This is a genomic window from Flammeovirga aprica JL-4 (genome assembly GCF_012844305.1).
Taxonomy (GTDB): Bacteria; Bacteroidota; Bacteroidia; order Cytophagales; family Flammeovirgaceae; genus Flammeovirga; species Flammeovirga aprica.
In genome coordinates, this window is the sequence record NZ_JABANE010000057.1 from 1 (window position 1) to 57,671 (window position 57,671).

Annotated in this window: 47 protein-coding genes (1 of these 47 running past the window's edge); 19 read left to right on the plus strand and 28 right to left on the minus strand. The window is 35.9% G+C overall.

Annotated elements, in window-relative coordinates; translation table 11 throughout:
* On the minus strand, nt 1-633 hold a 633-nt coding region (locus HHU12_RS19425; RefSeq protein WP_205959934.1), incomplete at its 3' end, for an ISAon1 family transposase.
* On the minus strand, nt 620-967 hold the full coding sequence (locus tag HHU12_RS19430) for an ISAon1 family transposase N-terminal region protein (protein WP_169658402.1): 348 nt from the start codon (nt 965-967) through the stop codon (nt 620-622). The genes HHU12_RS19430 and HHU12_RS19425, both read right to left, overlap by 14 nt.
* Before the next feature lie 1,040 nt (nt 968-2,007).
* Here HHU12_RS19430 and ctlX point away from each other — a divergent pair.
* Nucleotides 2,008-2,943, plus strand: coding sequence for a citrulline utilization hydrolase CtlX (gene ctlX / locus HHU12_RS19435; protein ID WP_169658403.1), 936 nt, complete (start codon nt 2,008-2,010; stop codon nt 2,941-2,943).
* Here the strand turns inward: ctlX and HHU12_RS19440 are convergent.
* From HHU12_RS19440 to HHU12_RS19470, 7 genes are all read right to left on the minus strand, one after another.
* Entirely contained in the window at nt 2,917-4,209 is a 1,293-nt protein-coding gene (locus tag HHU12_RS19440; RefSeq protein WP_169658404.1) for a hypothetical protein, read from the minus strand. The genes ctlX and HHU12_RS19440 overlap by 27 nt on opposite strands.
* 57 nt (nt 4,210-4,266) lie before the next feature.
* Nucleotides 4,267-5,226 (minus strand): methylenetetrahydrofolate reductase [NAD(P)H], encoded by a 960-nt coding sequence (metF, locus tag HHU12_RS19445; RefSeq protein ID WP_169658405.1) that lies wholly within the window; start codon nt 5,224-5,226, stop codon nt 4,267-4,269.
* A 305-nt stretch (nt 5,227-5,531) separates the two neighbouring features.
* Nucleotides 5,532-6,233: a hypothetical protein gene (locus HHU12_RS19450; protein WP_044205277.1), complete on the minus strand. Its 702-nt coding sequence runs from the start codon at nt 6,231-6,233 to the stop codon at nt 5,532-5,534.
* Nucleotides 6,234-6,242: 9 nt separating this feature from the next.
* Nucleotides 6,243-7,259 carry a transaldolase family protein gene (locus HHU12_RS19455; RefSeq protein ID WP_169658406.1) on the minus strand — a complete coding sequence of 339 codons (1,017 nt, stop codon included), beginning with the start codon at nt 7,257-7,259 and terminating at the stop codon, nt 6,243-6,245.
* A 55-nt stretch (nt 7,260-7,314) separates the two neighbouring features.
* On the minus strand, nt 7,315-8,145 hold the full coding sequence (gene kdsA / locus HHU12_RS19460; protein WP_044205283.1) for a 3-deoxy-8-phosphooctulonate synthase: 831 nt from the start codon (nt 8,143-8,145) through the stop codon (nt 7,315-7,317).
* A gap of 166 nt (nt 8,146-8,311) precedes the next feature.
* On the minus strand, nt 8,312-9,067 hold the full coding sequence (gene kdsB / locus HHU12_RS19465; protein WP_169658407.1) for a 3-deoxy-manno-octulosonate cytidylyltransferase: 756 nt from the start codon (nt 9,065-9,067) through the stop codon (nt 8,312-8,314).
* Between the two features lie 140 nt (nt 9,068-9,207).
* Nucleotides 9,208-12,834 carry a S8 family serine peptidase gene (locus tag HHU12_RS19470; RefSeq protein ID WP_169658408.1) on the minus strand — a complete coding sequence of 1,209 codons (3,627 nt, stop codon included), beginning with the start codon at nt 12,832-12,834 and terminating at the stop codon, nt 9,208-9,210.
* A gap of 186 nt (nt 12,835-13,020) precedes the next feature.
* Here HHU12_RS19470 and HHU12_RS19475 point away from each other — a divergent pair, with 186 nt between their 5' ends.
* From HHU12_RS19475 to HHU12_RS19485, 3 genes are all read left to right on the plus strand, one after another.
* Nucleotides 13,021-14,784, plus strand: a complete 1,764-nt coding sequence (locus HHU12_RS19475) for an AMP-dependent synthetase/ligase (RefSeq protein WP_169658409.1) — start codon at nt 13,021-13,023, stop codon at nt 14,782-14,784.
* A gap of 207 nt (nt 14,785-14,991) precedes the next feature.
* On the plus strand, nt 14,992-16,374 hold the full coding sequence (locus HHU12_RS19480; RefSeq protein ID WP_169658410.1) for a 3' terminal RNA ribose 2'-O-methyltransferase Hen1: 1,383 nt from the start codon (nt 14,992-14,994) through the stop codon (nt 16,372-16,374).
* Entirely contained in the window at nt 16,364-18,937 is a 2,574-nt protein-coding gene (locus HHU12_RS19485; protein ID WP_169658411.1) for a polynucleotide kinase-phosphatase, read from the plus strand. The genes HHU12_RS19480 and HHU12_RS19485 overlap by 11 nt, the downstream gene beginning before the upstream one ends.
* A 71-nt stretch (nt 18,938-19,008) precedes the next feature.
* On the opposite strand, the gene HHU12_RS19490 is transcribed toward HHU12_RS19485, so the two are convergent.
* Entirely contained in the window at nt 19,009-19,677 is a 669-nt protein-coding gene (locus tag HHU12_RS19490; protein WP_169658412.1) for a PD-(D/E)XK nuclease-like domain-containing protein, read from the minus strand.
* 266 nt (nt 19,678-19,943) lie between these two features.
* Between HHU12_RS19490 and HHU12_RS19495 the strand changes: the two genes are divergently transcribed.
* A complete protein-coding gene (locus HHU12_RS19495; protein ID WP_062617250.1) occupies nt 19,944-21,011 on the plus strand; it encodes a hypothetical protein in 1,068 nt (355 codons plus the stop codon).
* A 115-nt stretch (nt 21,012-21,126) separates the two neighbouring features.
* Here HHU12_RS19495 and HHU12_RS19500 read toward each other — a convergent pair whose 3' ends face one another.
* From HHU12_RS19500 to HHU12_RS19525, 6 genes are all read right to left on the minus strand, one after another.
* Nucleotides 21,127-21,657, minus strand: a complete 531-nt coding sequence (locus HHU12_RS19500) for a gliding motility lipoprotein GldH (RefSeq protein WP_169658413.1) — start codon at nt 21,655-21,657, stop codon at nt 21,127-21,129.
* Nucleotides 21,650-23,041 carry a PSP1 domain-containing protein gene (gene ricT, locus HHU12_RS19505; RefSeq protein WP_169658414.1) on the minus strand — a complete coding sequence of 464 codons (1,392 nt, stop codon included), beginning with the start codon at nt 23,039-23,041 and terminating at the stop codon, nt 21,650-21,652. The genes HHU12_RS19500 and ricT overlap by 8 nt, the downstream gene beginning before the upstream one ends.
* A gap of 72 nt (nt 23,042-23,113) precedes the next feature.
* Nucleotides 23,114-23,575 (minus strand): pantetheine-phosphate adenylyltransferase, encoded by a 462-nt coding sequence (gene coaD, locus HHU12_RS19510; protein WP_169658415.1) that lies wholly within the window; start codon nt 23,573-23,575, stop codon nt 23,114-23,116.
* Nucleotides 23,572-24,447, minus strand: coding sequence for a DUF3822 family protein (locus HHU12_RS19515; protein WP_169658416.1), 876 nt, complete (start codon nt 24,445-24,447; stop codon nt 23,572-23,574). Before HHU12_RS19515 ends, coaD begins: the two co-directional genes overlap by 4 nt.
* 2 nt (nt 24,448-24,449) lie before the next feature.
* Nucleotides 24,450-25,061, minus strand: a complete 612-nt coding sequence (locus HHU12_RS19520) for a hypothetical protein (protein WP_169658417.1) — start codon at nt 25,059-25,061, stop codon at nt 24,450-24,452.
* Between the two features lie 208 nt (nt 25,062-25,269).
* Complete coding sequence (locus tag HHU12_RS19525) at nt 25,270-25,908, minus strand: peptidylprolyl isomerase (RefSeq protein ID WP_169658418.1); 639 nt, start codon at nt 25,906-25,908, stop codon at nt 25,270-25,272.
* A gap of 31 nt (nt 25,909-25,939) precedes the next feature.
* On the opposite strand from HHU12_RS19525, the gene HHU12_RS19530 reads away from it, so the two are divergent.
* Nucleotides 25,940-26,389, plus strand: coding sequence for a VanZ family protein (locus tag HHU12_RS19530; RefSeq protein ID WP_169658419.1), 450 nt, complete (start codon nt 25,940-25,942; stop codon nt 26,387-26,389).
* A 38-nt stretch (nt 26,390-26,427) separates the two neighbouring features.
* Here the strand turns inward: HHU12_RS19530 and HHU12_RS19535 are convergent, their stop codons facing one another.
* Nucleotides 26,428-28,434 (minus strand): glycyl radical enzyme family protein, encoded by a 2,007-nt coding sequence (locus HHU12_RS19535; RefSeq protein ID WP_169658420.1) that lies wholly within the window; start codon nt 28,432-28,434, stop codon nt 26,428-26,430.
* 483 nt (nt 28,435-28,917) lie between these two features.
* On the opposite strand from HHU12_RS19535, the gene HHU12_RS19540 reads away from it, so the two are divergent.
* Nucleotides 28,918-32,100, plus strand: coding sequence for a SpoIIE family protein phosphatase (locus HHU12_RS19540; RefSeq protein WP_169658421.1), 3,183 nt, complete (start codon nt 28,918-28,920; stop codon nt 32,098-32,100).
* A 13-nt stretch (nt 32,101-32,113) separates the two neighbouring features.
* Here the strand turns inward: HHU12_RS19540 and HHU12_RS19545 are convergent, their stop codons facing one another.
* The 4 genes from HHU12_RS19545 to HHU12_RS19560 all read right to left on the minus strand — a co-directional run bounded on the left by HHU12_RS19545 (nt 32,114) and on the right by HHU12_RS19560 (nt 35,391).
* Nucleotides 32,114-32,404 carry a KTSC domain-containing protein gene (locus tag HHU12_RS19545; protein WP_169658422.1) on the minus strand — a complete coding sequence of 97 codons (291 nt, stop codon included), beginning with the start codon at nt 32,402-32,404 and terminating at the stop codon, nt 32,114-32,116.
* 66 nt (nt 32,405-32,470) lie between these two features.
* The gene (rsgA, locus tag HHU12_RS19550; protein WP_169658423.1) at nt 32,471-33,463 is read right to left on the minus strand and encodes a ribosome small subunit-dependent GTPase A; all 993 of its coding nucleotides are present in this window, start codon (nt 33,461-33,463) and stop codon (nt 32,471-32,473) included.
* A gap of 86 nt (nt 33,464-33,549) precedes the next feature.
* Nucleotides 33,550-34,794 (minus strand): 3-deoxy-D-manno-octulosonic acid transferase, encoded by a 1,245-nt coding sequence (locus HHU12_RS19555; protein WP_169658424.1) that lies wholly within the window; start codon nt 34,792-34,794, stop codon nt 33,550-33,552.
* Nucleotides 34,795-34,884: 90 nt separating this feature from the next.
* A complete protein-coding gene (locus HHU12_RS19560) occupies nt 34,885-35,391 on the minus strand; it encodes an RNA polymerase sigma factor (RefSeq protein ID WP_169658425.1) in 507 nt (168 codons plus the stop codon).
* 192 nt (nt 35,392-35,583) lie between these two features.
* On the opposite strand from HHU12_RS19560, the gene HHU12_RS19565 reads away from it, so the two are divergent.
* The 7 genes from HHU12_RS19565 to HHU12_RS19595 all read left to right on the plus strand — a co-directional run bounded on the left by HHU12_RS19565 (nt 35,584) and on the right by HHU12_RS19595 (nt 43,422).
* The gene (locus HHU12_RS19565; protein WP_169658426.1) at nt 35,584-36,423 is read left to right on the plus strand and encodes a zinc dependent phospholipase C family protein; all 840 of its coding nucleotides are present in this window, start codon (nt 35,584-35,586) and stop codon (nt 36,421-36,423) included.
* Between the two features lie 122 nt (nt 36,424-36,545).
* Nucleotides 36,546-38,564 carry an LruC domain-containing protein gene (locus HHU12_RS19570; protein ID WP_169658427.1) on the plus strand — a complete coding sequence of 673 codons (2,019 nt, stop codon included), beginning with the start codon at nt 36,546-36,548 and terminating at the stop codon, nt 38,562-38,564.
* Between the two features lie 149 nt (nt 38,565-38,713).
* Nucleotides 38,714-40,279, plus strand: coding sequence for an NFACT RNA binding domain-containing protein (locus HHU12_RS19575; protein WP_169658428.1), 1,566 nt, complete (start codon nt 38,714-38,716; stop codon nt 40,277-40,279).
* 122 nt (nt 40,280-40,401) lie between these two features.
* Nucleotides 40,402-40,638, plus strand: a complete 237-nt coding sequence (locus HHU12_RS19580) for a DUF3098 domain-containing protein (RefSeq protein ID WP_169658429.1) — start codon at nt 40,402-40,404, stop codon at nt 40,636-40,638.
* Between the two features lie 23 nt (nt 40,639-40,661).
* Nucleotides 40,662-41,453 (plus strand): undecaprenyl-diphosphate phosphatase, encoded by a 792-nt coding sequence (locus HHU12_RS19585; RefSeq protein ID WP_169658430.1) that lies wholly within the window; start codon nt 40,662-40,664, stop codon nt 41,451-41,453.
* 11 nt (nt 41,454-41,464) lie between these two features.
* Nucleotides 41,465-42,163, plus strand: coding sequence for a tRNA pseudouridine(55) synthase TruB (gene truB, locus HHU12_RS19590; RefSeq protein WP_169658431.1), 699 nt, complete (start codon nt 41,465-41,467; stop codon nt 42,161-42,163).
* Nucleotides 42,164-42,477: 314 nt separating this feature from the next.
* Entirely contained in the window at nt 42,478-43,422 is a 945-nt protein-coding gene (locus HHU12_RS19595) for a bifunctional riboflavin kinase/FAD synthetase (protein ID WP_169658432.1), read from the plus strand.
* A gap of 8 nt (nt 43,423-43,430) precedes the next feature.
* Here the strand turns inward: HHU12_RS19595 and HHU12_RS19600 are convergent, their stop codons facing one another.
* The 4 genes from HHU12_RS19600 to HHU12_RS19615 all read right to left on the minus strand — a co-directional run bounded on the left by HHU12_RS19600 (nt 43,431) and on the right by HHU12_RS19615 (nt 47,696).
* Complete coding sequence (locus HHU12_RS19600; protein ID WP_169658433.1) at nt 43,431-44,807, minus strand: alpha/beta hydrolase family protein; 1,377 nt, start codon at nt 44,805-44,807, stop codon at nt 43,431-43,433.
* Between the two features lie 332 nt (nt 44,808-45,139).
* Nucleotides 45,140-46,213, minus strand: coding sequence for a DNA polymerase IV (gene dinB / locus HHU12_RS19605; RefSeq protein ID WP_169658434.1), 1,074 nt, complete (start codon nt 46,211-46,213; stop codon nt 45,140-45,142).
* Nucleotides 46,210-47,148, minus strand: coding sequence for a glycosyltransferase (locus tag HHU12_RS19610; RefSeq protein ID WP_169658435.1), 939 nt, complete (start codon nt 47,146-47,148; stop codon nt 46,210-46,212). Before HHU12_RS19610 ends, dinB begins: the two co-directional genes overlap by 4 nt.
* A gap of 17 nt (nt 47,149-47,165) precedes the next feature.
* Nucleotides 47,166-47,696: a hypothetical protein gene (locus HHU12_RS19615; protein ID WP_169658436.1), complete on the minus strand. Its 531-nt coding sequence runs from the start codon at nt 47,694-47,696 to the stop codon at nt 47,166-47,168.
* A 211-nt stretch (nt 47,697-47,907) separates the two neighbouring features.
* On the opposite strand from HHU12_RS19615, the gene HHU12_RS19620 reads away from it, so the two are divergent.
* Nucleotides 47,908-48,264 (plus strand): hypothetical protein, encoded by a 357-nt coding sequence (locus HHU12_RS19620; protein WP_169658437.1) that lies wholly within the window; start codon nt 47,908-47,910, stop codon nt 48,262-48,264.
* A gap of 254 nt (nt 48,265-48,518) precedes the next feature.
* On the opposite strand, the gene porZ is transcribed toward HHU12_RS19620, so the two are convergent.
* Nucleotides 48,519-50,747, minus strand: coding sequence for a type IX secretion system anionic LPS delivery protein PorZ (gene porZ, locus HHU12_RS19625; RefSeq protein WP_169658438.1), 2,229 nt, complete (start codon nt 50,745-50,747; stop codon nt 48,519-48,521).
* 178 nt (nt 50,748-50,925) lie between these two features.
* Between porZ and HHU12_RS19630 the strand changes: the two genes are divergently transcribed.
* From HHU12_RS19630 to HHU12_RS19640, 3 genes are all read left to right on the plus strand, one after another.
* Nucleotides 50,926-52,821, plus strand: a complete 1,896-nt coding sequence (locus HHU12_RS19630) for a glycoside hydrolase family 13 protein (RefSeq protein ID WP_169658439.1) — start codon at nt 50,926-50,928, stop codon at nt 52,819-52,821.
* A 121-nt stretch (nt 52,822-52,942) separates the two neighbouring features.
* The gene (locus HHU12_RS19635) at nt 52,943-53,566 is read left to right on the plus strand and encodes an NUDIX hydrolase (RefSeq protein WP_169658440.1); all 624 of its coding nucleotides are present in this window, start codon (nt 52,943-52,945) and stop codon (nt 53,564-53,566) included.
* A 122-nt stretch (nt 53,567-53,688) separates the two neighbouring features.
* Nucleotides 53,689-54,672 (plus strand): SDR family NAD(P)-dependent oxidoreductase, encoded by a 984-nt coding sequence (locus HHU12_RS19640; protein ID WP_169658441.1) that lies wholly within the window; start codon nt 53,689-53,691, stop codon nt 54,670-54,672.
* Nucleotides 54,673-54,758: 86 nt separating this feature from the next.
* On the opposite strand, the gene HHU12_RS19645 is transcribed toward HHU12_RS19640, so the two are convergent.
* Nucleotides 54,759-55,538: an enoyl-CoA hydratase/isomerase family protein gene (locus tag HHU12_RS19645; RefSeq protein WP_169658442.1), complete on the minus strand. Its 780-nt coding sequence runs from the start codon at nt 55,536-55,538 to the stop codon at nt 54,759-54,761.
* 262 nt (nt 55,539-55,800) lie between these two features.
* Here HHU12_RS19645 and HHU12_RS19650 point away from each other — a divergent pair, with 262 nt between their 5' ends.
* Complete coding sequence (locus HHU12_RS19650) at nt 55,801-57,471, plus strand: formate--tetrahydrofolate ligase (protein ID WP_169658443.1); 1,671 nt, start codon at nt 55,801-55,803, stop codon at nt 57,469-57,471.
* A 63-nt stretch (nt 57,472-57,534) separates the two neighbouring features.
* Here HHU12_RS19650 and HHU12_RS19655 read toward each other — a convergent pair whose 3' ends face one another.
* Nucleotides 57,535-57,671: the final stretch of a M48 family metalloprotease gene (locus tag HHU12_RS19655; protein ID WP_169658444.1), read on the minus strand. It continues 1,480 nt past the right edge of the window; only the last 137 of its 1,617 coding nucleotides appear in the window; its start codon lies off the right edge, out of view; the stop codon is at nt 57,535-57,537.

Below are 57,671 nucleotides of genomic sequence, written 5' to 3' on the forward strand. Positions count from 1 at the left end.
TTTTGTCCATTTAGAGATAGGTTTGAATAATGCATATCTACTTCTTGCTAATAGTTGCGGTAAAGTATCGCCGTTAGGAAGTATTTCAGGTACATATTTCTCCTCTTTTTCACGGCTTTCTTTTATTTTCTCATTCTCTGCCTCCAAAGTTTCCCATCTAACCTTGATTCGTTGTTCCTGTACAGCCTCAGAAGCTAGCTGTTGCACATGAAAACGGTCAATTACGATATCTGCTTTACCAAAACATTTACTCGCAATAAGGTTCATATTATTAGCCATGTCTAATGTTATTTCCTCTACCTTATCACGCTGATCTTTGGGGATTTGTCTTAAAACTTTTATTACATCTTCAGACTTTACTCCTTCAATTAAAGCGATTAAACTACCCTGTTTGCCACCTGCAAGTTTATTCGTTACAATTGTGTATAATTCTCCATTGGACAAAGAGGTCTCATCAATACCAATCGATTTTGAAATATTTTCAGGAAAGACAAGGTTGTTGTCATCTGAGTGTTCTTTTACCCATTCACCAAACTCACTCAAATGTTTTTTATAACTTCGAAGAAAGTTCGAGCTTTTAACTCCATAGAAAGTAGAAAGACGTTGACTGCTTATTGCTTCAGTATCGAGCAAGTTCTTTTAAAAAAGACGCGTATTCCTCAGACATACGTGTTCCTTTTGCTACTAACTTCCAATCCCTTGATAATTTTAAATGAGCATCTTTTTCTGCCCATCTACGACGTTTTACTATCAACTTTACTTTTTTACCACGAATAGGAAAATCTTCAATTGTCTTAGGGTCATGGAATCCTCTTTTTTGGAGTTCCAAATGAGAATATTCAACAGGAGGAATATCTTTTTCTTTTAGATAAATTTGAAGTTCTGCTGAACTGTTGGTATAGTCTTCAATTTCGAAGAAATCTAGCATCCCTTCAGGGAAAAACAAGGCTAATAAATCGTCATTCATAAGAATACAAAGGTAGCAACATTATGGTCTTTGCCCAACTTTTGGTGCTGACCCGAAGAATTCCCTTGAAATCTCAAAAAGTAGAATAACAAAAAAGAGGTTGCCACTGAATGACAACCTCTCCCACAAAGTATGAAATGAAATGAATTATTACTTATATTTTTAACTCTTTATTAGAGTATTATTTCTTTATTCTAGTAATTCAAAAGTTATTTCCTTTTGATTACATAACAAAGGTGCATGATTATTTTCTTTTGTCAAAATTAAAAAGCTCAAAATTTAATAAGTGTAAATAATGATTTTAAATATTATTAATTTTGTATTTGTTACGCTTAATTCATTTATAGGTATTAAGTGTAAGTTGATCCTTATATATAATAATGCATCTTTTGAAAAATGAAGGGTTTTGTTTGTAAAGTGTTACTGCGTACACTTAAAAATTTATGACGGATTTAAAAATTGTTAAAGATGATTTTTTGATGATTATCATTACCTTTTCGCTCTTTTTTTTATAAAAAATCTTACTTATCAATAAAAATCAGAAAAAAGTTATAACAAAAAAGAGGTTGCCACTGAATGACAACCTCTCCCACAAAGTATGAAATGAAATGAATTATTACTTATATTTTTAACTCTTAATCGAGTATTTTTTCTTTTTCAATGTAATCTTAAAGCTTATTTCCTTTTGATTACATAACAAAGGTGCATGATTATTTTCTTTTGTCAAAGCATATTTACATAAAATTTACTGTTGCGAAAATTCGCAAATACTTTATTAAATTTTGTACTGAGAACACTTATTTATGTATTGTACTGAGGTTTTTAATTATGACATAGATCATATTTGGACTTTGTCTTGAATCACTGATAATAATGTAGTTAAGTGTTAATATATACACTTCTTAAAATTTTTTTTCAAAAAACCGAAAAAAAAAGGGAATTTTTCATTTTTAAGGTATTAAATCAGATTTTTGAGTAGTATTGCCACTGAATTTTTTCATTTATCATTACACATACTCGTTTTTAACCTATAAATACAAATGAATAATTCCTCTCAACATATATTGATGGTCAGACCTGCGTCTTTTGGCTTTAATGAAGACACTGCTGCAGATAATGAATTTCAAGAAACAAATTTCGATCTCTCTAATACTGAGTATATAGAAAGTGCATTGAAGGAGTTTGATCATTATGTGGCCACACTAAGGGCCAATAATATTGATGTCACCGTGATTGATGACACACCTGAACCTAGAAAACCTGATAGTCAATTTCCTAATAATTGGTTTACAACTCATCGTGACGGAAATATCTTTTTATACCCAATGCGTCCTATAAATAGGAGGTTAGAAAGAAGATCAGATATTATTGACATGATGGAAATGTGTTTTCATGTTTCTAAAGTGACAGATTTATCGATCTATGAAGAACAGAATAAATTTCTGGAGGGTACTGGAAGTATTATTTTCGATAGAGTTCATAAAATAGCGTATGCTTGTGTTTCAGGAAGAACAGATCAGGAACTTTTTGAGAAACACGCTGAAACATTAGGATATGAACCTGTAGTTTTTACTTCCTTAGATGAAAATGATGTGCCTATCTATCATACCAATGTGATGCTGTCCATAGCGACAGATTTTGTGGTGATCTGTGGTGCCTCCGTAAAAAATGCTGAGGAAAAGGCTTTGCTTTGGGAGAAATTTAAGTCAACAGGGAAAGAAATAATAGACGTCAGCTTCTCACAATTAAGAGATTTCACTTGTAACGTGCTGGAAGTGACTGATTTGAATGGGAACAAGAAAATTACAATGTCTTCCAGAGCTTTTCATTCTTTTACTCCAGAGCAGATTGAAGTGATGGAAAAATATGTAGATATCATTCATTCGCCTATAGATACCATTGAAAATGTTTGTGGTGGAGGTACGAGGTGTATGATGGCAGAGATTTATTTAGATGAGAACATCCACATTTCCTAATCTCTTCTTGAAGTAAGCTTCAAGCTGAATGATCAAGATATAATATAAAAATACGCTTGCCCCAATTTTGTATCTGCTCAAGGATCCCAAATTGGGGCTTGCTATTGCTAAAAATGCTATGGTGCAGAGTGAATACGCTAATAATAATCCGATCATCAATAAATTAGATCTTGAGATTTTCGTCTTTTCTGTAATAAGGAGATAGAAATTCATCAGTATCAGCAGTAATACAAGAAGGTTTTCTGAACTTATGATCACATCAAAAAGGTGTCTTGAAGTGAGATAATTAGGGTAGAGAAGTGGAGTGAACATAGCTTCTGGGATAGACAGAAGAATACCTTCCCAAGTATTGCTCATTTTTTCTAAATGAATAGCATGAGGATCTTGTTCGTATAAACTTAGCTTCTGGTAATTATCAAAAATAGTTTGTGGAAATCGATTCAGATTGAAATGGTATTCAAAATTGATCATAAATATTCCTCCAATAATGATCAATGAGAATAGTATCAGTATATACTTTTTGCTGAAACTTATATTTTTCTTATTCAGATACATGAAAAAAAGCAGGGGGACAAAGAAGATTAAATACCCTCCGAAGTAATAAAACTTCAATTGTAACAGGCTGTAAAGGGAAAATAGAAGTGCTAGAATAGGAGTCAATTTAATATTTCGAGATATTAAATCGATTGATAAACCTAAGCTGAAATATAAAAAGGGGAGCGCTAATGCTTCTTTAATGACGCCGCTGCTCCAGAAAATGATTGTGGGAAAACACAAGTTGGCTATTAAAAAGCTAAAGGCAGTGGAGGGGTAGAGTTGCTTAACTCTTTTCAGTAAAAACCAGAAGCCACAAAAACTGAAAAATGACATGTATAGTGACATTATCCAGTAATTTCCGAAACAAATAAGGCTTAAAATACTTCCAAGAATAGTGAAATAGACAGTGGAACTATTACTGAACATCAATTGAGACTTGATTTCAGATGGGTAGTAATAAGGTTTTGAAAATACAAAATCTAGATAGCCTGTAAAGTTAGTTTTCGCAATTTCAGCTAATTTTACCGAATCAGCATGCAACATAAAAGTATCACCTCCTTTGAAATAAGTGGAATAAAGGTATCCAAGTAATAGACCCATTATTAGTTTGACCAATAGTGCACGGTCATGAATCAGAGGATACAATGAAGCGTTTTTTCTTCGGTGTAAAAAAATACCGATGATCAAAAGGAGGATGCTGAAAATACTCATAAAAAAATGCTGCAACATTTGAATTGTCTTCAAAATATTGCAGCAATATAATTACTTCAAACGAATAATCTAATCCTAGAAGATAGCCTCAGCGATATCTTTTACAGAAGTAGATCTACCCATAGAATAGAAATGCATACCTGGAACGCCGTATTCAATCAGTTCTTTTGACTGTTTGATACCCCATTCGATACCCAATTCCTTGATCTCTTTATTATTCTTACACTTTTTAGCTTCAGTCAATAATTCCTCAGGGAAATCTAACTTAAAGATACTCGGTAACAGTGTCAATTGCTTTTGAGTAGTCAAAGGCTTGATTCCTGGAAGGATAGGTACTGTAATACCCGCTGCACGACATCTATCTACAAAATCAAAGTACTTTTGATTATCAAAGAACATTTGAGTTACGATGTAATCAGCACCTAATTCTACTTTCTTTTTTAAGAAGTCAATGTCAGAAGCCATATTAGAAGCATCCATGTGCTTTTCAGGGTAACCTGCTACACCAATGCTGAAACCTCCTTTAAATCCTGCTTGATCAGCATATTTAAACTCACCTTCGTTCATTTTAGTGACATGTTCCACCAACTCAGAAGCATAAGCATATCCTTCAGGATGCGGAGTGAAAGAAGCTTCACCTTTAGCAGCATCCCCTCTTAATGCTAATATATTTTCAATTCCTAAGAAATTTAATTCAATAAGAATGTTTTCAGTTTCTTCTTTAGAAAAACCACCGCAAATGATATGAGGAACAGTATCTACTTTGTATTTGTGCATAATGGCAGCGCAAACGGCAACTGTACCTGGTCTATGGCGTTGGATTGATTTTTCAAATAAGCCGTTTGATAATTCTTTATAAACGTACTCCTCTCTGTGATAGGTAACATCCACAAATGCAGGATTAAACTCCATTAGCGGGTCAATAGCATCAAATAATGATTGAATACTCTTACCTCTTACTGGGGGAAGTAGTTCAAAAGAAAATAATGTCTTTTTATCCTCGGCTGCTTGATTAAGACGATCTATAACTTTCAAAGGCTGTAATATTTAGTTTGTTCGAAACATAAGTACTTGATTACAATCGCTCAAATACATAAAACGCGAATGCAAAGTTATTTTCATCTGTAAGCTTTACCAAAAAGAAAGTGATAAATTTTCTTTTTTTTGATGACTTTTTTATAAAATCTTCAATAATAACGTGGAATGCCTATGAAAATGAAAGCTTTTTGGGGTATGAAGAGTGAGAATCTCTTTGTAGAGTTCATTTTAATTGTAAAAAAACAATCCCTACTCTTCTTTAGAAAAATAGGGATTGAATAAAAAGCTCTTATAAGTCAGCTTTAAAGAGGATTGTTTTCTATGAATTCACTGCCTTCATTCTTGAAGAATTTGGTAGGAATTTCATTTCTCAGTTTGATGTATTTCGCATAGTCGCCTTCAAAATCAACTCTCTTATCGATAGTCTCATCAAAACGATCCAATAAGCATAATACAACTTCTGATACTTCTCTAACTGCATTGCTGTTACCTGCATTGCCAGTAATGTAATCCGCATAGCCATGCATACGGCAGTACTCTGTGAAAAGCGGGCTTCCTTGTCTTCCGACCATAAAACGGGCACCTACTTCTCTCGCCAAAGAAATATCAAGGATATCATCAAAAGTAAAAAGGATCTCTTCTGCTTTTACGCCAGACATACTGTCTACTAATGGAAGTACTTTTACTTTATCTTTGACTAAGTAACAAACAGCATCAAAATGTTCTCTTTTGGCCCATTTAAATGCAGCTTCATTAAATTCTCCTGTTACAACTGCTGTGAAAGGGATTTCACCGTGCTCTAAGAAGTAGCCAAAGCGAAGCATATTTACACCCATAGAGTCCACTTCACTAAATGGACTAGGCATAGCACCACCTTTTACGCCACCATTAAAAACACCATCCCAGTCAAAGATTAATCCTTTGACTTTTTTCAATTGCTCTAAAAGAGAAGAGGAGGCGGTTACAAACACGCCTCCTCCTTCTTCGAATAATTCTTCTCTCATGGTTAGAGATTAGTATTTTACAACGTCTTGAACGTCTAATAAACCAATAGCTTTACCGTCAAGTGTTACTACTAGTTCGTCAACTTGCTTCTCTTTGATTAAGTTAGATGCAGCGAATAATAATTCGTGAGCATCGATAGAGATAGGAGCATTTAATCCTAAATCGCCAACTTTGATGCTTGAAACATCACCACCTTTTTCAGATACTAAACGACGTAAGTCACCATCAGTGAAAATACCGATAGCAGCACCGTTAGCGTCTACTACAGTAGCAGCACCAGTTTTGTTGTTTGTCATTACTACTAATGCCTCAGCGATTGTAGCGTCAGCAGTGATAGTAGGGTTGATGTCAGATAAAGCATCACCTACACGTACAGTCATTAAACGAGTATCGTTGATGAACTGATCAGTACCGATTTTTGTGAAGTGGTTCTCAGTTAATTGAGACATGATCTTCCAAGGTACAGTAATAGTGTGAACTCCGATGTCTACAGCGTCACGTACGTGTTGGATAGTACGAACTGAAGAGAACATGATTTTAGTATTGTAACCGTAGTAGTTTACAGCTTCAACACAATCTTTAACTAATGATAAAGCATCATGACCTTGGTCTTGTAAACGACCAACTAGAGGACAAACATAAGTTGCTCCAGCTTGCATAGCCATATACGCTTGTTGTAAAGTGTATACAAGGTGAACGTTCACTTTGAAACCTTCTTTTACAAGCATGCTACAAGCTTTAAGACCTACTTTAGATACAGGAATTTTGTAAACAGTAGTTTCACGGTCTAAACCTAACGCCTCTTGACGTTTTGCTTCAGCAACGATTTCTTCTGCAGTGTCACCTAATGCTTCGATTTGAAGAACAGGAACAATTTTCGACAACTCAACGATAGTACCGTCGATATCAGTGATACCGTGACGAGCCATGAACGTAGGAGTTGTAGTTAAACCAGTCATGAACGGAAGTTGTTCAAAAGACGATTTGATCTCATTGATCTCCGCAGAATCTAAATATAATTCCATACTAGTAAGTATATATTTTGTTTTTTTAAATCGGAAAAAATGTTGAAATAAGTTACTAGCGGTAGCTTACTTCGATATTGTGTAATTCAATTAGAGGTTTCATGAACTCTTCTAATTGATTTACATCTAATTGACTTGCCGCGTCACAAAGAGCTTCGTTAGGGCAAGGGTGAGTTTCGATAAATAAACCATCGATACCAGCTGCTACACCAGCTCTAGCCAATGTGCTTAAGTATTGACGAGCTCCACCTGTTGGATCCGCAGAAGGGATACCGTACTTACGGATAGAGTGTGTTACATCAAATACTACAGGGTATCCAGTTTGTCTCATTTCATAGAATGAACGAGGGTCAACAATCAAGTCATTGTAACCAAAAGAATAACCTCTTTCCGTTAAAATGATATTTTTGTTGCCTGTAGATTCTACTTTTTGAGCAGGCTTGATCATGTTTTCAGGAGCTAAAAACTGACCGTGTTTGATATTTACAACTTTACCTGTTTCAGCAGAAGCAACCACAAGGTCAGTTTGCATACATAAGTAAGCTGGAATTTGAAGAATATCTAAAACCTCAGCAGCAGGTTTTACTTGGTCTGGATAATGAATATCTGATACAAGAGAGAAACCAAACTCATCTTTTACCTTTTGAAGGATTCTTAAACCTTCATCAATACCAGGACCTCTGTAGTAATCTACTGAAGATCTGTTATCTTTCTGGAAAGATGCTTTGTAGATCATCGGAATGTTCAAACGTTCCGTAACCTCTTTTAATTTCTCTGCGGTTTTCATCATGATACTCTCGTCCTCAATAACACAAGGACCAGAAATCAGGAATAACTCGTCGGCTCCACAGTTGATATCGCCAACTTTTACAATGTTTTTACTCATCTGTATATATTGCTTTTGTATTGGGTGTTGCCCTAACTTAACGGACTAATCTCCAACGATGCGCAATTTAATTTATTTTTAAATTAATGCCCAATGATAAACGTTAGCTATTTGTAAATTTTAAGCACTTACCCCAAAATAGTTACAAATAGATATACCTTGTTACCTATGCTAACTTTTGCATGATTTGTCTTACACGCTCCAAATCTTCCTTAGTATCAACAGGAATGCTATCATGCTCTGTTATACCGACCTTGATTTTGTAACCGTGCTCCACCCATCTTAGCTGTTCCAACGATTCTAATTTCTCTAAGTTTGTAGGCTCAAGAGAAGAGAACTTTGCTAATGCTTCTTTGGTATAGGCGTAAAGACCGATATGCTTATAAAAAGTGGTATGCTGCATCCACTCTTTAGGGTCTACACCTCTTACGGTAGGAATTACCGCTCTACTGAAATATAATGCGTCTTTGTTGTGATCGAATGTCACGAAAACTTCACTGTTGTTGATCAGGTCTTCTGCATGAACTACTGGTAAAACTAGCGTTGCGAATTCAGTAGTATCATCAAAACTTTCCATTAACTCTGTAAGCTGAACAGGTTCAAGAAGTGGTTCGTCACCCTGAATGTTCACTACTGCATCAAAGTCTTTGCCTGTTTGCTGGTTTACGATTTCCAATGCTTCCAAACACCTTGAAGTACCATTGGAATGATCAACTGAAGTCATAACTACGTTTCCTCCAAAAGATTCAACTGCTTCAACAATACGAACATCGTCAGTGGCAATATAAACATCGCTCATTGTTGCGGTTGCACGTTCGTATACGTGTTGAATCATAGGTTTTCCACAAATATCAGCAAGTGGTTTACCTTCCAATCTGGATGATCCGTAGCGAGCAGGAATAATTCCTAAAAACTTACGCATATTTAAATTATTGATTCTTATTCGATTAGAGACTGAAGTTGTGGAAAATCCGCCCTTCAGCTCATAGTGGCTACAAATGTACTATTTTTGTTTTTGTTGACACCAAAATATTAAGAAATGATAAATTAAAAGTTTTCTTCCTATTGAATGGAAACCTGCCATGTATGACTTCCATACTTTGAAGAGGCTTTCAAAATACAATTCTGGTTTTGAAGTGCTTTTGGAAGATAGATGGTATAATTAGACCCTGTGATGATGTACGGTATTTTATCCAATAGTAAGCGTCCGTCTGTTGTATAGAGATCAAATGTAATCATTCCTAAATTTCTAGGTAGAGCCAAATAAATCACGCCGTCATTCACCGGGTTTGGATACAGTTTACCTTCTTCCAATGTAGAGACCACTGAACTTAGAGGGTTGTCACGTTTTACCTCAATTTCTTTTGAAATAATATAAGTGCACCCCGCTTTGTTGGTTGCGTAAAGCCTTAGTTGAGCCATACCTTCGGTTGTGAAAGTAGGGGTAATAGAAACGTCATTGTGTTCACCAATCCGTATTCCATCCAATTCCCATGACCATGTAGCGGCATTTTGATTTTCGTCAAAAGTAGCCGTAATGTTTCCATCTATATAAGAAACACTGTCTGAAATAGTATAGTCATTGAACGTAGAATCAATAATAATTTGGGTATGTACGGTGTCTACTATTCCAATATTTCTTTCTGCACATGTAATCCAGAAAGAAGTATCACTTTGGAGGTCATATAATACGAGGGAGTTGCCGGTGTGTGCCAGCTGTGTCAGCAGTCTATCTTTATAGAAATTATAAGAATCACAACCTTCGGGTTGAATAATGATACTGCTGTTGTAACAAGAGTAAATTGTTGGATCTACTTTCAGAGTAGGAATAGCTTCTCCTTGTAGTTGTACCGTATCTCCATAATATACATATCTACCTTGTGACTGTACATAATAATAATTGATAGAATCGATCAGAAGATCAAACTCTCTACCGATACCTTTAAAGACTTTACTGCCATTGACCTCTTTATAGAGTGCAAAAGAGTCAAAATTATCTGTTCTTACATTCACTATTTCACCTTCACGGGCCGTTAAATACCCGATTTGTGGAGCTGGTCCTTTCAGCCAGTACTGAGCATAAGGCAGAATGTTTTCGGTATGTTCATGTATTTGCTCAAGATCATCTCCTGCACTGATTAAGAAGCCTACTCTTGCTGTTTCATCGGCCTTTAAGTTAGGTATGCTTAAACTGATTACACTCGATGTATTTGTGCCTGTTCCTTCTTCACCCACTTGTGTTGTGCCAATTCCAGAAGAAACCGCTTTTATTTTATCTTCATCAGAAAAGCCATCCGTAATATTAATATCACTATTACTGCTGTCTGTATTATCAATTGCTTGTATATTGATTTCTCCTTCATTTAATAACGTAACTGCAGCATATTTTTTCCCATTGACATGCTTTACAAAGATCATTCTTCTGTCTGAGTCATAATCGACAATAGAACTGTCAGGAGGCAATGAATCTAATGCAGTAGAGGTGGTGTATTCCATAATCCAATCCATGAAGAGCCCTGCATATAAAGTATCGATTGTTGCATTAGATACATTTTTGATGGCTAGTTCTGTGAAGATATCGCTATTGACATTAGATGCACGCCCTGAATAATAGGTCTGATCTACCTCAAAGGAAATAGGTCTGCCTGATTTTGAATCAATGTATTTCATGTTGTAAGCCAACACAGGGTAAAGGCTGTCCGTTGAATATTCCCTTAGATAATTGGGGAATGTGACGCCTTGGAAGTCAGTACTTCTAGTATTGTTGTCAATATCAGTATAAACAGCATCAGAAACGTTGTCTTTTGTAGCTAATATCACACCTGCTTGCCTTGTAAGGTGATAGTTTGAATAAAATTCAACATTCCCACTAGCATTCGGGCCATAAAAATTGAGTCCATGTTCTTTACCTATTGTTCCATCAGGGCGGAAAGTACCTGAAATTCTATTGAAATTAATGATTTGCTCAAGAGAAATATTCATATGGGTATTCTGCCAGTCCTTATGAACGTAATTGGAATTGATGTCTTCGAAATTGATTCTGAAATAAACATTTTCCTGCAAATTAGCCGATTCACTGATTTTAAATAAGAAAGGAGTAAATCGATTGGAAATCACCTGTCCTTCGCTCATCTGACCAATAAAAGTGGTGTCAGTGATTGGTGTATAACTATCGCTGTAAGAAGTCAGGACTGCTTTGAGGTCACCTGAGTTGCCATTCAGCATATTTCTGAAATCAAACCAAATGGCTAAAGTATCTCCCTGTGCTATAGTAATATCTCTTGTGAGGTAATGACCATACTGTATGTTTTCTGCCTGTACTATGTGTAAACTGTCTTTGTGGGTTAATGCCCTATGAGCATCAGCAAGGCCGTAACCATATACGTATTTGTCTTTGGCATTGTCCCCAATAGAGATATAAGAAGTGTCGGCACTGAAACGGAGAAGCTGACTTACTTGCTTAGCTGTAAGCTCTGGATATTCTGCCCTGACTAATGCCGCAATACCTGCTACAGTAGGAGAGGCGTAAGATGTACCGCTAGTATGTTTGTAACCGTTATTTGCTGTGGTGGATAAAGAATTGTCTGTGGCAGACATTGTAATATTATAGCTCTTGGTGAAATCCTGATTGTTTTTATCTCTATCCACTGCGCTTATGGACATAACATTGTCATAAGATGCCGGGTAGTAGTTAGTGAGTACTTGATTGTGATTTAAATTTCCAGAAGCGGCAATAAAAAGCACATCATATTCGGGATCTTCCGTATAATGATTGATCACATCCTGATAAGCATTTGATATGAAATTCACACCACCCCATGACATATTAATAATATTAGCACCATTTTCAGCTAAATAAACCAAGCTGCTAAGACTGCTTCGGACAGCAAAAATCATTTTACTATTAAAGCCCATTCCTGCAATGCCAACTTCGTTATCCGGTGTAGCAGCGGCAGTTCCGGCTACCTCAGTACCATGATTTGAACTTGTCTGTAGATCATTACTGTTATTTGCAAAGTTGTAACCATAGATATCATCTATATAACCATTACCATCATCGTCTATACCGGGGTTTCCGTTTAATTCTGCCTCATTGACTTTCATATTTCCAATGAGGTCTTCATGATTGATTTCAAAACCACTGTCATGTATACCAATCACTACTTCATTACTTCCTTTAGTGATTGCCCATGCCTGTTTTAAGTTGTGATTGAAGACATTATATTGTGATGTAAGACTCGGATCATTTGGTGTATATTCATCAACACTCTGCAGGTCCTGCACGTAAGTGTCTACTTCCGCATATTCTACCAAAGGGTGTTTTTGAAGCTCTTCTAAAGCGTGTTGTATGTTGGCAGAGTTGTTAAGGTGAATTTCCAGAATATCAGGTCTTTCTTTCTGAAAAATCTGATAGAAGGTGAAAGTATTTTTAGCTGATGGAATGATATGAGCGTACCTGACAGGGGCTAACATAGTAGCAGGATAATCTCTGTCTGCTAGGAAAGCGGTAGACCAAGGTTGAAGTATTTCAGTATCAGTACTTTTAAGTTTAGCATAAATCACAATATTACTATTTTCTTGGGCAAAACTTTCAATATTGAAGAGCACAAGAAGAACAGCAATGAATAATGCAGTATGTTTATAAATAGACAATCCTTTCATGGGTAATAATGATCTATGAAAAGTCATTGAAAGACAACTTTTTAAAACTGCCTTTATTTAAATCTCGGTAAAATTAGGACAAATATATTATTATCGATAGTTTTAAGATAACACAAAATCCAATAACAAGAAAGAATGCTACAGAACAAAGTCAACGGAACAAGCTTTTAACGTTCTGGAAGGCATCAAACATTACTTTACAACCAATAAATTATGACAACACCTAAACGAACATTTGATTTTCTGTATTTACAAAAAGAGCACTTTCCGAAGGAGGATTGTGTAGCTTACAAAAAAAACGGACAGTGGAAAAAGTTTTCTACTGATGAAGTCGTAGAAATCGTTAACAATCTCAGTGTAGGGTTTCTTGAGTCGGGCTTAAAAAGTGGTGATAAAGTTGCAATCATCTCAGCCAACAGGCCAGAATGGAATTTTATAGATTTAGCCTGTCAGCAAGTCGGTATTATTTCAGTGCCAATCTATCCGACGATCACTGTAGATGATTACAGCTACATTTTTGAGAATTCGGACTCGAAATTTGTTTTTGTAGGAGATGAGGATCTGTTTCAAAAATCAACTGAAGCGGCAGAGAAAGCGACTAACATTGAGAAGATCTTCACATTTGATAGAATTGAAAATGCTCCACATTGGACGGAAGTGGAAAAACTTGGTAAAGGCAAAGAAAGAACTGAGGTAGAGAAGATGATGGCAAGTATTAAAGAAGATGATTTGATGACCATCATTTATACATCAGGAACTACAGGAAGACCTAAAGGTGTGATGCTTTCTCATAAAAATGTCGTATCCAATGCAATTGCGGTGTCATCGGTTTGCCCCATCGAAAAAGGAAAATCAAAAGCTTTGAGTTTTCTGCCGTTATGTCACATTTATGAAAGAACAGGCTTCCATTATTTCCTTCAGTACGGTGTTTCTATTTATTATGCCGAAAGTATGGAAACGATCGCTGCTAATCTACAAGAAGTGAAACCCGATGTATTCAATACGGTACCGCGTTTATTGGAGAAAATCTATGATAAAATTATAGCGAAAGGTTTAGAAGCAAGCGGACCGAAACGTGCTATTTTCTTTTGGGCCCTCAACTTAGGCCTCCGCTATGAACCAAGAAAAGATCAAGGCTTTATTTATGATAAACAGCTGGAATTGGCTAATAAATTGGTTTTCTCAAAATGGAGAGAAGCTTTGGGTGGTAATGTGAAAGCAATTAATGTGGGAGCAGCCGCACTTCAGCCTCGTTTAGCTAGAGTTTTCTGGTCGGCAGGAATAAAACTTTGTGAAGGGTACGGGTTGACGGAAACATCTCCAGTGATTGCTGTGAATAGAGCAGAGGAGATTGATATGATGGTGGGTACAGTTGGGCCACTAATTGAAGGTGTGGAAGTAAAAATTGCTGATGATGGGGAGATTCTCGCTAAAGGCCCTAATGTAATGATGGGATATTATAAAAACCCAGAGAAAACAGCAGAAGTTTTGCAAGATGGATGGTTCCATACGGGTGATATTGGTGAGTTGGTAGAAGGGAAGTTTCTTAAAATTACAGACCGTAAAAAGGAAATGTTCAAAACATCAGGAGGGAAATATGTAGCACCTCAATTAATTGAAAATAAAATCAAGGAATCTTATTTTATTGAGCAAGCGGCGGTGATAGGAAATAATAGAAAGTTTCCATCAGCACTTGTAGTTCCTAATTTTGATGGACTGAAGGAATGGTGTAATCTCCATCACATTGATTACACTACAGATCACGAAATGATAAAGAATGATCAGGTTCTTGAAAAAATTGAACAGGAAATTGAGAAAGCGAATAAAAACTTTGCTCAATGGGAAAAAGTGAAGAGAATATCACTTGTTGATCATGTTTGGTCGATTGATTCAGGAGAGGTAACACCTACGTTAAAGTTGAAACGGAAGGTGATCAATGAGAAATATGAGAGCATGATTGAGGAAATGTATCAATAATTTTTGAAGAGGCTATGAGATGAAATTCATAGCCTTTTTTATTAGTACTTAAACTTTTTATTCTTTACTTTTATTTACCTGTTTAGAAAAAGCAAACTAAATTTTGTCTGACAATAACAACAAACCAATATTGAATTCTCACAAGAATGAGATATTTCTAGCTTAATCTATAGCAGGAATTAAATTTTTTTGAAACTTAAAAATCAAATGTTACTCAACATCACAACTACGCATCAGCCTGCGTCTGTATTGGGGTTTATGTTGCATAAGCATCCCGATAAACTGCAAACTGTAAAACTGTCCATCGGAAAAGCACATGTATTTTACCCCGAAAGCTCAGAAGAGAAAACAACAGTGTCTTTGTTATTGGATATTGATCCAATAGACATGGTAAGAGGAGGTAGAAACCTGTCAGGAAAAGGGTTCGCATTAGGTCAATATGTGAATGACCGACCCTATGTGGCTTCGTCATTTATGAGCGTAGCCTTATCTAAAGCTTTTTCAACAGCGATGAACGGAAAGTGTAGTCATGATCCCAGTCTTGTAGATGTTGAGATGCCCTTTGAAGTAAGTTTAACTTCATTGCCAGCTCCAAAAGGTGGGGAATTGCTGATTAGAAATATGTTTGAGCCTCTAGGTTATGAGGTGGAATTGGAACGTTATACGTTGGATGAAAAATTCACGGAATGGGGCGATAGTAAATACTTCACATTGAATTTGAAGCATACTTTGAAATTGAAGGATTTGCTTTCCCACCTGTATGTTTTAATTCCAGCATTGGACAATGATAAGCATTATTATGTGAGTCATAATGAAGTTGAAAAACTTTTGGACAAAGGAAAAGAATGGTTGAAAGATCATCCAGAGAAAGAACAGATCACCAAAAGATATCTTTTTAACTTAAGCCATCTTTCAAGAAAAGCCTTAGAGCAACTCCGTGATGAGGATGTCGCAGAAAATGATGTGGAGGAAAATGTGAAGAAGGAAACATTGCATACTCAGCGTTTGAAATTGGTCTTGGAAAAACTTTTAGCTTCCGGGGCTAAAAATGTGATTGATTTAGGTTGTGGAGAAGGAAAACTGATTCGAATGCTGATCAAGGAAAAGCAATTAGAGAAAATTGTCGGTATGGATGTTTCCTATCAAGATTTGACCAAGTGCAAGGAACGTCTGCATTGGGAGGAAATGGCACCTAAGCAAAAAGATCGAATTGACCTTTTTCAAGGAGCATTGACGTACCAAGATGACCGTTTGGCAGGGTTTGATGCGGCTACGATTGTGGAAGTGATTGAACATATGGATGAAAGCCGTCTTCAATCTTTTGAAAGGGTTGTATTCGAATTCGCAAAGCCTAAAACGGTTTTTCTTACTACACCAAATGGTGAGTACAATGTACTTTATGAGAGCATGGAAGAAAATACTATGCGTCATACAGACCATCGTTTTGAATGGACAAGAGCAGAGTTTGAAACGTGGGCGAATAAAGTAGCCGAAACGTACAATTACACCGTTTCATTTTTATCAATCGGAGAAGAAGACAGTATAGTAGGAGCTCCATCACAAATGGCAATTTTTAATCATGGAAATTAAAGTACCTGAATTATCATTAGTACTTCTTATCGGTTCTTCAGGTTCGGGTAAGAGTACATTCGCAGCAAAACATTTTAATCAATACGAAGTCGTATCATCAGATATTTGCAGAGGCATAGTGTCTAATGATGAGAACAGTCAGAAAGCGTCACAGGATGCTTTTGATGTATTGAATTTTATTATAGAAAAAAGGCTGAAGAACGGCCTGCTTACGGTAGTGGATGCCACCAACGTTCAGAAGCAAGCAAGAAAGAATTTATTGAATCTTGCTAAAAAATACCATACGCTTCCTGTTGCCCTTGTTTTAGATATGCCTCAGAAAGTATGTGAGGAAAGAAACAAGGAAAGGGAAGATCGTAATTTTGGCAATCATGTTATTCGAAATCAACAACAGCAACTTCGAAAATCAATCAGAGGTTTGAAGAAGGAAGGTTTCAGAAAGACTTATGTGTTAAAAGGAGAGGAAGAGGTGGAAGCTGTCACTGGAGTGGTAAGAGAAAAACTCTACAATGATAAGAAAGATGTACATGGTCCTTTTGATATCATAGGTGACATTCATGGCTGTTATGATGAAACAATTGAATTATTAGAGAAACTTGGTTATGTGATGAATCAGGTGGAAGATAATGGTTCAAATTATGGTATCGAAGTAACACACCCAGAAGGTAGAAAAGTAATTTTCTTAGGTGATTTAGTGGATAGAGGTCCAAAATCTCCTGAAGTATTGAAGTTGGTGATGAGCATGGTCAGAAGTGAAGTCGCTTTGTGTGTGCCTGGTAATCATGATATCAAATTACAAAAGAAACTGAGTGGTAGAGATGTGCAATTGAAGCATGGGTTGGAAGTGACAATGGAACAGTTGGAAGGTGCTTCTGATGCATTTTTAGAGGATGTAAGAGAGTTTCTTTACAGTCTAGTCAGTCATTATATTTTAGATAATGGAAAATTAGTAGTTGCTCATGCAGGTGTGAAAGAAGAAATGCAGGGAAGAGGATCTGGAGCAGTACGATCATTCTGTCTTTATGGAGAAACTACAGGTGAAATTGATGAATTTGGCTTGCCTGTACGATACAATTGGGCTTCGGAATACAGAGGTAGTGCGAAAGTAGTGTATGGTCATACGCCGGTTCCAGAAGCAGAGTGGTTCAATAAGACTATCGATATTGACACAGGTTGTGTATTTGGAGGGAAATTGACGGCATTATGTTATCCAGAAGAGGAGCTGATTTCCGTAGATGCAGCAAAAGTGTACAGTGAGCCAGTAAAACCTTTGGAAGCAGGAAGTTCATCGGGCATGTCACATCAGCAGGAATATGACGATTTGTTGGTGATTGATGATGTCATTGGAAAGCGAATAGTACAGACAAGGTTGAGAAATAACCTGACCATAAAGGAAGAGAATTCCATTGCTGCACTGGAAGTAATGAGCCGATTTGCGATTAATCCAAAATGGTTGATTTACTTGCCTCCAACAATGTCTCCTTGTGAAACAAGTGATTTACCTAACTATTTAGAACATCCAAAAGAAGCGATCAATTACTTCAAAAAACGTGGAGTAGAGCAGTTGGTTTGTGAAGAAAAGCACATGGGTTCAAGGGTTGTTCTTGTGGTTTGTAAAAATGAAGAAGTTGTACTGAAACGTTTTGGTATTGAAAATGAGGGTATCGGAGTTTGTTATACTAGAACTGGAAGAAACTTTTTCAATGATCAGACTATAGAAAAAGAATTCTTGAGTAGAGTACAAAGTGCCCTAACGAAATCAGGGTTCTGGGAACAATTTGAAACTGATTGGGTTTGTTTAGATGCTGAATTGATGCCTTGGTCTGCTAAAGCACAATCGTTATTGAAAGATCAATATGCTGCGGTAGGTACTTCTGCTCAGAAATCACTGTCGGCTGTAGAGGAGGTATTGCAAAAAACACAAAGCAGAGGAGTGGAAGGCATTGAACAATTATTGTCGAAAGTAACTGATAAAAGAGGGACGGTTGACAAATATATTGATGCCTACAGAAACTACTGTTGGGAAGTGAAATCAATCAGTGATTATAAATTGGCTCCATTCCATATTTTGGCCACAGAAGGTCATGTTCATGTAGATAAAGACCATCAATGGCATATGGAAAAGATTCAATCGATTTGTGAAGCAGATAAGGAAATTTTCAGAATCACACCTTATAAAATTGTGAACACAAAAAGTGAGGAGAGCATTCAAGAAGTTATTGATTGGTGGACAGATTTGACGGCTAAAGGTGGTGAAGGAATGGTGGTGAAATCCTTCGACTTCATTACTCGTGGTAAAGATGGATTGCAACAGCCTGCTATAAAATGTAGAGGAAGTGAATATTTAAGAATTATCTACGGTCCGGAATATGATTTGCCAGAAAATCTTGAACGACTTAAAAATAGAGGCCTTTCAAGAAAACGTTCTTTGGCGTTGAGAGAATTTGCTTTGGGGATTGAAAGCTTAGAGCGTTTTGTACAACAAGAACCATTGAGGCGAGTACATGAAACCGTTTTTGGTGTTTTAGCTTTAGAAAGCGAAGAAGTAGATCCAAGATTGTAAACTTGTTCTCAATAGGTCTAAAATAAAAACCTCTCATCGTAGTTTTTTACGATGAGAGGTTTTTTATTGATTTATTTTCTAAGTGAAAGTGCCGTTTCATGAAGGGTGGCATCATCCGCAATTTTCTTCAGTAACACCTCAGCTTTTTTTCTGCCGTGAACCAAATACTCATCTTCTTTATTCCATTCCAACCTAAAAAGTCTTCCTTTAGAAGTTTTACTCACGCCAATTACACGAGCAATAGGAGCTTGGATTGGAATATTGTAAAATGAAATCTGTCTGTCAAAGTCTTTTTGTAAAACCTGCTTTTCAAACGCCTGACGCATATTTCTAGAAGTAGTTTTAAGGTCCAACACCACTTCACCTTCAATAAAAAGGTCGGGTTTTGCTTTACATTCTAAACCAGTAAGAGGGTCTTTCCAGAAAATACATTTTTCAATTAATACATCGGGGTGCGAAAGCAACTCATTCAAAAGAGGATAATTTCTAGCAGTAGCGGCTATTCTTCCAATTTTATTAGCTTGCGGAGCCGTTAGCTTTTTTTGCATATCCACCCATTTTTCAGGTTCTAAAATTGCGGTGTGTAAATATGTACCTTCTCTTAAAGCTTTTTTAGGTGTAAAAGGAGGTTGATTTAAAAGGTGCATTTGAGCATTTTTCAAATCAGTATTTGCAAGGGCAGGATGTGCTCTGTATTCCGCCTCTGGCATATCTACAATATCGTAAGCAATTTTTGACATATAAATGAGTTTTTTCTGTCTTGCAAAGATGCAGTTAACTCTTGTAACTCACAACTCTTTTCTTTTGGTGAAATCTCAACTTTTGTGATTGAAATTCTTAAAAAGTTATGAATGAGTGCTTGAAAGAAAGTTTTTTGGAGATAGTAATCACAAAACAATAAAATACAGCAAATATATTGGAGTACTTCGTTAAATTTACTCAGAATCCATTTCAAGAATTATCAAAAGAAGGTTGTGCTTTTGGTATCGGTTAGAAGAATGATAATATGGCTTTAATTAGTAAGAAAAAATTACCTTATCCGGTTACAGAACCGTTAGAATATTTTTTAGATCAGTACGATAGGATCTCTCCAGTAAATATCAAGTATGAAGATCTGACGCGTTTTAATAATGCAATTCCACTTTATGACTCACAAGGGGAGGATACTTTGTGGATTACGGTATTTTATCCACAGGATGATATGGAAGAATTGTATAAAACGCTTAAAAAACTTTATGCATCTTTGAGAGCTGATGGTAACCTTACGGTCATGGAACACCTTTTTGTGGATAGGGTAGATATGTGTACTTACGGTAATACCAAGCCATTTAGAGTAAGAATTGTAAACCGAATCAACGATAACTTTGATTACTTCTATATCAAAGTAGCCGATGCTTCAAGGATTTATGGTTTAGAATTAGAAGATATTTTATCACCAAACAAGGTGAGTTATCTTGTGACAGAACAGACGCTAATTGAGGAGCACATTCCGGGTATTCCAGGTGATACGTTTATCAATAGTTATTTAGAAGATGGTCATCAAAATAAAACGCGTTTGACAAAGGAGTTTGTGAAATTTAATGAAAGATGTTTTGTACAGCTTCTAGGTGATATGCACTCTTCAAACTGGGTAGTTTTAATGGTGCCGGATTTTGATGAGATCAACTACAGAATCAGACCTATTGACTTTGACCAGCAGAGTTACGAAGGAAGAAGGAATATTTATATGCCACAATTCTACCGTCAGAACAACGCCATTTTAAAGCTCATGATGGGTAAAATTTCTTGGGAATCTGTAAGACAGTATCAAGCCGAGGAACGTTTTATGATTGCCAGTAGAGTCATGGGTTTCCGTCACAGAGCAAAGGATATTTTAAGAACAATGCGTAAAGATGTGATTGCTCCAAGGGATAATGTGATGTCATTGAGACAAGACCTTTCAGAGCATTACAAGAGCTCAAGATTCTTGAAATGTGAGAATATGGGTGAAATTGTAACTGAATCAATTGAGCACGTATTAAGAAGACAAGACAAGTACAAAGACATGTTTGATTCTTCTCAATATGAACAATAAGCAAACAACGTGAGGGGAACTTTTGCATAAGAAATTACTCCCGACTAATACAATAAAAAAGGAGATCTAGTATTTTAAAATACCGGATCTCCTTATTTTTTAATTTTAGAAAAACTTATTTTTTCTCTACTTTCTCTAAGCGGTACCCCACGCCAATAACCCCTGTCAATTCATCAGGTCTCATAAAGTGAGCAATTTGAAAAGTATAATTTCCTTTTTTGGGAAATTTCATGTTTTTCTGCAATGCCACAGGATGTGTATAAATAGCACCTGTACTTGAATTGCCAACTGATCGTTCCACTTTACCGAATGGTTCCCCGGTTTTCACTTCAAATAGTTGACAGTCTTTTATTGTTTCAGTAATTAAAGTGTCCACTTTATCGAGTGTGCCGTTTTCCACTAATGAATATTTGATGTAAATATTCTGGAAAGGGTAATCATTGGTGTTTCTGATGTAGGTAATCAAATTATACTCTGTATTGAGGTCCTCCACATCAAAATTAAAAGATGCAAGAGAATCAACATTCCAGGCTCCATTACCATAATCTACAAACTCTTCGTGTACTAACTGTGAGTCACAAGATGTATTGAATAATGCTAGGATTACACAAAAGAAAGGTAAAACTAATTTAGCAGGATTACTCATTTGTATTGTTAGGTCTTCTACGTTTTCCTCTGAAATTACCTCTTTGAGGTTTTTTATTATTACCGCCTTCTTTTTTAGACTTAGGCTGTTGCTGTTTAGGAGCGTTATTCGGCTTTTTAGCTTCATTCGGCTTCTGATCAGGGTTGTTTCCTTTTTGTCTATTTTGGAAGTTGCCTCTTTTCTTAGCAGGTCCGTTATTTGGCTTTTTACGTGGCTGATTTTTCTGACGGTCATTTGGTTGCTGACCCTTCTTATTTTCAGCATTCTGCTTATTTGGATCCTGCTTGCGCTTTCCTTTATTTTTCTTTTGAGGAATAGGCTGTTTATCTAATACAGAACTTAATTTTTGCTCCTGCATTACAACAGTCTTGTCAATAGTATTTTCCTCCAGTGTTTCAGGGAACTTACCTCTCTCATTCATTTTAGAGACTTCATGTACTCTCTTTGTAGAGATCGCATGCCAAGTTGTTTCACCTTGGAAACTGAACCACATTCTCTTGCGGAAAATATCTACCTTCTGAAGAACTGCTTCGCCCTTCTGTGTCTTTAAGTTTTTATCCAGTAAAGGAATATCTACTAAAGCATCAATATAAGTCTCTAACTCATAGTTCAGACAGCATTTCAAACGCCCGCACTGACCAGATAACTTACTTGGGTTTAATGAAAGGTTTTGGTAACGAGCTGCAGAAGTAGAAACACTTTTGAACTCTGTCAACCACGTAGAACAGCATAACTCTCTACCACAAGAACCAATACCGCCTAGTCTACTAGCTTCCTGTCTCAAACTGATTTGACGCATTTCCACACGAATTTTGAATTCGCTGGCTAACACTTTGATCAGCTGACGGAAATCCACTCTGTCATCTGCAGAGTAGTAGAACGTAGCTTTAGAATTATCGGCTTGGAAATCAACATCAGAGAGCTTCATTTGCAACTCCATGTCTTGAATGATTTCTCTTGTACGGTACAAAGTAGGAATCTCTCTATTTTTCACCATAGCCAGCTTCTCCAAGTCTTTTGGAGTAGCATGACGAAGGATATTCAATAGCTCATCTTCCTCTTCATTGATTCCTTTTTTGATCAATTGAAGCCTTACCAAGTCACCTTGCAAGCTTACATGACCAATATGATGACCGTTGCCAGTATCTACCACAACAGGGTCACCTGTATATAATTCAAGGTGGAAATGATTGATAAAATAACCTTTACGGCCACCTTTGAATTTTATTTCTACTATATTAAAACGCTGCGATGAGGGGAGGTCCATGTCGCCTAGCCAATCGAAAGAATTCAATTTGCTACAGCCTCCAGAACTGCAGTCTCCATTGCTGCCACATCCTGTTGGTACCCCACATGCTCCCGTTGCGCACGATTGACATCCCATATCTATATATTTTTAAGTCTATCTTCCGATAGGTTTGGCAATTTAGCCGAATGCAAAAATGCATCAAAAAAATTAATATTCCGATTCTAATTTGAATGGAACAAATTCGCTAACACTGTGTCCGAATTTATGCAGTTCACGAATAATTGAGGAACTTAAATGAGAAAATTCTGGTGAAGTGTAAATAAAAACAGTGTCAATGCCGTTGACATATCTGTTGGCTTGAGCAATACTGTTTTCGTATTCAAAGTCAGTCGTATTTCTGAGGCCTCTTAATAAAACGCAGGCTCCAAGATCTTTCGCTACTTTCGCTGTAAGCTCTTGATATAAGATGACTCTGATACTTTTATTGTCTTTAAAATAGTCTTCGATCAGTGTTTTCATTTCTTCCGCAGGGAAGAAACGTTTCTTTTTGGTATTGTGGCCAATACCAATGACAACTTCGTCAAATAATTGTGCACCTCTAAGTGCTATATCTTCATGTCCTTTTGTGAAAGGATCAAATGTGCCAGGGAAAAAAGCAATTCTTTTCATCTATATAATTTCATATTGCCTATAATATCAACGGCAGCATGTTGATGAGGCTCTTGATCAAATTGATAAGCGTAAAGTACATCTTTAGGTTTACTTCCAAAAGTGACTTTGCCTATAAATTTTCTTAAGGTATTAATTTCTTCTGCGTCACTGTTCAATTCACCCCAGACAAACAACTCAGTCTCTTTAGCTGACATTTGTAATTCATCAATCACAAAAAGAATGAAATAAAGCATATCCTGAGCGGTTTTATACTTAAAAGTATTCGCAAAAGAAAGGGAGTTGTCTTCATTGATTTTGGTAATGCAGATTGTATCTGTATCAATGTAACAATGCATACCTGCTGCAATGTTACTTACTTCCTGAATAAAGCTGTTTGCATAATGATTGTAAGAAATAGCAGTATTGCTGTACATTTCATTAAACCACTCTTCTAATTCTGAGGGAAGTGCATAAACAACAGAAGCTCCAAAATTAGTAGCATTTTTAAACACTTTGTCTTTTTTGCTGCTAAACTTTGAAGATAATTTCAGAATATTCTGTTCAGTTTCTTCGTCTACCATATCATCAGGCACAAAAGCAAAAGATGATAGTGCAGAAATAATGTTTACATTTTTCCAAAATGCGGCATTAAGGAAAGAATGTTTCTGCACAATATTATGCAGATTTACGATCAGGGCAGTTGCATTCATTGCCGTCTCGTATGAATAAGATTCAAGAGCTAAACACTCGTTGTTTTCAGGGTCGTATACTCCTATAACAAGACAGCTTTGATGTATTCTCAAATGCAAGCTGTATTCAGCTAGTCGAGCTACATCAAAGCTGTTTGAATGTACGGAGTATCTGACTGATTCTAATAGCAGATCTTCCAATATTATTCCCAGTTACCTGCAGTAGTTGCTTCGTCTGTTGAACCAAACTTAAGAAGTCTTCTAGTAGGTGAAGCATTAGATTCTTTACGTTGTTTATCTAGTGGGAATTTATCCACACATTCAACATAAGAAACCATTGCGTTACCTTTTTTCTTTTCTACTGCAGAAAGTTCAAATTCTTTACCGTCTTTACCGGCGATATATCTTAACTTCGATGCGTCAAAATTACCATATTCCTCAACAGGGAAAATAGATTCTCTTACTTGAGTCGCTCCGATTGTATCATACTCAATACGAACTGAGTCAGTACGTGTGTAGTATAATGGATCGTCTTTCGTACGAGCTTGGATAATTTCTTTCTTTTGAACGTTATAAATAGTGTCACTATCAATGAACATTGCTAACGTATCCCAAGAAGCAGTATATTGCTTGTATCTCAATAAATAAGCTGTCTCCGCATCACGGATCATTTTTAATTGTTTGATCACACGTGCTTCGGACTTCTTAATCTGCTCACTTAACTCAATAGTGTCGAATACGCTATGAAATAACGTGTAGCCTAAATATACTACAACTGGCACCATTAACAAAGTAAGTATTTTTGTTTTTGTCATTTTTCTACAAAGAGTTTGTTGTAATCTTGCTGCGAACTAAATACTAGTCCGAAATGAATTATAAGAAAATAAAATCAATGCAAAACTTTATCGTCAAGATTCAAATCAGACATTGGCAAATTTAATTAGTTTTCGGATAAAAAATAATCTCATTAACCTAAAACTTGTTACTGAATCTTTATAATTCGTGTTTTTTTTACAATAACACCTAAAAAAGGCTCAAATCGTACATTTTCTGAAGATTCTTCCTTTTTTCTTTAACAACTTTTATATTTATTTCTACTCTTTTTAACGGTTTTCCTTCCGTGTTAATTTCCAAATCTGCAATTTTTTCAACCACATCCATGCCTTTTACTACCATTCCGAACACTGTATACTCGCCATCCAAATGATGTGCACCTTCTTTAGATTGCACAATATAGAACTGTGAACCGCTTGAAGATTTGTCGGGGTTGATCTCGTCATTTTGTCTTGCAGCACCCACCATACCATAGTCATGCAACAATGAAGTATCGAATTCACTGTTGACAGTGTAGCCGGGATTACCGATGCCGATTCGAGTAGAATCACCACCTGCTCTTGTGTTAGGATCGCCTCCCTGAATCATAAAACCTTTCAGTACTCTATGGAAAGTCGTACCGTTATAGAACCCGTCTTTAGCAAGCTGGATAAAGTTTTTTTTGTGATCGGGTGTTTTGTCAAATAAAATAATGACAATTTCACCATAGGAGGTTTCGATATGTACAACTTCCTCTTTTCCTTTGATTTTCTTTTTATCCAGAGCAGATGCTGTATTCGTTAAAAAAGAAAATAAAAAAACAAGAATATAAAATGATAATGAACGCATATTTTTGTGCTTGAAAAACATTTTTTTATTTATGGCGAAAATAGACAACAACAACGATATTCTGAAGAAACTTTTATGGTTACTGCCGTCGATTTTATGGTTTTTAGTGACTATCAAGTTATTACTTACTAAAAGTCCAGTGGATGGTAATAGCTTTTTACTCAATTTACCCTATGGTGATAAAATAGGGCACTTCGGTATTTTCGGGATATTGACAGCTGCTTTGATGTTTTCATTTTGTGGAGGGCGATTTTTCAATAATGAAAGAAAGCCAATCATCACTGCAGTATTGATAATTATTTTTTCATGGGGAATACTGACAGAACTATTGCAAGGCTTTTTGCTGGATGCCAGAGAAGGTGATTTCTGGGATTTTCTAGCCGATGCAAGCGCAGGCGTAGTTGGCGTATACTGCTATGAACTGCTTCATAAGATTGTCAATATTGTTCCTATTTATACAAAAATAGAGCACCAATTATAAAAAGGTGCTCTATAGTTTATATCTAAAAGGGAGTAGAATTACAGCTGACAGTGGTCTCCGTCACAGAATTTCTCTGCCTCTACATCTTGTCCTTGTCCTAGATCATTAAAGTTAAGCGGTTTGATGTGCTTCGCTAACTCCTCATATTTGTCTTTAGAAATTTCTTCGTAAGGCATTTGAGGGTAAACCGTATTTCCTAACTCTAATTTTGGTAAGAAACTGATTGACTTCAAGTGGTACTGGAAGTAATTCAAGATTGGTTCAATCTGACTAGCTTCATCTTTCTTGAATGTAACTGTCACAGAAACTTGGTTGTCTGCCCAGTATTTTTGTAAAAATGCAGCTAAGTGAACTTGTTCCCAAATCCCCACTTGGTTTACAGTTCTTACATTGTCGATACTTACCGGAATAGAAACAACCATCGTGTCTGACTCAGAAACACTTGGTTCAACGTGGTAGTTGGCAGCAATACATTTCTCAATCAATGGTGATTTCTTCGATAAACGAATACGACGGATATAGTGATTACTTTCAGGGTAGTGCATACCTGGCGTTACACCTGGCAATAATGATACAGTACCTGAAGGCTTCACTGAAGTTGTTTTTACTGATGGAGTAACACACAACCACTCAGAATAGATTCTATCCCAGTTCTGAATAGTATTGAATCCATCATCACACCAGTCTCTGAACGTATCCAAACCTTGGTTTTCAACAAATTGAGCAATACCAGACATAGAAGTACCAATTCTTCTGTTTCTTAATAATACTCTGTTTGTTTCAGGCCAGTGAGTGTTTGTCAACGTTACCGTTTTGGCATATAAATAAGCGAACTTCAATGTTCTTAAATAATCCTCTTTACTTGTAGCTCTAGTAGGGAATGTCTCTACTAAACAGCAAAGCTCATAAGACTCCAAAGTTTGCTCAGCACAAGGGTTAGTACCCATAGCTCTGTTGTCTTTATTGTCTGGAGCATCGCCCATACGGCCAAACTTACGCATGTTGTCCAACCAGATATAACCAGGCTCACCGTTTACTGCAGATTGAGCGGCAACTTTTTTGTAATCCATACCCACATGAGAGAATACAGAGTTGTTAGAAGACCATCCGTATTCAGAACGGTGCGCTGAAGATCCTTCCATTTGTTGTGTTTCAGGATTCCAACGGTAGTCTTTTAATTTTAAGTACTCATCATCATCTGCTTCACCGAATACAATTTCGGCAGAACGTCTTACGTTACCAGCTACTACACAGCATCCAATCATGTTCATGATATCCACAATATCAGTCACAGTGATGGTAGCATCTTCAGGTCTGCCCCCAAACATTGCACGAATTTGATCGTGAAGTTTTAATAAAGGACCTGCACCTGATGCAACACCGCCAAAACCTTTGATTGGTAAACCAGCTTCTCTAATTTTAGAGTAATCAAACTCCACACTTACTCTTCCTTGGTGGAAGAAAGAGTCCAACAACATTCCAGTACTGTTTACCCATCCTTCTCTGCTGTCAGGAATCACATAAGTTACTTTATCCTCCTTGTTTGGTTGATAAATAGTAACTGTTCCTGCACCTTTTGTATCGAAACCAACACCTACACCTAACATTGACATATCCATAAGGAATTCAAAAGGTTTTGTAGGGTCTGAAGCCATTGTTTCTGTACTTACAAAAGAACAGTTGTTCAAGGCAGCGAATAAGTTTCTTTTCGTAGTAAGTTCTGAACCCATTGCCCAAAGACCACGTCCCGGAGGCAAGAACTTCATGTTGAACATACGGTCAAACATTTCTTGAGCAGAAAGCTGCGCCTTGTTGTCATCCCATCCTAATTGGTACTTTAAGATGTGATTTTTCTGGATCGTATAAGTACCCTCAACGACACGCCTTACAGTTTCCCACCACACTTCGTTTGTTCCGTCGTCTTTTAAGCGGGAATAAGTACGCATATATACCAATTCTCCAAGACCGTTGAAGCCGAATGGAGGTTTAGTAGTTTTGTACTTTTCAAGGAATTCATCGTTCAGAATAAATTTATATGTCATCATTATATTAGAAAAGTTATAGTGCATTGAAACGGCTAAAAATGCACGAGTAAACTGGAATTTATATCACTTGAATAAATTAATAAAATATATCTAAAATTGCACACAAAGGTTAATCGAATATTTGTATTTATTTGTTATTCAACAAATTATGTAATTCTAAATACTTTAAAAGAAAAATTAAGATAATTGAGCTACATCAAAACAAATTAATAGATTTCAATGAATTGTTGTGTTAACAGTCGTCTTAACATGCTCTACAAAATAAGCGAGGTTATTCATGAAAATCAATGTTGCATTTTTAATATTTTATTTTCATGAGATAACTATCTGAAAATAAAAAAAAACTTTCTGTAATATTTATTGTGAAATGATTGATCATTTGTGTAAATTCTATTGTAATAACCAATTAGAAATATTAGCAGATTTTAAATTTTGACCCAAACATCTAAAATCAAAAAATCTTCCAAAAGAAGGTCCTTGCCCATGTGGTGTATCTGTCTGTTGACGGTGTTGAGTAGTTTGTTATATATGCAGACCGTTCATGCACAATGGCAGAAAGTGACTTACAACGAACTGAATGGATTGCAGAACGGTCTTGTAAAGGCAATATGCAGTGATAGTCTCGGTTTTATGTGGATGGCCACTGATGATGGCTTGATCCGTTTTGACGGTACAAATTTCCTGCAGCTTGAGGATGAGTTGCCGAGTTACTATGTGAAAAATGTTTTTACAACTTCGACTGGAAAAACACTAGCTACTACTGACTTGGGGCTTGTACGTGTACATACTATACCTAACAATCCGTCAGTAGAACTTCTAATAAGGGGGGATAACTATGCTTCAGATACGCTGATGTGGTACCCGAAATCTATTTTTGAAAGTATTGACAAAAAAGTGTGGGTTTGTGACAATCATGCTATTTATAAACTGGATTCCTCATTGAAAATTCTTAATAGATATCAATTTTCTGAGAGGGATTTACCTACAAATTTTCAGCGTTCATTTGCAATATTAGAAGATCCGGTTCTGGGAGTATATGCTTTTTCAGAGGCCGGTTACTTGTATAAATACAATTCAGTTCAAGATACTTTTAAAGAGGTGCCTTTACTGGGGACAAATGAAAGGATTAATCACGCCTTCTTTTTTAAAGGTAAGATCATTGTGGCTACTCAGTCAGGTGTGATGGAGATTATTTTAAACAAATACGGAACTGAGATCCTTTCAAAGAAACTGATCATGCCTATTTCTGCTTCTTATATTGAAAAATATAATGATGAAGAATGGATTGCAGGAGCTTGGAATGATGGGGTGTATAAAGTGAGAGTGCTGAAAGATGAGTACTTGCTTGAAAAGATGGATTTTATAAAGCAAAAGGTAGTGTCTTCTGTTTTCATAGATGATTCACAAAATATTTGGCTTGCAACAGACAATGGTGCTATATACTTGAAAGAACAGTATTTCAGTGCGCCTTATCAGAAAAAGGCAAATGGATATATTCAGTCTATCATAGAAGATGACGGAAAAGTAATTTTCACGAATGGCAATACTATTTTCTTCTGTGAGAGTGAAACCAACCACTTATTGGATGAATGGACGATTCCTCAGCAAGATGGTATTGTCTTGAGAATGATAAGGATTGAGGAGGAATATTGGTTTGCGACTAACTTAGGTGATTTTTTAGTGTATTCATTGGAGGGAAAGTTTTTAAGGAAAATAGAATGTTCAGAATATGGAGGAGCGATTTATGATGTGGCGTATTCTCCGAAATATGGACTGTGGTATTTACAGGATCATAGCGGTTTGTATAACCTGCATAGAATGCAATACCCTTCTTCTTACGACAGAAGCAAAGGTGTAGAGGGGAAAATAAATACACTCGAAATCATTGATGGACAGCTTTACCTTGGAGGGAATACGGATGAGGCTTATTTTTATAAGTTTAATGATAAGACACAGAAGTTTGATAATTTAAGCAAGCCTGTTGCGGTGAAAAGAAATGTATCGATAGGCGTGAATGATTTCGTCAAAGATGGTGATGACTTTTATTTTGCTACAAACTTCGGACTTGCAACACATACTGAAGATTCCCTGGTGGAATGTAAAGTGAATAATCTAAATCTGGGTGCTGTAAAGGCTGTTGTCCAAGATCACAGAGATAAAAATGTTTTCTGGCTTACGAATTCAAATGGTATTGTGAGGATTGAGAACTGGAAAGATTTTCTAGTTTTCGATGAAATTTCAGGTTTGCCTAGTAAAACCATGATTTATAGAGGTATACTTTTAAGTGAGCATGATGAAATTTGGGTAGGTACTGCTTCTGGAGTTGGAGTGTCAAAAAAGATAGTCAGTATTCAAGCCACGCCAGCACCTATTTTTACTTCTATAAAAAATTCTATTTTCAATTTCAATAGTCAAGACCGGCCTGAAATCCCTAAATCATCTTATATAGAATTTGAGTTTGCGAGTCTTTCCTATCCCGGCAATTTGATCCAGTATAAAATAAGGTATAACCAAGGTGAATGGAAGAATTTGGGGTGGACAAATAAGTTTATTGTATCCGGATTGAAAACCGGTAAATATACCTTAGAGTTGATGGCAAAACAGACGGGGGAATATCACTGGAGTAAGCCTTCACGGTTTTATTTTGTGGTTTCTGAACGCTGGTATCGAACTTGGTATGGGATTTTAGGGGCGTTCTCTGTATTATTTGGTGGTATTTTCATTGTTTTTAAATTATACGATGAAAAAAATCAACATGATAAAGAGATTCTGGAGAAGCTTGTGAGCGAAAGGACGGAAGAGGTGAAACAGAAGAATAAAATTCTTTCGAACAGGGAGCTGATCCTTAAAAAGCAGGTTTCGAAATTTATGAACCTTAATAACGTGTTGGAGGGTAAACAGAAAGAGATGGAAGAACAGCTGGATTATGCTCACTCATTACAATCTGTCGTTTTACCTTCTACGGAAAAATTGAATAAATACTGCCAGGATTCTTTTGTGCTATTTATTCCGAAGCAAACGGTATCTGGTGATTTTTACTGGGAAAAAACGTTTGAGACCACTGAAGTTGTAATTTCATATTATGTGGTAGGTGATTCAATAGGACACGGTATACCGGGTGTAATCCAATCTATCATAGGATTGAATATGTTGAATCAGGTGGTGCATGATCATAAAGTGAAAACAAATGAAATCTTGGAACAGATGGATGCTAAGCTTTATGAAATTGCAGAAAAAGATCCCACAATGATCGGTATGGATTTAGTTGTACTAAGAGTTACGAAAACTGCTGATGACATAAAAGTAGAGTTTTCTGGAGCGAAAAGACCACTATTTTATATTGAAGAAGGGCAGTTATTTGAAGTAAAAGGTACAAGAAGGGCAATAGGAAATGAGCCTCAGCATGTAAAAGCTAAGGGATTTAAAGTACACGAAATGTCATTTAAGAAAAATACACTTCTGTACCTTACTTCAAACGGATATTATGACCAATTCAACTTTAAAGAGAAAAGAATTGGTATATCAAAATTTAGAGATTTATTGACAGGACTGTCTGATATTAATCAATTAAGCGAACAAAAAAAATGGCTTAACGATTACTATTTAAAATGGAAGGGCAAAGCAGAGCAAATAGATGATATTACAATTCTTGGGTTGAAATTATAGTTGGAAGTAAGTGCTAGTAAGGTATTTTGTCTCCTGAAGAGAAAAGGTTCTTGAAGAAACTGAAAAAAGATTTTTCTTCTTGCTTGTATCTCTTCAACTCTCTCAAAAGAGCTTTCCCTTTAGAACGGGCTGTAATAATCATGTCGAATGAATCAGCAGGAAAGTTTTTGTAAACTCTAGTTTCTCCTGCATGTTTTCCACGCTTATAATTTACTTGAAGCGCTTTTTTTTGTCGGTCATAGATCAAGAATTCGATAAGAGTCGATTCTGGTGTGATAATTTTTTCAACGAGTATTTCTCTCATAATTTGTATAGTTTCAACAGGTATTATCTTCGAAATTTCACAAGATAATAGATTACATTTTTTGTATTATTTTCTGTTATCATCACCTTCTATCATACTTAAGTAACTTAAATATCTAGAGGTAGCAATAATTCCTTCATTCACAAGTTCAAGTACCCTACAATGAGGTTCATGTGTATGAGTACAGTTGTTATATTTGCAGTCATGCATCACATCTCGGATTTCTGGGAAAAAATGACCAATTTCATTCTCTTCAATTCCCATGATACCCAATTCTTTTATACCTGGCGTATCAATTAAATGGCCATTATGATCTTTTAATTCAAACATTTCGGCAAAAGTTGTGGTGTGCTTTCCCTTTTCAGCGTACAACGACACCTCGTCGGTTCTTTGTTGCACATTTGATGCCAATTTGTTAAGAAGAGTAGACTTGCCTACTCCTGAGTGTCCAACAAGCAAAGATGTTTTGTCTTGAATGATAGACTTGATTTCATCTAAGTTGCTGTTTTCCAGTGCAGATATCCTTACGCATTTATAGCCTAAAGGTTCATAAATACTTTTCAATTCATCTAAGTATGCTCTGCTGTCTTCATCTAGCAAATCATCTTTGTTGAATGCGATATAAGTTGGTACATTGTAGGATTCAGCGGCCACCAAAAAGCGGTCGATAAAGCCTAATGAAGTCTTTGGCAAGGCTAGTGTTGCGATGAGAATAGCTTGATCAATATTAGAAGCGATCACGTGTCCATGATATTTTTTTCTAGTTGACTGTCTTAATATAACATTTTTTCTCGGAAGAATATCATGAATGATCACTGTATTTTCAATCTCATCCTCCAAAGAGTATTCAACTAAATCACCAACCGCAATAGGGTTCGTTAATTTCATTCCTTTTAATTTTAACTTGCCTCTCAAGCGTCCTTGATAGCTTTTCTTCGTATCATAATCAATGACAGTGTACCAAAGTCCGGTTGATTTTGTGACCAAGCCTTGAAACTTTTCTACTTCAACCTTTACAACTTGTTTTTTCTTTTTTGATGTACTTTTCTTTTTTGCCATTGAGTGATAAAGAAGGTAAATTAAATTATTTAAATAAGGAACGAATTCAACTTAGAGTGCAAAAATACCTTATTTTATTGAATATTTTACAAGACCCCTTTACAAAAGTCAATGATTTTGTTAGTGCTTCCTAAGTTTTCTTCTACATACTTTTTTGTAATATTTCCAGTTTCTAAACGGTAGTTTTTGTCCTCCATTAGCTGTAGAACTTTTTTGTAACACTCCTCTTCGTTTTGAAGACTGAAAGCACCTTGTCTCTCAGTGAGTTGAATAGCTTCATTAAACTTAGAGTACTCACTTCCGAATATTACTGGAATTCCAAATGTAGCTGGTTCAAGTATGTTGTGAAGTCCTTCTCCAAAAGCACCTCCTACAAATGCAACGTCTGCATATTGATATAACGATGATAACATACCGACATTATCTATGACAAGCAGTTTTTTGTCTTTTATATTCTCTAATGTACTTTTTGAGTAGGTAATTCCTTTTTTTGAAGAGAAAGTGGTGAAAATTTCCTCTATTTTCTTATCCGTTATCTCATGAGGGGCAACGATCAGTTTTAGATTATCAATCTCATTTGCTGTTTTTTTAAGTACCTGAATATCTCTAGGCCAGCTGCTACCTACAACAATCGTGAAGGAATCTTTGCTGAAAGCTTCGGCAATTTCATTAGGTGCGGGCTGATTACATATATCAGCTACCCTGTCAAATCTTGTGTCACCAGCAATTATTTTATTATCGATATTGATGGATGACAGAAGATCAAAGGAATTCTGATCTTGTGTGAAAAAGTAATCGAATTTTTTAAGCATATTCTGCTGAAAACCACCTTGCTTCTTGAAGAAAGCTTGATTGGCTCTGAAAATCGTAGAGAAGGAAACAATATAGGCGTTTGTTTTCTTTAGCTCGGATAAATAGTTATGCCAAAATTCGTATTTCACAAAAAAGGCAATCTTAGGTTGTATAGTTTTTACAAAATTGGAAGTATTGTAGGCTGAATCAATTGGTAAATAGTATACGAAGTCGGCATGCTCGTAATTTTTTTGAACTTCATACCCACTTGGAGAATAAAATGTCAACACTATTAAGTAGTCGGGAAACTGTTGCCTGAATACTTCTATGACAGGTCTTCCTTGTTCGAATTCCCCCAAAGATGCACAATGGAACCAGGCAACAGCTTTAGTGTTATCTGTAAAGTCATCTTTTATTTTTTGAATTAGATTTTTTCTTCCTTCCACAAATAATTTTGCTTTAGGATTGAATAATGCTGCTACACTCATCAAGCCAGAGTAAGCATGTATACCAAGATTATAAAACTCTTCCTTTAACATGATGCAAATTTATACATTTAAATATTGAATCAGCAAAGAGGGTTTTAGTTATTATGGTATAACCATGAAATATCCATTCAGTTCAGATGACTACATTTCATATACTTTCAAGATTTGTTTTAACTCTTTTCTTGCTAAAAAGATTCTATTCTTCACAGTACCGATTGGAATGTTTAAGCGTTCTGAGATTTCATGGTATTTAAATCCTCTGAAATACATTACGAAAGGTCTCTTGTAAATATCTTCCAAATCTTCAATTGCCGCTTGAATATCATCCATTGCAAAGTTGCTATACGCCGCATTTTTTTGCTCAATATTCGTGCTGTTGATGAAATGTAAGTTGTCGGTAGTGTCGATGAAAGTCTTTCTTCTAGATGTCTTTTGATAATCAGTTAAGAAAGTATTTTTCATGATTGTGAAAACCCAAGCCTTTAAGTTAGAGCCTGTTGTGAACTTCTCTTTGTTTGAAAATGCTTTCAACATTGTTTCTTGAATTAGATCTTTAGCGTTGGAATGATCTTTAGTCAACTTCATTGCGAAAGGTTCCAATGAAGGGATTAAAAATTGAATGCGATTGTTAAATTCTACTGCTGTCATGATTTTGTTTAAAGTTTTTGTGATTTGTTTAAACAATTATAGCCGTTAAAATTTTCAAATCAAAATTTTTGTTTAATAAAATCATAAAATGATTAAACAAAAATGAAAATGTATTGATTTTGTCATATTTTGAGGCCTTGTATTAGTGGTGTTTTATGTGGAAATTGAAGGAAAACAAAAGCTTAACGATCTATGCTATTTCAAACACTTACCGTTCTTTTCTGGGGTTTCTACGCCCATGTTACAATCAATACTGAAGCTGTATTAATTCTTCCTCAGGAGTTGTTTCCATTTTATAAAAGTCAATTACAAGAAATTAAAAAAGGAGCCGTACGGCCTGATCAAAGAAGAGGCTTGCTTGAAAGAGAAGGAGGGAAGCATTATATAGATATTGAGCACTATTCTGACTCTATATTGTTGAAAACCATGACTTATGATGAAGCTTTGCTACGTTATGGGGAAGCACATCTTCTGGAAAATGGTGAAGCTCCATGGAATATTATCCGATATTATTATATGCTGAGAAAGGCTTTTGAAGAGAAAAATGAGAAGCTGATCATTAAGTATTCAAGTGAGGTGGGGCATTACATTGCTGACCTTCATGTCCCTTTACATACTACTGAGAATTATAATGGTCAATTGACAGGACAGGTGGGTATACACTCTTTTTGGGAATCTACGTTGCCGGAACACTTTGGGAACTACTATTCTTTTTCAAATCTTGAACCCTATTATATTGAAGATATAGAAGAAACAGTATGGCAAATTATGAGAGAATCTCACGCCTTGGTTGATAAAGTGTTGAAGGATGAGCGTGATATTGTTAAACAACTTCCTGTGAACTCTGGAATGACAATTAAAAGAAGGGGTAGAAGGTTGGAAATACAAGCTTCTGATGAATATGCCAAAGCATACCATGATAAATTAGGCGGTATGGTCGAGCAACGCATGCAATCTGCGGTGCAGAAAATTGCGTCTTTCTGGTATACTTGCTGGATTGATGCTGGACAACCTGACTTATTTGAGGAATAGTGATCATTGAAAAATGATGCATTTTACTTGAATAGTTCAAAGAATTAGAAAATGTTGTTAATATCGAACTTTTTATGATTTACTAGGGGTTATAACTGTATAGTTTTGTTAACCACTCAATCATGAAAAAATTACTCTCACTAATTATGTCTCTCGTTTTCCTATGCGTATCATGTCAGAAGGAAGATGAATCTAATCAAGACGTCCCCTCTGTTGGTGAAGAGGGCTTTGAATCCCTTCAAGTGGATCCGTCATTTGATTACTCGACCAATGCAAACTTCTTATTCTCAGTTCAACAAGAATTTACAGAGTCAAACTTGCCTGTAGAAATCTACACTTCAGAGAATTTTGAGGAAGGAGACCTACTCAGTACAGTTGCTCTAAAGGGCAAAGAGCCATTCACTACAACGTTCAATCTTAACAAAGGGTTGAGCAAGGTGTATGTGAAAGCATTAAAAACGGGGGTGCCTCAGTTTTATGAATTTGATGTGCAGCCAGGACTGAACCGTTTGCTTATCAATGATAAGTCAATTTATGACAATACTATTGAGGAAACAGGCAGTTCGTCATCAAGAACGAATTATAACGGAACACTCCATGACGTTTATGGTGGTTGGAACAGTCAAGGTTTACCTAATTATCTCACTGACCCTGATACAGTACCTCAGGATCTGATTGATGATATTGATGCATCATTACCAGAAAGAAGACCTGTTCCCACTTACAATCCGCAGTATCTAGTGGATGTGAATTATGATACAAAGCTTACGGATTCTTGTGATGTTTGGATCACTTTTGTGCATGAGGGTGCAGGATGGAGAAACTCGCTAGGTTATTACACTTATACAACAGGAAGCCCTCCACAAACAACGGATGATATTGATAGTATCAAAATGGTTTTCCCAAATGTATCTTTCCTGCATTCAGGTGGAGAACTTGAAACGGGGCATAAAGTATATCTAGGGACTTTTGATGAAAATACGTCTATTGGATGGGTTTTGATACCTAATGGCTGGAATGCAAGTACATCTGAAGCGATCTACCGAAATCAAGTAAAGTATAGTAATTACCTGCTGAATAATGATTCTCAAGCAGAATATAAACAGCATATGGTAGCACTGAAAGACGTAGACAGAGAAATTGTTGTTCTAGGTTTTGAAGATATTACACGACCAGGAGGTGATAATGATTTCAACGATTGTATGTTCTACTTGACAAGTAATCCTTTCGCATTTGATTTGACAGATATTGGAGACATTACAATGGCAAATGACTCAGATGGAGATGGAGCATATGATCATGAAGAGGAATATCCACAAGATCCTGACCGTGCATATAATATTTATATCAACAACAAAACAAATTACTCTACTTACGGCTTTGAAGATATGTGGCCTGAAAAGGGTGATTATGATTTTAATGATGTTGTGATTGGTGTGAATTACAAGAAAGTAGTGAATACAAGCTATTATATTAAAGACATCGTAATGAGAAGTGAATTGTATGCGATTGGCGGACATTACCATAATGGTTTTGGTATAGAATTCCCGTTCAATGCGGCAACGGTCAGCTCAATTTCAGGTCAAGTGTTAGATCAGGGAGTAGTTACTGTTGGAGCCAATGGAACTGAAGTTGGTAATACAAATGCTTCAGTTATCTTTTTTGAGGATGCCTATTCTCTGATGTCTTCTAATGATATATTGGTCAACGTGAAACCGACGGGAAGTAACTATGTGACACCTCACCAATTCACAGTAACTATGACAATGAATTCGGGACAAGTTTTGAATTCTTCGTTCTCAGATTATCCTAATCCGTTTATTTTTGTTGATCAAGACAGAGGAAGGGAAGTGCACATGCCAAATCAAGAACCTACGGAATTAGCGAATTCGGCTTACTTTGGAACTTATGATGATGCAACAAATAAACCGGCAGGTTTCTTTTATAAAACATCAGCCAATCATCCATGGGCCATTAATGTTGTAGCAGACAAATTCTATTACCCTTATGAAGGTGTAGAAGTGACAGATGCTTACAATCACTTCAGAAACTGGGGTGAATCGAATGGCCATAATTACCCGGATTGGTATAAGAGCAAGAGCGGGTACAGAAACTCAGACAAAATTTATCAAAGACCATAATAGTTGAAATTTAACCTTTTAAGCCTCAAGCTTCGTGCTTGGGGCTTTTTTTATATCATTTATATGCGTTTTTTTGTAGTGAAAATAAAAAAAAGAAATTAATATAAATCCTATACTGATCTCAGGATTGGGGAGGGATATGCAATACGATGTTCAATAATTATTATTTCCTCAGACAGCTGAGTCAGGCATTAAAAGAAAGATTAGTAGGGATGACCCTTGGGGCTTGTTTTAGCCAAAGTAAAGACGAATTGATGATTGGTTTTTTCAAAGGTGTACAAGAGCAATGGATTAGAGCATCATTGATACCTAATTTTAACTTACTTACATTTCCATTAGATTATCAAAGAAAAAAAGTCAACAGTATTGATCTGTTTAAGGATGCGATTGACCAAGAGGTAGAAGACATTATTCAGTATCATAATGAAAGGGCTTTTCTAGTCAAAATGACTAATGATTGGGGGTTATTATTTAAAATGTATGGCAATAGATCCAATATTCTTTTGATTCATGAGGGAGAAGTGCATTCCGTTTTCCAAAAAAGACACATTGAAGATCAAATCATGGAAATCAACGCTTTGGATAGGGAAATTGATCAATCTAAAGAAGCGTTTTTTGATGGAGGAATAAAAGCTACCTATCCTACTTTAGGCCCTGAAGCGAATGCTTATTTGGAGTCTCAAGGTTTTAATGATGTCTCTCCTGATGAACAATGGACAAGACTTTCTGATTTGGTGAAAAAGCTGGAATCTCCTCGTTATTTTGTTGAAGAAAAAAACGAGCAAGTGCAGTTTTTATTATTTCAATTGGAAGATGCGGAGACATTATTAGAGTCTGACCACCCTATTGAAGCAGCCAACGAATTTTACTATAGATTTTCCAAAAGATATTTTGTTGAAAGAGAGAAAGGGCCTCTTTTAAAAGAAATAGATAAACGATTGAAGCAGTCGAGAAGCTACCTGAAAAAGCATTATGCAAGGTATGAGGAACTGACTGAAAATGCTCGTTTTGAGGAGATAGCCAATATCATTATGGCTAACCTTCATAATATTCCTCCAAGATCTAAAAAGGTGACTTTATTTGATTTTTATAATGAAGAGGACATTAAAATCAAATTGAATGAATTGCTTACTCCACAGAAAAATGCGGAAACGTATTATCGCAAAGCGAAAAATCAAAAACTGGAAGTAAGCAATCTCGAAAGAAATATTCAGCAGAAAGAGAATGAAATGGAGGAGCTGAAGGTGCACCGTGATGCATTGGATGAATTTGAGATGGTGAGAGAAATCAGAAAATACATCAAAGCACACTCATTACAGAAACTGCAGAAAAATGAGCCTGTTTTCCCATTCAGGAAATTTGAATACAAAGGATTTGAGATTTGGGTAGGAAAAAATGCGGTCAATAATGATTTGCTGACACAGCGTTATGCACATAAAAGAGATTTATGGCTACATGCTAGAGATGTGGCAGGGTCGCATGTAGTAGTGAAATGGAAATCTAAACAACCAACTTTCCCTGTGGATGTGATTGAAAAGGCAGCATCTGTAGCAGCCTATTATTCACAAAGAAAAACAGACACACTTTGTCCTGTGATTTACACTCCTAAAAAGTTTGTAAGAAAGAGAAAGGGAGATCCGGCAGGATTGGTTGTAGTGGATAAAGAAAAGGTGGTTTTAATAGAGCCAGCACCTTTTTATGAAGGTTTAAACTAAAAGAATATTAAACTACTCTACAAACGGCGTAATTTTTTTGTCTTAGTACTTACGAAATAGTAAATAATTTGACTGAACTATTAACTTTGTGGATTATACATAAAATTGAAATCACAATATTCATGAGCAATAATAAAGATCATTTAGCATTTGGAAAGAAAAATTACCAATGGATGCTTATCGGTATTCTGTTGATCGCCTTAGGATTTTTTGTAATGTCATTAGAGAGTGCTCCAATGGGATTCGGAGTTTTAGGTTTGACAGTAGGACCAATCATCGTAATGAGTGGATTTGGTCTCAATTTCTATGCTATACTTTTAAATTCTAAATCAAAAAACGATTCTGAAGAATTAGACTAAAACTATATTAATTAATATTATCAATGAATATTTTTGAAGCCATTGTTCTTGGTATTATCCAAGGTCTAACGGAGTTTCTACCAGTGAGTAGTAGCGGACATTTAGAACTTGCTAAGGTAATACTCGGGGACACTAGTGTCGCAGAAGAAAGTATGATGATGACTGTTGTACTTCATTTTGCAACGGCATTGTCTACAGTGGTTATTTTTAGGAAAGATATTTTAGAGATCTTAAAAGGATTATTCCAGTTCAAATGGAACGAACAAACACAGTTCTCTATTAAAATCGTTCTTTCTATGATTCCAGCCGCTTTTGTGGGTGTATTTTTAAACGATCAGATTGAGCAACTATTTGGAGGTGCAGTATTATTAGTAGGATGTATGTTACTAGTAACAGCAGTGCTTCTTATTTTAGCAGATAAAGCAAAAAACACTTCAAAGAGTGTAGGATACAAAGAAGCAATTATTATTGGTATTGCTCAGGCGATTGCCATCCTGCCAGGTATTTCAAGATCAGGAGCTACAATTTCTACTTCAGTGCTTTTGGGTATTGACAGAGAGAAGTCGGCCCGTTTTTCATTCTTGATGGTAGTGCCTTTGATTTTTGGTAAAATTGCGAAAGATATTTTAGATGGTGCATTTTCATCTACGTTCGAAGTGGTGCCTATGACAGTAGGTTTTGTAGCTGCTTTTGTAACAGGTATGGTAGCTTGTACGTGGATGATTTCATTAGTAAAGAAATCGAAATTGATGTATTTCTCTATCTGGTGTGCAAGTGTAGGTACTATCGCAATCATCTATTCTATTCTTAATTAAGATATAAACGTATGCAGGATTTTGATTTTGTAGCAGGAGAAACTGTATTAGTGGATAAGCCATTGGAATGGACTTCCTTTGGTGTAGTGAAAAAGTTACGCTGGGAAATGAAGGTGAAGAAAGTAGGGCATGCAGGTACTTTGGATCCTTTGGCTACAGGGCTTTTGATATTGTGTACAGGTAAAAAGACAAAAACAATAGATCAAATTCAGGGAAAAATCAAAGAATATGAAGGGGAAATGGTGATTGGAGCCACTACACCTTCTGTTGATTTGGAGACTGAAGTAGAGAACGAAGTAGATTTCAGTCATATCACTGAAAAGGACGTTCAAGATCTATTGCCTCAATTCACAGGTAAAATTATGCAAGTTCCACCTATGCACTCTGCTATCAAAGTAGACGGAGTGAGAGTATACAAACATGCTCGAAAAGGGAAGGAAGTGAAAATTGATCCTCGTGAAATTGAAATAAAAGAGTTGGAGATTACTTCCATCGACTTTCCAAAAATCCAATTTAGAATGGTTTGCTCAAAGGGAACTTACGTAAGAAGTTTTGTAAGGGACTTTGGAGAAGCTTTAGGAGTTGGAGCTTATATGTCAGGTCTTCGAAGAACAAAAATCGGAGAGTATGACGTGAAAGATGCCAAGACAGTGGAAGAGTGGATTGAAGTCATCAGAGACTGGAGAAACAGACAAGAGATAAAGGAGTAGGGCAACCTATTCCTTTATTTCTTTTGGAGCAAGTACTAAGACAAAAAGTAAACGGACTTTTTGAATGAAGAATGAAGACAAAGTGAAAGTGATCTGTACTGTGGTCCGTGTTAACGTTGCAATACAACATCTAAGCAACGGTATCCATCATAAATATCACTTTATTAACCAGAACACGAAACATTTTTCTTCATTCATCATTCTTAATTCTTCATCAAAAATTATCCCTTTTCTTTTTTCCATGTACTTATTAATTTTGATTTGGTACTTATATAATTACTTTTGTGCTTGTAATTGATAACAGTGATTTTTGAATGAAAGTACATTACGGTATAGAAAATTTCATCCCTTTAAAGAGGGCAACAGTAACAAGTGGTACTTTTGATGGTGTACACTATGGACATCAGCAGATCTTGGCACACCTTAGAGCGGTGGCAAAGGAAGATCAGTCAGAAACGGTATTAATTACTTTTTGGCCACACCCAAGGTTTACGATTCAGCCGGAGGAAGCTAAAAAATCACTGAAATTATTGACCAACCTTGATGAAAAGATTGAACGATTGCAGTTGGAAGGTATTGATCATCTGATTGTAATTGAATTCAATGCAGAGTTCTCTCAAATGACTTCTATGGATTTTGTGAGAAAAATATTGATTGAAAAAATCAATACTACAAAGTTGGTAATTGGGTATGATCATCGTTTTGGCAGAAACCGTGAAGGAGGTTTCGAATACCTGAAAACACATCAAGATCAATTTGGTTTTGAAGTGGAAGAGATCACAAAACAAGAAATAGAAAATGCCGCGGTTAGCTCAACGGCAATTCGAAAAGCACTATTGGAAGCCGGTGATGTTCAGTTGGCCGGTAAATATTTGTGTTACAATTATACTTTTGAAGGGACAGTAGTAGGTGGTAATAAAATCGGTAGAAAAATCGGTTTTCCTACAGCCAATATTCAGTTACAAGATCAATTCAAATTACTGCCAAAATCAGGGGTGTATGTAGTGAGAATTCAGGTAGGTGATGTATGGCACAATGGTATGATGAATATTGGTAGGAGACCAACAGTAACAGAAGGAATTCAGCAGACAATCGAAGTCAATATTTTTGATTTTTCATCAGATATTTACGATCAGAAAGTCAAAGTGGAATTTGTAAACCACATTCGTGATGAGATGAAATTTGATGGGGTAGAAGCATTGATCGAACAACTTAATGCAGATAAGAAAGTTGCCCTATCAATGCTATCAAAAGCTTAAATGCTCTTTTATTGTTCTGTATTAAAAACAATCCATTTCTTTATTTCATCTAATAAAAAAGGAGAAAGTGTTTGCTCAATTTGTCCGTACTCATTAGGTAATCCTGTTTCACATTTCTGAAAGAGGTGATTCAAGCCTTCTAGCTCTACAATTTTGAAATGTTTATTTCCAGCTTTCTGAAGAGCACTTTCAATTGCAGGCAAATTTTGAGAAGCCACGACTTGTACATCTTTTGAGCCATTCAAAGCCAATACAGGGCATTTCACCTTTTGGAAATAAGTGGCAGGGTCTAATCTGATAAATTCAGTAAACCAAGGGTTAGAAAGTGAGAGTGCAATATTGTGAATTTGCTTATCACTGACTTGGACGTTCAACTGATGCTTGAAGTATTCTTTCAATCGATCATACAGAGGTTGCTCCTTTCTAACAATCATATCATAAGCTTCTCCAAATATTTTCTGATCTCTGGCTACTACAGCAGGAGGAACATTACTCTTTTCATCTATGACTTTCTTTTGCAAAAGCATTAGATCTTTGCCTTTCACTCCCGGACTAGCCATTAGTATTATAAAACCTACTTGAGGTACTTTTTCATAAGTGATCGAAGCAACAATACCGCCTTCACTATGCCCTAATAAACCAATTTTCTGAGGATCTATATCTGTTCTTTTGGATAGGAAGTGAAATGCTTCTGCTACATCATCTGCAAAGTCATAAGTAGTTGAATTAGCAAACTCACCAGTAGATTTAGCAGTTCCTCTATCATCAAACCTTAATACTGCAAAACCACTTCTTGTTAGTTGGTCAGCCAATAGTAGGAAAGGTTTGTGCCCCAATATTTCATGATTTCTATCTTGTGGACCACTTCCTGTTATTAAAATTACAGCGGGGTATTTTTTATTTTCCTTAGGTCGTGTAAGTGTTCCGCTGAGCGTAACATTTCCATTTTGAAAGGTAACGTTAGTAGAGATATAAGGAAATGGAGCTTGAGGTTCCTGAGGTTTAGGTTTACCAAGGATAACCTCTAAACTTTTCTTTAAATGAAGTGGAAGAGAGGCTCCAGCTTGCTGAAATGTTCCCTCTATATTGTCATCGTCTAACACGTTGCCTACGTATTTGATACCGAGGTTAGGAAGTTCAATAGTCAGAAAAGGATTTTGGTAAGTTATACTGTGAATAGGAATGCCTTTTCCACCTTGTTCAGGTACATCCATTGTTCCAGAAAAACGGTTGTTATCATGTTTAATATGAAAAATAACAGTCAGTTTTCCAGTGGGGATTTCTAGTTCGCCTTTCCATGGACCTACAAGATTTTGAGCCATAATTGTACTATTGAAAAGAAAAAGCAACAATAAAATAGTTGCAGAAATGAAGCTTTTTTTCATGTTGTTATTTAATTGGTAATGAATATTTTATATGTGCATATCGAAAATATTCTTATTTAAAAATGATTATTTATTCACATTGAGGAAATATAGTATTGTGTACCCCTGAAAATTGGATCATTTAATTATTTAATTAAATTTTGTGAAGTAACTAAAAATGCTATATTTGTAAATATATGTAAATAATTGTAATTAAACGTGACTGACTATGGTACATCAAATTAAAAAATTGTTGACAAGTCATAGCTATTTTGGATTAGGTCTATTTTTAGGATTACTGTTAGGTTATTTTTTAGCATTTGTCGTAGTAAGCTTTTATTTAAATTAGAGTATTAAAAAAGTTTCAACTGCTCGTGTGAACTTTGTTGTTCATCATCATTACTACTAAAATTACTCACGCTGATACCTAATAATCTTACATTGAACTTCTGTGGCTCAAGTTCATCCAGAAGATGATAAGACTCTTGTAGTAGAAAATTATAGTTGATAATTCTTTTTTCAAAAGTCTTACTCTTAGTATGCGATTCAAAATTGTGAAGCTTAACTTTTACAGTTAAAGTTTTACCGTACTTATTAGCACTTGTGATTCTATTCCAGAGAATTTCAGCAATTCTATTCAAGTGCTTTTTCATTGTACCCACATCGGCTATGTCCTTTGAGAAGGTGCGTTCTGCACCAATTGATTTTCTTTCACGGGAGGGTTTTACTTTCCTATTGTCGATACCTCTCACAATATGATAGTAGAACTTTCCACTTTTACCGAAAGTATCAATAAGATGTTCTAAAGGCCATTTTTTAAGATCACTCCCTTTAAAAATCCCTAATTTCTTCATTTTCTCAGCCGTTACACTGCCTATTCCATAGAATCGGTCAATCTGCAGTTTTTCTAAAAACTCAATTGCCTCTTCTGGCAGAATTACGGCGATTCCATTCGGTTTATTGATATCTGAAGCGGTTTTAGCAAGGAACTTATTGTAGGACACACCAGCACTTGCAGTTAAATTCAGTGTATCACTAATTTTTTTTCTGATTTCCTCTGCAATCTGAATCGCAGAGCCAATCCCTTTTTTGTTCTCGGTAACATCCAAATAAGCCTCATCCAAAGACAAGGGTTCTACAAGGTCTGTGTATTCATAGAAGATTTTCCTTATTTGTTCTGATACCGCTTTATAAACATGAAACCTTGACTTAGTGAAAATAATCTGTGGGCACTTTCTGTAAGCCAAAGAAGAGGGCATGGCAGATCTGACTCCAAATTTACGAGCTTCATAACTTGCCGCCGCAACTACACCTCTTTCTCTACTTCCCCCAACAGCTACAGGCTTACCTCTAAGGTGAGGAAAGTCTCTCTGTTCAATAGAAGCAAAGAAGGCGTCCATATCAATATGAATGATTTTTCTGCTCATTTAAATTTTAAGGGTTTGGGACGGCTGCCATAATTATTAGAATACTTTGGTATCTTGAAAATCAAGTGGGGGAGTAAATTCCAATACGTTTTTATCAGAAGCTTGTTGTATTTTTTATCACTAATGGGTAAAAGTGAAAGAACAAGCCATTGAGGAAAATAAAACAAATAAGTGGAAAGAACATAAAGAATGTACTTTCTATAACCATACTTATACCATTTTAATGCATCTGAAAGGTGCATCTGACTGAAAGAGGTTTGTTCATTTTTTGAACTGCTATTTGTATAGTGTAAAACCTTGTTTTCAGTATCGATATAAAAGATTTTTCCCTTTAGCCGATGAGTAAAAAACTCAATATCTTCTCCATATAAGAAAAAGTCAGGATCAAAACCTTTCACTTCATCAAATAAGGACCTTTTCATCATAAAATACGCTCCAGAAATTGCCGTGATGTTTTTGAGTTTTCTCTCTCCCATAAGCTTATAAGCAAAAGGGCTTTGGAGCAAATAATCTTTTATGTGATCCGTTTGATGAAAGAAGTAATAAGGAAATTGAAGTTCTTCTTTTTGATCATCGATTTGTACAACACTTACAACATCTACTTTTTCACTTTCTAAGGAATTAATATGCGTTTCCAATAAATTTGAAGTGATAAAAAGGTCACTATTAATGAAAACTAAATACTTTCCTTTTGCTTGTTTAGCACCGTAATTATTTGCTCTGCCAAATCCTTCATTTTGAATCTTATGGTAAATGATTTGTGGGAATCGGGATAGAAATTCCTTCTTATCACAAGAGTCTTCAGAATTATCAATCAATAGTATTTCTGCCTGAAAAGTAACATTAGATAATGCCTCTTCAACATGTTTTAGACACTTTAAAGTGATCTCCAAAGTATCGTGATTAATGATAATTATAGATAAAAGTGGGGGCAAATTTTAATCCTTATTTGTTAATCAAAATAGCGAACATCATAGCTTTTAGATACAAATTCAATAGTTTCCAAGTCCGCCATTTTATTCACATATACAGACATCACAAAGAAGATATTGGCCATTGTATTCAATAAATCAGGCACGAGTCCATCCACTTTAACATCTTCAAATTTTGCAATTTTATAAGCCCATCTCGTAGAACTCTTACTTTTCGAACGGCAAAGGTTCAACATACCCGAAAGCTCATTGCCCAAAGGAAGGCTGAACATTTTCGTTTCTTTCTCTACCATAGCCTGATATTTATCATGAATACCGATAGCCTTGTCAATATCCTCTTCCGTAACTGCTAAATTCCCTCTAATTGATCCATTGACATGATAAGCCATTTCACAAAGCCAAATAAGTTCTTTTTTCATTTCAGGAAATTGACCTGCTTTTGAATAGGCATACCCAATATGACTTGCTAGTGAATCTGTTTCTATTTCAAAATCGCATTTAAAACTTGTTTCCTTTAGGTAAGGATAACACATTCTAACTTTTTTACTCATGATAATGAATTTAATTAAGGTGATTGATTTTGAACAAAAATACCGCCTTATTTTTACTAGAAAAATGATAGTGATTTGTTTCTTGAAATAAGTAGAAGTGTCACAGTTGTGTTGTTTGTTTTTGTTTAGTGAAAAAAATCTAATTAACTGATTTTGTGAATTAATTCTGATTCTTACTGACTTATTTTGTAAGATATTAAACTAAATAAAAATGAGAAAATTAGCATTAATTCTGATTACCTTATCCGCTCTTGCCTCTTGCTCCAATGATGTTGCACCACTAGGTGGGAACTTTGATAAACCTCTTTACACGGAAAGTAAAGATACTTTGTATGTTTTTTATTCGAATACCAACTTCGAAGCTTACATAAAATCAACAAATCAGTTTGTAAAAGGAGCATGGAATTACGAGTCTGTTTCTACTGATGGATCTCAAACGATATTGAGTGCTTCGGGTTTGAAACGTAAAGCTTGTGATGGAATAGCACTTTCCGCTTTTCCACTTACAGAAGTTTCGATTAACGCTCTTGAAGTTGCTCCTTGGGAAGAGTTTGTTACTTGTGAGTAGATGATCAATAGTAAAAAGTCCCATTTAGGTTAGATATCTAGGTGGGACTTTCTGTAGAAGCGTAGCCTTGCTACGCTCGTATGAGTGAAAAATAAACTTTGAAGTTTTTTGTGGGCTTCAATGATATACAGTTGTCAATATCTTATTTTATTAAGTTATTGCGTAGCAGGCTACGCTTCTACATAAGCATAAAGCTCTTTCCTCTACAAGTCATGCAAAGAAAAGAGCTTTCTATATATTAAGTTTTTAGAGATCTATCGTATCACTGCAAACTTTCCTACATTTTTCTCAACACCATCAAGGTCAGTAGCGAAAATAAAATAGACTCCTGTAGCAGGTTTTGTACCACTGTCCAATCTTAGATTCCAAGAAGTACTGCCTCCATAAGATTTTCCATCCCAAACAATATTTCCAGCGGTGTCAGTGATTTTTACACTAGCATTATCCACCAATCCGTTGATTGTTAAAACACCATTATAATTTGGTCTTACGGGACTTGGGAAAACTGTAATTTTATCAATGCTTTTGGAAGGTTCTGTAGCATCTGATCGGTAGGAAACAACTCCATTATCAGTGCCAATAAAGACTTCTCCTGTTTTGGGTTGAATACCAATTGTTTTTACTTCATTGGAAAGAATCGGTGAGTTTTCTTGTGTAAAATATTCAAATAATTGACCACCGTCTTTGCTGAAAAGCCATAAACCATTGCCGGTGCCAACCCATTTTCTATTACCGCCATCAATTCCATAACTCAACACTCTTTCTCCTCTTAATAGTGGAAAACCATCATAACGAGGTAGTGCTACTGAAAATTCATTGACTTCCGAAGGAGAGAAACCAAAATACTCTGCACTTCCATCTTCGGTGCCAATCCACATACTTCCGCTGTTATCCAATTGGATTGTAAATACGGTATTCGAAGGAAGCCCACCACTGGTATTGTCTGTCGTTAAAAAGCGAGTACTGCCTTCTTTGTATGTAAGCAGGCGGTTATTTTCTAAAACAAACCAAACATCATCCTGAGTAGAGTTTTGAGTGACCGTAGCAGGAGAACTTAAGCTATTATTTCTTGTGTGTATCCATTTCCCTTCAGTGTCTTTTATGTGAACATAAAACTGTGAACTTGTCCATAAGTTGCCATAAAAATCAATGGAGAGTGATTTTAAGTTGGCTTCTGTTCTTCCCTCCACTAAGAAAGGAGTTTTGATTAATTCAAAAGAGTTATCATTAAGGTTAAATGCCAAAAGGCCATCGCCATTACTGGCAAAGTAAATGATGTTCTCAAATGCATTAAAAGCTATGCCGTAAAAAGGAGCTGTGGCAGGAATTGTTGTTACTGAAGTTCTATTTTGTGAAGTATAATTGGTCCATTGCCCATTTTCAAAAATAGAGAAACTACCTACAGTGACATTAGGGTCGTCAGTAGAAGGGATCATCACAATTTTTTCGTTGGCATTAATGATTTGTCTTGCTACGGGAAATAAAGGCCCAGAAGGAGCGTACCCTTGAATCTCGTTTCCATTTGCTGAAATTGAGATCAAACCATTGGTATTATCTGCTATCCAAGCATTCCCATTTTCGTCATCCAAAAGCTGTCTAGGTGCAGGAACTTTAGGATCAGAATAGGTCGAAACCTGATCTTGTTCATCAATACGGTAAATCTCATCTTCTCCCACAAGTGTGATGTCATCTCCCCAAAAGTCAAGAAGGTAGACTGTTGTGGTGTAATTGAACACGGTGGAAGAAGCATCATTTGTATATTTTTTTAAAGCATTATCTTGATCATTGGTATAATAAAGTGAATTGCCAGCCCATAATATTGATCTTGTAGAGAAAGTTGAGGAAGGTACAATCAAGTGCCAGTTATTAAAATCTTGTTTATTGACATTGGGATCTGAAGAGGCACTTTTAATGCCTTCATTGGAAGCAATATAAAGAGAGTCGTCACTGATAGTAATATCAAAAACAGCATTTTCACTACCGTTTTGACCAATAAAATCATATGTTTCTTCAATCGTAAAATTATCTGTATTGATTTTAGCTACACCAAAACTTGCACAAACATATAAATATCGTCCATCTACTCTCAGACCATAAAATGCCTTATTCGGGTAAGAGGTGTTGAGTAGGGTTCTCATATTTACAATTTCATCATCGGTTATGAAATCCAAGTTACCATTGGCATAAAGTACTATCAATTGATCTGAGGAAGTGGCATAACCTAGTGCTAGAATATTAGTGTCACTTAATCCGTCATCTTTCGTAAGTGTTGTGATAATGCTGTTGTTTCTACCATAAGAAAACAGTGCATTATTGGAAGCACAGTAAACTTCATTGTCAGTGATGGCTACAGAATGAGCATTACTGAAGTTGAGGTGAGAACGCCATGTTTTCGTTGGAATGTTCTGTGCTCCAGCAAAATTGAAAGAAAAGATAAATAAAATTAGTACATTAAATAATGTAACTTGAAAAAATGATCTCATGAAGAATATTGATGTTTAGAATTAGCAAGATAATAATCTGTTAACACTAAACTTTGAAAAATCCCGAAAATTTAAAAAAAACTAATTTACGCAAACGGTTGAAATTTTTTTCAGCTTTTGAATGACCATAAATCAAATTATGTTTGTGTTAAATGAAAAATAGCAGAATATCGTAAGTATGAAAATTGTAAAAGCTGGCGTAGTAGCCATTTTAATTTCTTTATTAGGAATGAGTTGTACTCCGAATGGGGAGGAAGGCTCAAAAGCATTAGTCAAGCAAGCTAGTGTTCCGAATATGAAACCAGCAAACGAAGTGAAGTTAGAAACAGTGGAACCTGCATACTGGTGGGCAGGAATGAAAAATGAAACTGTTTTGTTAATGATTCATGGTAAAAATATTGCCACTTCAGAAGTTCAGATTAAAGAGGACGGAATCGGGATTGAAAGTGTAGACACACAAGACAACCCTAACTACTTATTTTTGAACTTGAATATTGCCAATGCAAAGGCAGGAAAGTACCCTATTACTTTTAAAGCAGGTGCTAAAGAATTGACGTATGAGTTTGAGTTGAAGCCAAGAAACAAAGGGACAAAAGCACAAGGTCTTACTTCTAAAGATGTGATGTACTTGATTATGCCGGACCGTTTCGCTAACGGAAACCCTGACAATGATTCACAAGCTGATTTGACTCAGAAAGCCAATCGTAAAGACAGAGATGGTAGACACGGTGGTGATATCGCTGGTGTGACTTCAAAGTTAGATTATTTAAATGACCTTGGTGTAACTACGGTTTGGTTGACGCCTTTCTTAGAAAACAATCAACCGGATTGGTCTTACCACGGATACGCAATCACTGATTTTTATAAAGCTGATGGCCGTCATGGTACTAATGCTGAGTATAAAAACATGGTGGATGAGGCACACAAAAGAGACATGAAAGTAGTGATGGACCTTGTGTTCAACCACATTGGTAATGGTCATGACTGGATGAAAGATCTTCCAGCAAAAGACTGGATTCATGAGTGGAAAGAATTCACAAAGACCAACTACAAAGGTGAGGCTTTATCTGATCCAAATGCTTCTGATTTTGATAAGAAAATCATGACTGACGGATGGTTTGATGGTCACATGCCTGACTTGAATCAAGGTAATCCTTATTTAGCGAAATACTTAATGCAAGCTTCTGTTTGGTGGATTGAGTATGCAGGTATTGATGGTATTCGTATGGATACGTACCCTTATAACAAAAAAGAAATGATGTCAGAGTGGGTGTCTTATGTATTGAGCGAATACCCTGATTTCTATATTGTAGGTGAAACTTGGTTGCCTGGTGCTACTTGGGAGTCGTACTGGAAAGCAGGTGGAAACAACCGTGATGGTTTTGTTTCAACGTTAAAATCTGTTTCTGACTTCCCTGTTTGGGACGCTTTAAATAGAACATGGAGAAACAACTGGAGTATCACTGAAGTATACAAGACTTTAACAGAGGACTTCTTATATGATGATGCTAACCAAAACAAAATCTTCCTGGATAACCATGATGTAGATAGAGCTTTTGGTGTATTCAATAAGAATATTCCTAATATGAAATTGGCAACCTCTTTCTTGTTGACAACAAGAGGTATTCCCCAAATCTTCTATGGTACTGAAATCCTAATGGGTAAAGGTGGTCACCATGGTGATTTAAGAGAAGATTTCCCTGGTGGATGGGCAGGCGACAAGCGTGATGCTTTCACTGAAGCTGGCCGTACAAAGAAAGAAAATGATTACTTCAACTACATGCGTTCTATCCTTCAATGGAGAAGAACATCTAAAGCAATTGCTGAAGGTAAATTAAAGCATTGGGTGCCTTTCAATGAAGTATATGCTTATGCAAGATATACTGATAGCGAAACTGTATTCGTGATTTTGAATAACAACAAAGACGAGCAGACGTTCAATACTGAGCGTTTCTCTGAGGTGTTAAAAGGTGATGCTAAAGGTAAAGATATTCTTACTGGCAAGTCTGTGACCATTGGAAGTGAATTTACAATTCCAGGAAAAACAGCAATGATTATTGATTTGAGTAAGTAATAATTTATTCAGTTCAAAAGAATATAGAGCTAGGGAGAGGTCCTTAGCTCTATTTTTTTATAAATAAAATTGTAAATTAAGTGTATACAATTTTTTAATAACAAATAGACAATACGATTTGATGAGCGATTGGCAAGATAAATTAAGACAGAAACTATCAGAACCTAAACCTGGCCGTGATGCACATGATAAGATGTCATCATTGAAAAGACAGGATGAAACCCCATTTGAAATTCCTGCTACAGCTAGAAAAGCGGCAGTTTTGATCTTACTGAAAGAAGAAGAAGATTCTTTGGTTTTTCCATTAATTCAACGCCCTTCTTATGATGGTGTGCATAGTGGACAAATGGCTTTTCCCGGAGGGAAGTATGATGATACAGACGAAGATCTTATAGAAACGGCCTTGAGAGAGTGTTATGAGGAGATAGGAGTAAGTGTAGAAAGAAATAAAGTTTTAGGTACGTTGTCTGATATTTATATTCCTCCATCTAATATGCATGTTGTGCCAGTAGTGGCAAATTACAGTGATGTTTTTCAATACAATATTGATGAGTATGAAGTAGATAAAGTTGTTGAAGCTTCTATCAGTCAATTACAGGATATCAATAATCACAAAGAACATATTGTAGATTTAGACAATGGTGTGAAATTCAAAACACCTGCCTTTGATGTATACGGACATACAGTGTGGGGTGCTACAGCAATGATGTTGAGTGAATTATTGATGATTATTGAGAAGATATAATCTTATTTCGCTCAAAAATCCCTTGACCTTATTTACCATTTTATTGGCCTAATATTCCAATTTAATCCCTGAGTAATAGCCGTACTTTGTACTATCGAAAATCAATAATCGCTATTACTATTATGAAAAATAAATCGAAACAAAACACAAGAGTTTTAATTACAGGGGCAAATGGTGGAATGGGTCTTGAGACTACTAAAATCCTTTTTGAAAAAGGGTATGGTAGTATCATAATGGCTTGCAGAACAGAAGATAAAGCAAAAGTTGCCAAGAATAAAATATTACAGGAGGCGGAAAGTAACAACGGAGGAGATAAGTTGGAAACGTATGGAGGGTTTGATATGAATGCTCCTGAAGCTATTGAAAAAGCAGTAAACGTTCTTCCAGTACATCAAAAAATCGATGTTGTTTTTTTACAATCCGGTGGTGTGATCTTCGGCAATAATTTCGAATACATCAACTTTAACAATAAGAAAATAGAAAAGACGATATTCCAGAATGTGATTGGTGGTTATATCGTACTTCAGAACTTAAAAAGAAGAAATCTATTATCAGAGAATTATAGAGTCATTTATGCAGGTGGTGAAGGAGCAAGAGGAATTCCCGGTATGATGGATAAACCAACCTTCAATTCACCTAAAATATTACGTGATTATATTGAAGGAAACCTCAAAGGACAAAAATACCATGATATGAATGCCATGGGAACTTCTAAGCTTATGAGTGCTTTATTAGTGGCGAAATTAGCTCAAAACGCACAGCAAGGTGAAGAGTTTATTTGGTTTACACCGGGCTTGACTTATGGTACAAATGGATTGGCTACAAAACCGGCTTTAGAGAGATGGTTTTTAGAGAACATCGGTTTCACTATTATGAAATGGGTGGGAATGGCTCAAAGCCCAGTTCAAGCGGCTCAAAAATATGTTAGTGCAATTGATGGAATAAGAGGAGAAAATGGTGATATTTTAGGCTCTCCTGAAAAGAAAACATTGGGTCCTACAGTGGATCAAAAACCAATGAACACAGCCTTTACAGATCAAGGTCTGATCAATGAATTTTATGCTATAGTAAAGGAAGTTTATCCCGAAAAAGAAATAGTACAATAAAAGTAATTTGAGGTAAGAGGTAAGAGGTAAGAGGTATGGAGAACATATCTTCACTCTTAATTCTTACCTCTTACCTCATCAAAATTTTACCATTCAATTTTTTCTTTATTCAAAAAAGCGGCAATACCTTTTTTACAATCCTCGTTGCTTCTTGCTTTAGCATTAGAAACCACTGCGAGATTCATTGCTTCTTCTAATGGTAAATGCCAAGTAGATGCAATCAGGTGTTTGGTATCTGCTTTCGCTTGTAAGGACGTTTCGGTGATGAGCTTTTGTGCAAAATCAAATACTTCTTCTTCCAGTTGTTCTGCAGAAGTAATTCCATTAATTAATCCATAGTCCAATGCTTTTTGAGCGGAGATAACCTGTCCTGAAAGGAGTAATTGTTTTGCTCTTCCTTCCCCAATTTTTCTGACTAAGAAAATGCTTACAATGGCAGGGATAAAACCAATTTTCACTTCTGAATAGCTGAATTTTGCTCCACTTTCCGCAAACGCAAAATCACAAACCGTAGCCAATCCACAGCCGCCTGCAATAGCGGCCCCTTGAATACTTGCAATAATGATCTTAGGGTAATAGTAGATCTTGAGAAACAATTCTTTCAAGTGATTAGAATCCTCTAAGTTCTCCTCATAAGAAAAATTTTGAAGATCTTGGATGTAAGCCAAATCAGCACCTGCACAGAAAGCCTTGCCTTCCCCTTTGAGGATTACAGCCTTTACAGTGTGATCATTTTCAATGATATCTAGCGTTTCTTTGAGTTCAGAAACAAGCTGATGATTGAGTGCATTGCGTTTCTCTGGTCGGTTCAATGAGATGTAAGCTATTTGTTGAGTTTTCTTGTAGTTAATTAATTCCAATGTCATTCTATGTGTTTTTTGTTAGATGGTGATTTATAACACCTTAATTTACTATTAATATGTCTTATTTTGGCATATCAATCAATAGAAATTATGATGTTGTGTTATTTAATTTGCTGATAATGTAATATTTATACTTATAAAGTAAAATAAAAAAGTTATTGAGCAGTTGTTTTTTATTGCTGATAACAATTTTATAATAACGTACACATTGTAATTTAAGAACCATATTAAGCATTATAAACATATTATTATTTCCTGACGAGCTATGAAAACCGATATAGAAATCGCTAGAGAAACCGTCTTAAAACGTATTTATGAGGTAGGGAAAAGTATTGGAATTCCTGAAGAGGACCTGATTCCATACGGTCATTATATGGCTAAAGTGCCTTATGAATTGTTGCAGAAGAAAAGAGACAACAAGAAAAAACTTATTCTTGTAACAGCGATCACTCCTACAAGGGCTGGAATTGGTAAAACCACTACTTCTGTAGGTCTGGCATTAGGTTTACAACAGTTAGGACACAATGCTATTCCTGCATTGAGAGAGCCTTCATTGGGTGTTTGTTTTGGTATGAAAGGTGGTGCTGCCGGTGGTGGTCACGCTCAAGTATTACCAATGGAAGACATCAACCTTCATTTTACAGGTGACTTCCATGCGATCACTTCTGCTAATAATATGATTTCTGCTTTGGTGGATAATCATCAGCATTTTGAAAGAGCTTCTGGTAAGCAACTTAAATCCATTAACTGGAGAAGAGTGCTGGATGTAAACGACAGAACACTTAGACAAATCGTTACAGGTTTGGGTGGTATCGGAAACGGAGATGTTGCCGAGGCAGGGTTTGATATTACACCTGCATCTGAATTGATGGCTATTTTATGTTTAGCTGAAAATAGAGAAGACCTTCAAGAAAGAATTGGTAATATCTATTTAGGGTACGATCATAATAATGATCCTGTTTATGTTAGAGATTTAGGGGTTGAAGGTGCTATGGCGGTATTGATGAAAGATGCCATTCACCCTAACTTGGTACAAACTACTGAAAATACTCCAGCCTTCATTCACGGTGGACCATTTGCCAACATTGCACACGGATGTAACTCTGTATTGGCCACAAAAATGGCAATGAACTATGCGGATTACACTATTACTGAAGCAGGTTTTGGTGCTGATTTGGGTGCTGAGAAATTCTTCAATATTAAATGTAGAAAAGCAGGTTTAAATCCAGATCTTACTGTAATCGTAGCAACTTCTCAAGCATTAAAACTTCATGGTGGTGTTGCTTTAGATGACATCAAATTACCGAATATTGAAGGCTTGAAGCTCGGTATGAAAAACCTTGAAAGACATATTGAGAATATGCAAGGTTTTGGACAAACAGTAATGGTCACTTTCAATCAGTATGCTTTTGATACAACAGAGGAAATGAACTTTGTATCAAAATGGTGTAAAGAAAAAGGTGTAGAGTTTGCAGTAAACGATAGCTTTATGAAAGGTGGTAAAGGTGCTACTGAGTTAGCTCAAAAAGTAGTAGATGTGATTGAAAATAATCCTTCTGGACCTTTACAGTTTACATATGATTTGGAGGATTCTATCTATGAAAAACTAGATAAAATCGCAAAGAAAATATATAGAGCAGATGGAATCAAAATGGATTCTAAAGCTTTGAAGAAGTTGAAAAGAATAGAAAAATATGGAATGTCTGAATTGCCGGTTTGTGTGGCTAAAACGCAAAGCTCATTTACAGACAATGCCAAAATCTTAGGAGCACCAACAGGTGGTTTTGTTATTCATTTCGAAGACTTATTAATTAATAATGGAGCAGGCTTCATTGTCGCAAGAGCAGGCAGTATCATGAGAATGCCAGGTTTGCCGAAAGAGCCTCAAGCGAACAAAATTATGTTTAAAGATGGTCAGATCGAAGGTCTTTCATAATTTAAAACCTTATTAATTAAATCCCCTTCAATTTAGTGAAATGCTAAACTGAAGGGGATTTTTTTATTCTGTTATAGCCCAAGCAAACCAATTGACTACTCTATTATCTTCTAATAAAAAACCAATATTACCATGGTCATAAACGATGATAGAAAGTGGTTTTTTATTCCATCGGAAAGAAGGATAACCATAATAGTTTG

Coding starts and splice junctions, on each gene's coding strand:
- HHU12_RS19430 (WP_169658402.1), bottom strand. CDS start 967: ATGAATGACGATTTATTAGCCTTGTTTTTCCCTGAAGGGATGCTAGAT.
- ctlX (WP_169658403.1), top strand. CDS start 2,008: ATGAATAATTCCTCTCAACATATATTGATGGTCAGACCTGCGTCTTTT.
- HHU12_RS19440 (WP_169658404.1), bottom strand. CDS start 4,209: ATGTTGCAGCATTTTTTTATGAGTATTTTCAGCATCCTCCTTTTGATC.
- HHU12_RS19450 (WP_044205277.1), bottom strand. CDS start 6,233: ATGAGAGAAGAATTATTCGAAGAAGGAGGAGGCGTGTTTGTAACCGCC.
- HHU12_RS19455 (WP_169658406.1), bottom strand. CDS start 7,259: ATGGAATTATATTTAGATTCTGCGGAGATCAATGAGATCAAATCGTCT.
- kdsA (WP_044205283.1), bottom strand. CDS start 8,145: ATGAGTAAAAACATTGTAAAAGTTGGCGATATCAACTGTGGAGCCGAC.
- kdsB (WP_169658407.1), bottom strand. CDS start 9,067: ATGCGTAAGTTTTTAGGAATTATTCCTGCTCGCTACGGATCATCCAGA.
- HHU12_RS19470 (WP_169658408.1), bottom strand. CDS start 12,834: ATGACTTTTCATAGATCATTATTACCCATGAAAGGATTGTCTATTTAT.
- HHU12_RS19475 (WP_169658409.1), top strand. CDS start 13,021: ATGACAACACCTAAACGAACATTTGATTTTCTGTATTTACAAAAAGAG.
- HHU12_RS19480 (WP_169658410.1), top strand. CDS start 14,992: ATGTTACTCAACATCACAACTACGCATCAGCCTGCGTCTGTATTGGGG.
- HHU12_RS19485 (WP_169658411.1), top strand. CDS start 16,364: ATGGAAATTAAAGTACCTGAATTATCATTAGTACTTCTTATCGGTTCT.
- HHU12_RS19490 (WP_169658412.1), bottom strand. CDS start 19,677: ATGTCAAAAATTGCTTACGATATTGTAGATATGCCAGAGGCGGAATAC.
- HHU12_RS19495 (WP_062617250.1), top strand. CDS start 19,944: ATGGCTTTAATTAGTAAGAAAAAATTACCTTATCCGGTTACAGAACCG.
- HHU12_RS19500 (WP_169658413.1), bottom strand. CDS start 21,657: ATGAGTAATCCTGCTAAATTAGTTTTACCTTTCTTTTGTGTAATCCTA.
- ricT (WP_169658414.1), bottom strand. CDS start 23,041: ATGGGATGTCAATCGTGCGCAACGGGAGCATGTGGGGTACCAACAGGA.
- coaD (WP_169658415.1), bottom strand. CDS start 23,575: ATGAAAAGAATTGCTTTTTTCCCTGGCACATTTGATCCTTTCACAAAA.
- HHU12_RS19520 (WP_169658417.1), bottom strand. CDS start 25,061: ATGACAAAAACAAAAATACTTACTTTGTTAATGGTGCCAGTTGTAGTA.
- HHU12_RS19525 (WP_169658418.1), bottom strand. CDS start 25,908: ATGCGTTCATTATCATTTTATATTCTTGTTTTTTTATTTTCTTTTTTA.
- HHU12_RS19530 (WP_169658419.1), top strand. CDS start 25,940: ATGGCGAAAATAGACAACAACAACGATATTCTGAAGAAACTTTTATGG.
- HHU12_RS19535 (WP_169658420.1), bottom strand. CDS start 28,434: ATGATGACATATAAATTTATTCTGAACGATGAATTCCTTGAAAAGTAC.
- HHU12_RS19540 (WP_169658421.1), top strand. CDS start 28,918: ATGTGGTGTATCTGTCTGTTGACGGTGTTGAGTAGTTTGTTATATATG.
- HHU12_RS19545 (WP_169658422.1), bottom strand. CDS start 32,404: ATGAGAGAAATACTCGTTGAAAAAATTATCACACCAGAATCGACTCTT.
- rsgA (WP_169658423.1), bottom strand. CDS start 33,463: ATGGCAAAAAAGAAAAGTACATCAAAAAAGAAAAAACAAGTTGTAAAG.
- HHU12_RS19555 (WP_169658424.1), bottom strand. CDS start 34,794: ATGTTAAAGGAAGAGTTTTATAATCTTGGTATACATGCTTACTCTGGC.
- HHU12_RS19560 (WP_169658425.1), bottom strand. CDS start 35,391: ATGACAGCAGTAGAATTTAACAATCGCATTCAATTTTTAATCCCTTCA.
- HHU12_RS19565 (WP_169658426.1), top strand. CDS start 35,584: ATGCTATTTCAAACACTTACCGTTCTTTTCTGGGGTTTCTACGCCCAT.
- HHU12_RS19570 (WP_169658427.1), top strand. CDS start 36,546: ATGAAAAAATTACTCTCACTAATTATGTCTCTCGTTTTCCTATGCGTA.
- HHU12_RS19575 (WP_169658428.1), top strand. CDS start 38,714: ATGTTCAATAATTATTATTTCCTCAGACAGCTGAGTCAGGCATTAAAA.
- HHU12_RS19580 (WP_169658429.1), top strand. CDS start 40,402: ATGAGCAATAATAAAGATCATTTAGCATTTGGAAAGAAAAATTACCAA.
- HHU12_RS19585 (WP_169658430.1), top strand. CDS start 40,662: ATGAATATTTTTGAAGCCATTGTTCTTGGTATTATCCAAGGTCTAACG.
- truB (WP_169658431.1), top strand. CDS start 41,465: ATGCAGGATTTTGATTTTGTAGCAGGAGAAACTGTATTAGTGGATAAG.
- HHU12_RS19595 (WP_169658432.1), top strand. CDS start 42,478: ATGAAAGTACATTACGGTATAGAAAATTTCATCCCTTTAAAGAGGGCA.
- HHU12_RS19600 (WP_169658433.1), bottom strand. CDS start 44,807: ATGAAAAAAAGCTTCATTTCTGCAACTATTTTATTGTTGCTTTTTCTT.
- dinB (WP_169658434.1), bottom strand. CDS start 46,213: ATGAGCAGAAAAATCATTCATATTGATATGGACGCCTTCTTTGCTTCT.
- HHU12_RS19615 (WP_169658436.1), bottom strand. CDS start 47,696: ATGAGTAAAAAAGTTAGAATGTGTTATCCTTACCTAAAGGAAACAAGT.
- HHU12_RS19620 (WP_169658437.1), top strand. CDS start 47,908: ATGAGAAAATTAGCATTAATTCTGATTACCTTATCCGCTCTTGCCTCT.
- porZ (WP_169658438.1), bottom strand. CDS start 50,747: ATGAGATCATTTTTTCAAGTTACATTATTTAATGTACTAATTTTATTT.
- HHU12_RS19630 (WP_169658439.1), top strand. CDS start 50,926: ATGAAAATTGTAAAAGCTGGCGTAGTAGCCATTTTAATTTCTTTATTA.
- HHU12_RS19635 (WP_169658440.1), top strand. CDS start 52,943: ATGAGCGATTGGCAAGATAAATTAAGACAGAAACTATCAGAACCTAAA.
- HHU12_RS19640 (WP_169658441.1), top strand. CDS start 53,689: ATGAAAAATAAATCGAAACAAAACACAAGAGTTTTAATTACAGGGGCA.
- HHU12_RS19645 (WP_169658442.1), bottom strand. CDS start 55,538: ATGACATTGGAATTAATTAACTACAAGAAAACTCAACAAATAGCTTAC.
- HHU12_RS19650 (WP_169658443.1), top strand. CDS start 55,801: ATGAAAACCGATATAGAAATCGCTAGAGAAACCGTCTTAAAACGTATT.